Origin of the sequence: Acinetobacter sp. 2JN-4, from assembly GCF_003687745.1 — a bacterium.
Lineage (GTDB): Bacteria > Pseudomonadota > Gammaproteobacteria > Pseudomonadales > Moraxellaceae > Acinetobacter > Acinetobacter halotolerans.
In genome coordinates this window covers 1-57,135 of record NZ_RDNY01000012.1, presented here as the reverse complement: position 1 = coordinate 57,135, position 57,135 = coordinate 1, and the positions used below count along the sequence as shown (strand labels likewise).

The following is a 57,135-nucleotide window of genomic DNA, read 5'->3' as shown; positions in this document are numbered from 1 at the left end:
CTTGCATGGCAAAAGTACCTATCAGTAGTGTTGTTGCTACACTGAATTTAATATTTTTCAGCCCCATTTAATGTTTCTCCTTGTTGATAGTGCATTGCGTTGATGAATATCTTCAATCAAGCAATCTTGTTGATTTTCATTTTTGAAAATTAGTGTTGTTATTTGTTCGCAAATTATCATAATAAAAATTTGTTGCTAAATCATGTAATTTTTAAACCGTTCGTCTGATTCAGGAAAAAGCAATCTATGTAGATGATTTTGAAATAGTCATTCGCTAATGTTTTTTTATTGCTGCGATAAATTTGATGGGAGGTATAGGTTCGAATATGAAAATTTATTATCTATTGACAGATTTTTTATACAAATAAAAAATCTGTCAGGGTGTTTGTCCCCTGACAGATTGAGTAAAGTAAATGAGAGGGTTAAGCTTGATCTGCTGCGCTGATGGCTGCACTGGCTTGTTTGAGGCTATATAGCAATTGCCCTAGAAGAACATCTTTATTGCTTAAAGTCACCATGACCATTGGGTGATGGGGAGAGGGAATCGCCGTCAGAATCGCTTTGCCATTTTCTGCATCTAAGGTAATACTTTGACATCCTGTGAGTTGGATCTCATTGAGAAAAGCACTGACCATCGCCAGTATTGAGCTGCTTACCGCTGCCAGTTTACTACTGTTATATGGGTTTTTTTTATAAATCGAAGCAAGCTCAAAACCATCAGTAGAGCAAAGCATAATGTAGTCAATGCCTCGAATATTGATCAAAATATCGTTGGCTTGCGCTTTCGCAAACTGAATAAGTTCTTTTGGCGCGGTACGTTGTTGGCTGGGAATACTGAGCATAATTCTTCTCTTTTATAAAGTGATTAATTGGTCGCTTTTAAATTGACTTCTAGTGTGGCAATCAGTGATTCAATCATGAGCAGGATATGTTCTTGTTTGCGGGCGTCTATAAAAAATAGTGGGTATTGATAGTTGTTTTGGATTAACCAATCTCGATAGATTGACGTGGATTGCCCTTTGTTTTCATCTACATGTGTAACACCAATGGAGATGTTTTGCGTATAGTCTTTAAATCTATCTAAATAACCTTCAAGTTCTTCCAGTGGAACTTTACTATTGTGATCGACCAGTAGAACTACACCCAGTGCACCTTGGCAAATGACAGGCCAAATAAAGTCAAAACGTGTTTGCCCTGGCGTGCCATAAAGACCGATTTTTACACCATCATCCAGTGTGATCTCGCCGTAATCAATCCCCACGGTCGTTTCTACTTTATTATGCGCTTGTGTATCCGTATTGAATGCTTCCGTGGCAAGTACTGGAATTTCCGAGAGAGATTTGATCGCTTCAGTTTTCCCTGAACCCATACTTCCTGCGAAAACAATTTTATATTGTTGAAGTATCATGTCATTCCTTAAAGACCAAAACGGCGTCTAATTTTGCCGAAAAATTTATTTAAAAAACCGTGTTGTTCTGTCGTTTGTTCAGCAGTCTCTGTTTGTAAATAATGACTTTCTGAAGCCGAGACGATGCCGCCGTTGCTCGAAACGATGCAAGCAGAAATAAATTGTTGAACTGTTTGAATCGGTAGTTTTAATTGTGTGGCAACTTGACCAAGTTGAGCGCCTTGGATAAAACATGCTGAAAGTTGTAGGATGGTTTTACGATCATTGTGCTGAGCAGGTTGTGGCCAAAAATCGAGTTTGTAATACTCATTCTCGCTAGGGGCGAGGCGCTGAAATTCGACAGAATGCCAAAAAAGATTCCATAACCAGTCTTGTAAGTTGTATTCAACTTTACGCGACACTTTGGTGAAATCGGACGTTGTGGCAAATTCATAATTAAAACTATGGTTGGTTTGTGTATGGGTACGTGTCGGTTCTAGCCAAGCAATTTGGCTGCGAGTATCAATAATCGCTAAAGTGCCATGATCATCAAAAAGATGCAGTCGAGCATTTTCTGGATTTAACATCTCTGTTAAAAACTTTTGATTGATGGCATTGTGTGTCGAGACCAGTTCCACCTTTGGTTGTTGCATTCGTTGATCAGATAAATAACTTAAAAGGCGAAGATGAATCCAGTTCTTGAGTGCATCAGTGTGTTGGAAGGGTAGAAAAAGTGTGTTGTGCTCTTCTATGTGGCAAGAACCTTGTCCCTTTGAAATCTTTAAACAAGGGAGTTGTTTTTGTTCTAAGATGCGTTGGATACCTTCGGTATCGAAAAAGTTTTCATTTATTAATAATAAGTCTATATTTGGATCGGCAATATTAATCCAATTAATGCCAAATTCATGAGGTATTGTTTTTCTAAGTTCTAATTTTAACTCATCTGAAACTTTTAAACTTATACCTGAAATTGCGATATTAATGCAATGCCCATTCATAGTATCACTTTAATATTGGTAAAATATTGGACTGAGCAAAATTAGTCTTTTAAGAGAGACTAATATTAGACCTCTTATATTATTTTTAATTTTAACTAAAATAAAAATAGATATAGGAAGTCTAATATATTAAATGTTTTGCTATTGCTAATTAAGCAAAGTCTAACTCTTTCTCAAACGTTTTGAGTTCATGACGAGCCATTGCAAGGTTGGATTTACTGCGGTCTAGTACAACATAAAGGAATAGATTTCCATTGCTTTCCAATGGGCGGATGAGGTGGTAAGCCTTGCCTAGTGTAATTAAAATGTCTTCAATATCATCGTTTAGTTTCAATGAGTTAGCGACACGGCGCTTTGCTCGTACAACTTCGGTATTACCTGCAGCTGCAAGCTCTAAATCAATTGTGCCCCCACCTTGAGTTGCGAGCGCTAAGCCACTTTCTGTGTCTACTAATGCTGCTGCAACGAAACCATCAATGTTTGATAAGCTTTCTAATGAAATTTTAGCCATGATATTATCTCTACTGATACATTCTTGTTTATAAGTTTATATAAGTTACTTTTGTTTTAATTGGTTTTCAAAAGTACTTAATTTCATTATAGGAGAGTATTTTATTAAATCAATCATGCTTTAGCATAATTTAAATAATGGAAATGTTAGGAATTGACAATTTTTGTCAAGTAAACGGATTATAATATTAATTAAGGATTATATTTTGTGGTAAATGTGATTTTATTCACAATAATGATGTGGTTTTTTGGGGGTTTTGTATTGTAAATAAATGTAAAAGTGTTTTAATTAGAATTCTTAAATTAATAATTAAATAAACTAAAGTGTGTGCAAGTTTGGGACGGGATAGAGAAAGTTATTCCGCTTTCTCTATCTGAGATCGGGTGTTTAAACATAAACTAATTGGCTGTAAGCACAATATAAAATCATCAGAATAATCAACGCCACCAACGGAGCAGCGATATAGGACCACGTCGGTGTGAGCGGAGGGGTAGCTTCCAAAACGGTATCATCATGCGCATTTGGTTGTGCTTGATGAACCAATTGATTAAATTCTTGCATGGTTGCTTCAAGAGAGATTTCTTCTTGTTCAACGGGCTTAGAGCCTAATAGCTCAGTTAACTGATTGGTTGACCACACCCAGTCTTCGGCTTGTCCAGATAAGTGCTCAATTTGACCCAACAGTAACTCCGTTAAACCTGCTAAACCAAAACTTCCTGTTTGGTCTAATTGTTTTAATTCGGCGAATTGTAACGATAACACCTCAGTCAGACTGGTTTCTAATTCTGAGGCACTGAGCGTTGATTGGTTGTGTGCTGAGGTGGTCAGGTGTCGTGTGATTTCTTGGATATAAAGTGGATCAGAGTTTTGAACCTCCTGATACAGCTTTTGATGATTTTGTTTCCAAAGGCTAATCAATCGACCAAGCGCAAGCGCATTGATCTCGTCAATATGAAGTTGCTTTTCTTTTTGAGAATATTGATTAAAAAGTTGTGGTTTTTGAATTTTAATTTGTTCAGAAAAATATTGAACTAAGTCAAATGCCATCAGGGATATCCTCGTTTAATCTAGAATTCTAAGAGAAGGTTTCTTTTTACTTGGTTCAGTTTTTTGCTTTGGTTCATCTATTTGAGCTGTTGTGGTGACTTCAATATCAGTATATTCAGAAGGGTCGAAAAATAAACCTTGTCCATTTTCTTTTGCATAGATACCCAATACGGCTTGAATGGGCACATAGATTTCTTTTGCTACGCCGCCAAATCGAGCAGAAAAACAAATCATTTCATTGCTGATGTTTAGCTGGTGCACCGCATGTGGTGCAAGATTCAAAACAATTTGACCATCTTTGACAAATTGCAGAGGAATATCGGTATGTGGTTGTGTTGCATCGACCAGTAAATAAGGCGTCAGTTGATTATCGCAAATCCATTCATAAATGGCACGAGCAAGATATGGGCGTGTCGGTGTAAAAGTTATTTGCTCAGACATAATTGAAAAACTTATTAAATCGTAGAAATCAATTCATTGTAGCTGTTTTTTTCTTGGGCTGTCATTGATTTAGTGAACGATGGACGGCTAAAGATACGATGACAATACAAGAAAATAGGTCGGCAGTGCTGTGCAGGCAGTTCAATTCCCATACTTTTTAATCTCAGAAAAATCGGCGCTAGCATACAATCTAAGATGGAAAAGGTTTCAGACATAAAAAAGGGGTAATGTTGGAACAGCGGTGTTAGGGAAATAAGGGTATCTCTGAGTTCTTTTTGTGCTTTTTGCTTTTGCTTTGGATCGAGTGTATCGCTATGTCTCAGCATCTGATCAGCGAGCTTGAACCAGTCTTGTTCAAAACGCCAGATATATTGGCGCTGCTCGGCTCTTGTCATGGGAGCATCAGCATATAATTTGTTTTGACGATAACGATCATCTAAATATTCAGCAATGACATTTGGTGAAAATAACTTTAGATTCTGTTCGATCAGCATCGGGAGTTGATTGTATGGATTTAGATCAGCTAAATCTTCATCTTCATGGTCGGTTATGATGAGATGATATTTGATTTGCTTTTCTGCTAATAACAAGCGAATCCAGTGTGAACGGAAATCATCTGCATGACTATAAAGGGTAATGCCCTGAACTGGGGTATTCTCAACCGACGACATATTACAAAGCTAGAGATATAAACGGTTCAGCATACTAAAAAACCGCAGAAAAAGCATCCATGAAATACCATCATGACTATAAATAAAAAAAACCTCGGAGAAATCCGAGGTTTTTTGTCCAATTCGAAAAACGATTAACGTTTAGAGAACTGAGGACGCTTACGTGCTTTACGTAAACCAAGTTTCTTACGTTCAACTTCACGAGCATCACGAGTAACGAAACCAGCTTGACGAAGAGCAGGTTTTAGATCTTCATCAGCAGCAATCAATGCACGAGTAATACCGTGACGGATCGCGCCAGCTTGACCACCCATACCACCGCCTTTAACGGTAATATAAAGGTCAAATTTTTCAGTTACTTCTAAAAGCTCTAAAGGCTGACGCACAACCATACGAGCAGTTTCACGACCGAAATATTGCTCTAGAGTACGATTGTTAATTACGAGTTTGCCTGTACCAGCTGACAAGAAAACACGTGCAGTTGCGGTCTTACGGCGACCTGTACCATAATTAGTAGCCATGTGCTGTATCCCTTAGATGTCCAAAACTTGTGGCTGTTGAGCAGTATGAGGATGCTCAGTACCAGCGTACACTTTCATTTTTTTGATCATTGCATAACCAAGAGGACCTTTTGGTAACATACCTTTAACAGCTTTTTCTAAAACTGCTTCAGGTTTGTGAGCAATTAACTTCTCGAAGTTAGTCTCACGGATACCACCAGGGAAACCAGTATGGCGATAATATTTTTTATCAAGTGCTTTTTTACCAGTCACTTGAATTTGCTCAGCATTGATAATAACGATGTAATCACCAGTGTCAACGTGAGGAGTATAAGACGTTTTATGCTTACCGCGTAAACGACGAGCGATTTCAGTCGCAAGGCGACCTAAAGTTTTGCCAGAAGCATCAACAACATACCAGTCATGTTGAACTTCAGCAGGCTTAGCGCTGAGAGTTTTCATTAAACCACTACCTATTATAGTTGGTTTGGACGGTGGAATCTGTCCAAACAAAAGGAGACGGAATTTTACATGAATTTATAAACACGCACAACAATAATTCACTCAAGAGACTAGAATTTGCTGCAATGTGACTGATTTGGTCAATAACAGGACTTTAATTTTAAGCTCTATTATTTGCCTTGTGACAAACGTGGCTTTGCCCTATGATTTTATATTAATTAATTGAAATAAATAGAAGTATTAACCTCTTCTTTTGGGGAATTTGATGAAGTTGTCGTCTTCTACAAAAATGATTGTAGTTACAATATTAATCTGCGTTTGTTCAGCACAGACAAATGCGCGACGGCTTTATAAATGGGTAGATCAAGGCAGTGTCACCAATTATTCAGAATTTCAGCCTAGAGAGGGAACCAGCCGTAAGCTAGAGGTGTTGGAAAGTCGCGGCAATGGCTACGTTGACCCTGCGATGGCAGTTACTGCTGAAATGAAAGCAATCGAGATCCCAGTAGATCAGACACACCTTCAATCACCCTCTACAGGTGTGGTCGCATCATCAACTCAGCCTCAACCAACAACCCAGACCATAGTGAAGCAAGGTATGCCGACGACAGCTTATTCTCCTTCAACGTCTGTTATAGGTGTTCCGCCGCCAGTAGAGAAAAAAGAAGCTCCACCTGTCCAACAAGTACAGACGGTTGAAAAGAAAGAAATTACCACCAATCCGCTGATTGAGAAGCCAAGTAGTGCGGTGATTCAGGCTGAGAAAAGGTCAGATTTAACTGTAGTTGTGCAAATAGAGAAAAAAATACCTTCAAAAATCAACCCTTGGACACGAAGCCCTCATTTTTCACCTTCGAATTTAGTGCCGCAAAATTTGCCTAAAAACGCGCCAAGCCAATAACGTGACCGAACTATAAAAGGAAATGCTATAGCTGATTTTAGATTTTGGTTACACTAAGTAGAAATCAAGAATGATTGGCGGTAAGTATGCTCCCTTTATATGTCACTTCGGGTGAACCTGCAGGCATTGGACCTGATATTTGTTTAGCTTTGGCTGAGCGAGTAGATGAGCGTCCAATTGTGGTCCTTGCGGATATAGAAATGTTGCAGCAGCGCGCTGATCAGTTAAAAATCTCTGTTGAATTAATCTCATATCAAGGACAACGCCAATCGAGTGAAAAAGGGCAGCTCTTTGTTGAGCATGTGCCTTTGACTGAGCTAGTTGAATTGGGGCAATTAAATACAGTACATGCAGCCTATGTTTTAGAGCAATTACGCCGTTCCGGAGATTACGCAATGGCAGGCGCGAGTGTGGGTGTTGCGACAGCACCCGTGCAGAAGTCTATTATTAATGATGCTGGTATTGCTTTTAGTGGTCATACTGAATATTACCAAGAGTTTGCAGGTGTTGATCGCGTCGTTATGATGCTTGCGACCAAAACATTACGCGTTGCCTTAGCCACCACGCATTTACCTTTACGAGATGTTCCAGATGCAATTACCAAAGAACGCTTGCATCAAGTGATTGATATTCTGATTCATGATTTAAAAACAAAATTTAAAATTGCAGCACCGCGAATTTTAGTATGTGGATTAAATCCTCATGCCGGTGAGGATGGTTATTTGGGACGAGAGGAGATTGAAGTCATCGATCCTGTGCTGGAAAGCTATCGTGTACAAGGCATTGATATGAGTTTGAGTTTGCCCGCTGATACTTTATTCACCCCTGAAAATCTTAAAGATGCAGATGCTGTTTTGGCAATGTATCACGATCAAGGTTTACCTGTGTTAAAATCACAGGGCTTTGGTGAAGCGGTAAATATTACTTTAGGCTTACCATTTATTCGAACCTCAGTCGATCATGGTACAGCTCTTTCTCTTGCAGGCACTGGGCAAGCAAAATCATCGAGTTTGCATGTAGCAGTCGATTTAGCTCTTGATTTAGCTCGAAGCTCCCTTGCGAAGTTTTAGTCACTTCTTACCCTCTTTATCAACGAGGGGAGAATCAAGTTTGAAATATTGAGTATAAATATATGTATCAAATTAATGCCCTAAACCCTAAAGATGAAGGGCATCAGGCTCGAAAGCGGTTTGGTCAGAACTTTTTGCATGATCAACGTGTAATTGCCAAAATTGTACGTTCTGTAAATCCGCGTACAGGCGAAAATATTGTCGAAATTGGTCCTGGTTTGGCTGCATTGACCTCGCCACTCATCGGTGAGTGTGATGCTCTGACTGTCGTGGAGCTAGATCGCGACTTGGCGGCAGGTCTACCTGGGCGTGTGCCACACCCTGAGCGTTTGACGATTATTGAAGCGGATGCATTGAAATACGATTTCACTCAATTGTTTCAAGAAGGTCGTCCACTTCGTGTCGTGGGAAATTTGCCATATAACATTTCAACGCCTTTATTGTTCCATCTCTTGGAGTTTGGTAGCAAAGTCAAAGATATGCATTTTATGTTGCAAAAAGAGGTTGTGGATCGTATTACCGCTGTGCCAAATACCAAAGAGTATGGTCGTTTGTCGGTGATGATTCAGTATTTTTGCAAACCGACATTCTTGTTTGAAGTTCCGCCGGGATCATTTAATCCACCGCCAAAAGTAACTTCTGCCGTATTCCGTTTAGAGCCGTATGAAACCAAACCGATTGTGGCAAATAATGAAAAAGCTTTAGCACGTCTGGTGGGGCATGTTTTTACGCAACGTCGTAAAACTTTGCGAAACAGTTTGAAAGGGATGTTAGCTGAGGATGGTTTTGAAAAAGCTGGTGTTGATCCGATGGCACGTCCAGAAACGTTAAGCTTGGCTCAGTTCGTCGCCCTATCAGATCAAATGGTGTCTTAATGTCTAAGCGTTATAACTATGTCATTGGTGATGTGCAAGGTTGTTTCGAGGCACTTAAAGCATTGTTGAAAGAAATTCGCTTTGATCCTGATCAAGACTTTTTGTGGTTTGCTGGTGATTTAGTGGCGCGTGGTGAAAACTCAGTTGGCGCATTACGCTTTGTTAAAAAGCTCGCTGATCGGGGTGCTGCTGCAACTGTTTTAGGTAATCATGATTTGACCTTAATTGCTTGCGCACGCGGTTTTAAAAAAATCAAAGACAAAGATGGTACGCAAGATATCATTGATGCGATTGATGGTGATGAACTGATTGACTGGCTGCGTAAACAACCTTTGTGTTTATTGCCAAATCAGCACACGATTTTGACGCATGCAGGTGTTCCTTTGTTGTGGGATGCTCAGCAAACTGAACGCTATGGGCGTGAAGTACAAGACGTTGTTGGTCATGATGATTTAAGTGTGCTTGATCATTTTTTGGCAGAAATGTTTGGTACACAACCCGATGTTTGGTCTGAGGACTTAACCGGTATGGCGCGTTTACGCTGTATTACCAATTATTTAACCCGTATGCGTTTGACAGATGTAGATGGTCGTCTTGAGTTTAGTTTTAAAGATGGTTTAGACGCGCCGATGCCAGAAGGGTTTCAGCCTTGGTTTGATTTTGAAAGTCAGACTGCACAAACACACCACATTCTTTTTGGACACTGGGCGGCTTTACACGGTAAAACCATAAGCTCAAGTATTCAGAGTGTTGATGGCGGTTGTGTTTGGGGACAGCAATTGATTGCTTACCGTTTGGAAGATCAGCAGTTATTTAAGGTCGATAATCCGTTGGGTTAATGTCGACACTCTTTCATATTTTTATGCTCTGTCTCAGTTTGGGATAGGGCTTTTTTATTTTTATACTGTCAAAAAACTGTCATCTATTGATCATTAAAGTGTCAAAATGATTTTATAAGCTTAAAGCATGAAAATAACGACACAAATGGATGGCGATATGCAAAGTACATACGCGACATCTCTATTAAAGCAAGATCAGTTTCCTGAAAGTATAAAATTTTACTTTAAAAGGAAACAACTTAAAGATCAACAAAATGAATTATCTGAACTTCAAGATTTAGTTCGTCCTCGTTTAAGAATTGCAATCGTGACTGAAACATGGCCGCCAGAGATTAATGGCGTGGCTTTGTCGATGATGCAGTTGTGCCAAGGTTTGCAACGTCTAGGTCATAAGATTTTATTGGTCCGCCCGACACAGAAAGGCGTGTGTACAGAGTTTCATCCTGATCAGGAATGCTTTGTTCTTGCACAACCCATCCCAAAGTACCCAAGCGTTCAATTTGGTTGGCCACAATATTTAAAGGTTTCAAAAGCCTTTGAAAAATTTGCACCAGATGTGGTGCATATCGTGACTGAAGGACCTTTAGGATTGACCGCTTTACAAGCTGCTAAATCTAAACAAATCGCGGTATCAAGTGGTTTTCATTCTGCATTTCATGACTTTAGTCGCTTCTTTGACTTGGCTTTTTTAGTAAAGCCGATTCAACGCTATTTAACGTGGTTCCATAACAGTACCGATGTGACTTGTGTGCCAAGTCAATATACCGAGCAAGCCTTACGTGGCTTCGGTGTGACCTGTCCCTTGGTGGTGGTTGGGCGCGGTGTGGATACTACAAAATTCTCACCAAAACATCGTTCAGCACAATTACGCCAACAATGGGGTGCCGATGCTGATACGCGGGTGATGTTGTATGTGGGACGCTTATCGCCAGAAAAAGAAGTGGATGTGTTGATTAAAAGTTTCCATGCGCTACAGGCACAGCAAGGCACAAATTTTAAGTTTGTGATCGTCGGTGATGGACCTGATCGCGTGCGCTTAAGCAAATTAACCACCTCACAAGATGTTATTTTTATGGGCAGCCTCAGTGGTCGTGAATTATCGGCTGCATATGCAAGTGCGGATGTTTTTGCCTTTGCAAGCCAAGCCGATACCTTTGGCAATGTCGTTCTCGAAGCGATTGCTAGTGGCTTAGCTGTCGTGGCTTATGATTACGTTTGCGCACATCAGCATGTCAAACAGGATATTACGGGATGGTTGAGTCCATTAGGGAACACAGCCGATTTAATTCAATCCATTTGCCATTTACCTGCGCTTCCGCAGTTGCGACAAATGGGCTTACTCGCCAGTGAAAGCGTACAACAATCGAGTTGGCAATTTCCTGTACAACAATTAGAACAAGCACTTTATCAGGTAGCGAAGGAGTCACATATGCGCTCTACCTAACGTATTCTCAAATAGGAGAAGATTATGAACTTTCAAAATGCAAAAATAAAAATGTTAGATCTTGATTTAAAAGGGTGTTTATACCTTAACCATCTCTCTCAGTCACAACGCATTGCCTTATTTTTTAAAACGATTAGTCGTTTGGGTGATGGTCCATTTTGGTATGTCATGTTGTTGTCTGTCTGGGCGATGCAAGGCTTGGCTTACGGTCTGCAAATTCTGTATTTGATTGCAGCGGGTTTGCTTGGTACCTCAATTTATAAATTTTTAAAACATAAAACGACGCGTCCGAGACCTTATCAAGTCCATCAGGTCATTGTCTTGGGTGAGCGACCATTGGATCATTTTAGCTTTCCATCGGGGCATACCTTACATGCGGTCATGTTGACGATTACATTGGGATATATTCAGCCGATTTTACTGATACTGATGCTGCCATTTACGCTGCTTGTTGCATTGTCTCGGATGGTTCTAGGGCTGCATTATCCAAGTGATGTGATTGTGGGGGCGATGATTGGTGCGTCGGTTGCCAGTGCTATCATTTTACTCGCGCCAAGCTTTAATATCCTTTTATAAGCGCTTGCGAACGAATTTAGCAACAGAATACTACCGCTTAAATCCGATGATTTGTTAAAGTAGCGCTAATTATATTTATTTACTTAGGTTTTTATATGGGCTTACGTTGGACAGATACCATGGATATCGCGATTGAATTGGTTGAAGCACATCCAGAAGTGGATCCGCAATGGATCCGTTTTACCGATCTTCATGCGTGGGTATGTGCTTTACCTGACTTTAGTGATGACCCAACGAAATCAACAGAAGGTTTGCTTGAGGCGATTCAGATGGCATGGCTGGATGAGGTTCGTTAGAAATTCATCCGAAATCGTTGAACTTTTACAGATTCAAGCTGATTATTCATGATGACATCGGTATAATGCGGCAAATTTTTTAATGTTTAGACCATAATAGGAGCCAATCATGGCGATTGAACGTACGTTATCTATCGTAAAACCAGATGCAGTTGCTAAAAACCACATCGGCGACATCTTTGCTCGTTTCGAAAAATCAGGTTTGAAAATTGTTGCAACTAAAATGAAACAGCTTTCTCAAACTGATGCTGAAGGTTTCTATGCTGAGCACAAAGAACGTGGTTTCTTTGGTGACTTAGTTGCTTTCATGACTTCTGGTCCAGTGGTTGTTTCTGTTCTTGAAGGTGAAAATGCTGTTCTTGCTCACCGTGAAATTTTAGGTGCAACAAATCCTAAAGAAGCAGCGCCTGGTACAATCCGCGCTGATTTCGCTGTAAGCATCGATGAAAATGCTGCACACGGTTCTGACTCAGTTGCTTCTGCTGAGCGTGAAATCGCTTACTTCTTTGCTGATAACGAGATCTGCCCACGCACTCGTTAATCCAAAGTATTCAAGCCAGATAAGTGGTATACTACTTATCTGGTTTTTTATTTTTTATAGATTGTGTTGTGCAAATAATGCACAGTGTTTTCTAGCGCTGATATTGTTTAGGTAAATTCACATGAGTTCTGCAGTCGTCGTTTCATCAGAAAATTCAGATGAAAAACAACAGTCATTTACTACGCCTGTCGTTCAAGCTGCCGACAATAAAGTAAATTTACTTGGCATGTCGCGAGTTGAACTCGAAAAATTCTTCGAAGACATGGGCGAAAAAAAGTTTCGTGCCGGTCAAATCATGAAGTGGATTCATCAATATTTTGTCACTGATTTTGCTGAGATGACCAATATCTCAGGTAAATTGCGTGAAAAACTCGAAAAAATTTGTGAAATTAAAGCCCCAGAAGTGGTTCATCGTAACTATTCAAAAGATGGGACACGTAAGTGGGTGTTTCGTGTGGGCGAAGGTGACGGTTCTTTAGTTGAAACGGTATTGATTCCTGCGGAAGATAAAACAGGTTCTCGTAAGACCTTATGTATTTCTTCACAAGTGGGCTGTGCATTAGATTGCTCATTTTGTTCGACTGGTAAACAAGGTTTTCAACGTGATTTAACCCCTGCGGAAATCATTGGTCAGCTTTGGATGGCCAATTATTCCTATATGGAAGAAGTGCCTGTAGCAGAGCGCGAGCGCACGGTAACCAATGTCGTGATGATGGGCATGGGTGAGCCATTATTAAATTATGATGCAGTCCTCAGCTCAATGCGCTTGATGTTGGATGATTTTGCTTATGGCATGTCTAAACGTCGTGTGACTTTATCAACTTCAGGTGTTGTTCCTAAAATTGATCAGTTAATACAAGATATTGATGTGGCATTGGCGATCTCATTACATGCGCCGAATGATGAGTTACGTAATGAATTGGTTCCAATTAATAAAAAATATCCATTAGAACAATTGATTGCTGCATGTCAGCGATATTTGGCCAAAGATGGCAATGAAAGTGCGCGTAAACACGTGACCATCGAGTATGTCATGCTCGAAGGGGTTAATGATCATCCAGAGCATGCACAACAACTGGTGAAGTTGCTAAAGAATTTACCGAGTAAAATTAACTTAATTCCATTTAATCCATTTCCGCATGCGCCTTATGGACGTTCTAGTCGTAATCGCATCATTGCTTTCCAAAAAACTTTGTCTGATGCAGGATTTGTGTGTACGATTCGTCAGACACGTGGTGATGATATTGATGCAGCCTGTGGACAATTGGTGGGACAAGTTGCTGACCGTACTCGTCGCGCCGAACAGTGGAAAAAGAAAGTGGCGCAACGACAAGAAATTTTGCGCACACAAGGATAATACTTGGGGATAAAGCGTTGAATACAACTCGACTAAAAACGATTATAGCGACAACAGTTGTACTTTCTGTATGCGGTTTAACAGCTTGCCAAACCACATCATCGACCAAAAATCCTGAAAAGGCCGTGCAGGTTCGCAGCCAGTTAGCAGCAGAATATATTCGTAACGGTGATCTCGATGCTGCTAAACGTTCACTTGACCAAGCCTTAAAAATCAATTCCCGTGATGCAAATGCCAATATGATGATGGGCATTTTACTGCAACAAGAGGGCAGTAAACTGAATATGGAAAAAGCGGACGCATATTTTAAGCGCGCAATTTCTGCTGAACCGAACAATGCACAAGCTCGTAATAATTACGGTACATATTTGTATCAAATGCAGCGTTATAATGAAGCGATTGAGCAGTTCGCTCGTGCTGGTGCAACCTTAGGTTATGATCAACGCTTTCAGGCGCTAGAAAACTTAGGGCGGATCTATGTAATCATGGGTGATGTTGCGAATGCTGAAAAATCATTCAAACAAGCACTACAAGCAAATCGAAATGCAACCATTTCAATGTTAGAGTTGTCGGAAATTTTCTATTTGCAACAAAACAATAGAGACGCGTCACAACTATATGAACAATATGTTCGTAATGTGGGACAAAAAAACCAAGGTGCACGTGCGCTTTGGCTGGGTATACGCATAGCTCGAGCGAATGCGGATCAATTGGGAATGCAAGTGTTAGTCAATCAATTGCGTGCTTTGTTTCCAGAAAGTCTAGAATATCAACGTTATTTGCAATTACAGTACAGTACTGAGGCCGTATGGAAATAAATCCAAATTCACATCAGCCAACTGGCTCAAACTCTCCTTCGTCAACTTTGGGAAATATTCAACGACCTGGTGAGTATTTGCGTCAAATTCGTATTGCACAAAAGAAAGAACTGCAAGAGATTGCGCGTGAAATGAATATGCCTGTCAAAACCTTGACGGCATTAGAAAAAGACGATTATACCTCGTTGCCTGAAGCAACTTTTATCAAAGGTTATTATCGCGCTTATGCAAAGTACTTAAATGCAGATGCGAGCGCTATAATTCACCGTTTTGACGAAATCTATGTCAATGATACTGGGTTAAAAGCAAGCCATGCTTTAAATAACTCACCCATCAAAATCATGGGGAAACTTTCAGGTTCGAACAGTATCCGTAATCGTCAATGGTTAAAGCGTATTGTGATTCTGGCGATTGTCGCTTTATTGGGTTGGTTAGCAATTACGGCTGTGCAAAATTGGTCATCAAGCAGCAAAGATGATATTGATGTGCCAAAGATCACCAATTCAAATATTGAAATTCTTCCAATGGCAAATACAGTTGCAACATCAGGTGATCAGCTTGTATTGAATTTTAGCCGACCAACATCCGTGCATATTGTGGATTCAACCGCTAAAGTTTTGGCAACTGGTCGCCAAGCATCGACGCTTACGTTGACTGGCGAATCACCATTCCAAATCCGTTTGGATGATGCGACTGCCGTATCACTCAGCTTAAATCAAGAACAGATTTCCTTGCGTCCTTATACTGTAAATGGTAAAGCTGAATTCCGTTTGTCTCGCTAATGTTAAAAAGGTAGAGCTATACGATGATCGTGAACCCAATTAAGCGCCGCCCAACACGTAAAATTCGTGTGGGATCAGTGTATGTCGGTGGTGATGCCCCGATTAGTGTTCAGAGTATGACCAATACTGAAACCTGTGATGTGGATGCGACTGTCGCGCAAATCGAGCGTTGTGCAGAAGCAGGTGCAGACATTATGCGTGTTTCTGTGCCCTCTATGGAAGCAGCAGAGGCATTTGGTGCGATTCGTAAACGTGTTTCTGTGCCCTTAGTGGCAGATATTCACTTTGATCATCGTATTGCATTGGCTGTGGCGGATTATGGTGCAGATTGCTTAAGGATTAATCCTGGTAATATTGGCTCTGATCAAAAAGTGCGTGAAGTCGTCGCTGCTGCCAAACATCATGATATTTCAATTCGTATTGGGGTCAATGCTGGTTCACTAGAAAAAGATCTACAAGTGAAGTATGGCGAACCCACAGGTCAAGCTTTGCTTGAATCTGCGATGCGTCATATTGATATCCTTGATCGTTTAAACTTTCATGAGTTTAAAATTAGTGTCAAAGCATCCAATGTGTTTTTAACCATGGATGCTTATCGTTTGTTGTCACAACAGATTGATAATCCATTGCATTTAGGTGTTACTGAAGCAGGGATTTATCGTACAGGTACAGTGAAATCAGCGATCGCACTTGGTGGATTACTGATGGAAGGTATTGGCGATACTATGCGAATTTCTCTGGCTGCTGAACCCGAAGATGAAATCAAAATTGGCTTTGATATTTTAAAATCTTTGGGTCTACGCTCAAATGGGATTAACTTTATCGCTTGCCCAAGTTGCTCACGTCAAGAGTTCAACGTGATTCAAGTGATGCAAGCATTAGAAGAGCGTTTAGAAGATATCCGTACACCGATGGATTTATCTGTGATCGGATGTAAAGTGAATGGTCCTGGTGAAGCCAAAGAAGCTGATATTGGCATCGTTGGTGCTTCGCCGCGTTCACTGGTGTATCGAAATGGTGAAAAAAGTCATTTAATTGACACTGATCAGTTGGTTGATGAAATAGAGACCATGGTTCGTCAGCGTGTTCAAGAGATTGAAGAAGCCAAATCTAAAGAAATTATTCGTACAAGTTTTTGAGTAGGTCATGAGTTCAATCGTCGCGATCAAAGGTTTTAATGACACCCTTCCAGCGCAAACTGCAGCTTGGAGAAGTCTAGAACAACAACTTGCATCTTTAATGGATGCTTACGGCTATCAACAAATTCGTCTGCCTATCGTAGAGCAAACGGGTTTATTTAAGCGTGCCATTGGTGATGCAACTGATATTGTTGAAAAAGAAATGTATACCTTTTTTGACAAAGGAACACCGCCAGAATCGCTGACTTTGCGTCCTGAAGGCACAGCGGGATGTGTACGTGCCATGTTGGAACATAACTTATTGCGTGGTGCAACACCACGTGTTTGGTATGTTGGGCCAATGTTCCGTTATGAAAAACCGCAAAAAGGCCGTTATCGTCAGTTCCACCAGTTTGGTGTAGAAACTTTTGGTGTCGCAACCCCTGATATCGATGCGGAAATTATTTTAATGACTGCACGTCTGTGGAAGCGTATGGGTGTTGCGGACAAAGTCCGTTTGGAGCTCAATACTTTGGGTGAAACAGATGAACGTGCTGAGTATCGCGCAGCTTTGGTTGAGTTTTTAAATCAGCACAAAGAAGCATTAGACGAAGATTCTCAACGCCGTCTCAGCACCAATCCATTGCGTATTTTGGACTCTAAGAGTGAATCAACTCAAAAGATTTTAGAAAATGCTCCCAAGTTGCATGATTTCTTAAAAGAAGACTCCATCAATCACTTTGAACAATTAAAGCAATACTTAACCGATGCCGGCATTGAATTTGTGATTAACCAAAAATTGGTGCGTGGCTTAGATTACTACAACAAGACGGTTTTCGAGTGGACCACCACCATGTTGGGATCACAAGGGACAGTCTGTGCGGGTGGACGTTACGATGGTTTGGTTGGGCAGTTAAAAGGTAAAGCGGATCAATCTGTACCTGCTGTCGGTTTTGCGATGGGAATGGAGCGTTTGTTACTGTTGCTTGAGCAAGTAGAACAAGTGAAGGTTGTACGCGACTGTGAAGTGTTCTTATTGGCTGAACCTGCATATCAAGCCAAAGCATTGTTATTGGCTGAGCAAATTCGTGACCAACTTGAAGCTGTAAATAGCCCAATTCGCCTTAAAACAGGCTCACTAGGCAGTATGAAAAGCCAAATGAAAAAGGCGGATCAGTCTGGTGCGATCTATGCGGTGATTTTGGGTGAGCGCGAGTGGGAATCACAGCAGCTTTTGGTGAAAGAGCTTGCAACTGCAGAGCAGTCACAAGTTGCCATAGCAGAGCTGACCTCATTTTTTATCGAAAAATTTAAACAATAAAATATTTAGGAAAAGGACAATCACATGAGTTTAAGTGATGATGAACAATTCGACCAATTTAAGTCGTTTGCCAAAAAATATGGTTCTGCAATCATTAGCGGAATTCTCATTGCCTTGATTGCCTTTTTCGGATGGGAATATTGGCAAAAGAAAACGCTTGCTGAAGCGCAGAGCCAAACGGCGAAAGTGCAAAAGTTGATGGATGAAGCCAAGGTCTTGGCAGGTCAGCCTAATGCTTTTGCGACGATATCTGAATCAGCAGATAAAATTGTGAAAGAAGATGCAAATTCGGTTCATGCAATCCAGACACAATTTCTGTTAGCTAAGTTGGCTTATGATAAAGATGACTATGCTGCTGCGGAAAAAGCATTGAAGAAAGTCGAAAACTCAGCAGTCAAAGATGCTGGTTTAGTGCAAATTGTTAAACTACGTTTAGCCGATGCACAACTCGCTCAGAAAAAGTATGACGAAGCCTTAAAAACACTGGCCAATGTGGCTGAGCCTACGTTTAAAGCGACAGTAGATGAACTTCGCGGTGATATTTTTGTTGCGAAGAAAGATACTGAATCAGCACGTAAGGCCTATCAAAGTGCATGGGATAGTTTGATCGAACGCAAAAAAGAGCGTCAGCTTTTACAAATTAAACTCGAAAGTGTTGGCGTTTTAGTAGATGATCCTGAAATTGAGCGCCCGATCTTAGATACCAATGTGGATGAGTCTTAATGCAGAATAAACTAAAACTACCATTGGCAATCGCCATTGCCTCAGCTTTATTCGTTGGATGTTCGAGTAATAAAGTTAAGCCAGTGAAACCAAACCCATTGCCAAAAATTACGCAAGAACAGAGTTTAAACCTTGTTTTTTCTCAAAGTGTTTCCTCTACCAATGCTGCTGAGTCGTTACGTTTGCAGTTGGATACGAACAATGGTGTGATTTTTACGCCTGATCCTGATGGGCAAGTTTCAGCTTATAAGGGCAAAGAGCGTCTTTGGAAAAGTAAGATAACCAAACAAGAGCTAACTGCTGGTGTTGAAGCCGGTGAAGGGATTGTTGTTGTTGGAAATCGTAAAGGACAATTGTTCGCTTTAGACCAAGCTACAGGTGAGCAGAAGTGGGTAACACAGTTGTCTGGTGCGATTTTATCTCCATCCTCGATACAGTTGGGGCGGGTGATTACACTGGCAAATGATGGGACTGTATTTGCACATGATGCGGTTTCAGGACAACAGGTTTGGGCATATAAGCTGCCAAATATTCAGTTTAGCTTACGAGGCCAAGCTGCTCCTGTACCTCTGGATGAACGTACGATACTGATTGCTTCAGCAAATGCGTATATCTACGCAATCGATGTGATTAGCGGTATACCGCAGTTTCAGCGTCGCGTTGCCATCAGCGAAGGTCGTTCCGATATTCAACGTTTGATTGATATCAATGGCGATCCAGTGGTTGCGGGTCAATATTTAGTGACCACGAGCTTTCAAGGGCAAGTGACTGTTACTGATTTAGCGACACAACGTGTGGTGTGGAGTGAAGACGCGAGCAGTACCAATCGTCCAGAAGTATCTGAAGATAAAGTCTTCGTTTCAACTGTTGATGGTAAGTTGAATGCCTATGATCTAGGTACGGGTGAGTTGGTGTGGCAGAATGAAAGCTTATTGAATCGTAAGTTGAGTAATCCTGTGATGTTGGGACAGAATCTTGTAGTTGGTGACTTGGATGGTGTTTTGCATCTGATTGAGCCTGCAACTGGTCGCTTGGTTGGACGCGCTAAAACACGTGGAGATGTCCGCACATTACGTGTCATCGACAACCAACTTTATGTCGCTACTCAAAAAGGTGCATTAAGCATTTGGCAGAATCGTTAATTTTGCCTAATGTGTGGTAAAATTCGAGTTAGCGAATTGCACTTTAAAAAATACTTCGGGGTGTTTGTTTAAACAAAACCCCGAATTTTTATTATGATCATTTGATCACTGAAAATCTTCCATACTGTTTCTGATACGATGTCATCAACGATGGCTCGTCTGAATTAAGGTTAATTTATGAAACCCGTTATTGCGCTCATTGGTCGTCCAAACGTCGGAAAATCAACGCTATTTAACCAAATCACAAAAAGTCGTGATGCTTTGGTTGCTGACTTCGCTGGTTTAACTCGTGACCGCAAATATGGTGATGCGGTTTTTCAAAATAAATCATTTATTGTCGTCGATACGGGTGGTATCGGTGAAAATGAAGGCGGTATTGATAGTTACATGGCAGAGCAGTCAAAAACTGCAATTAATGAAGCTGACATTATCGTTTTTGTGGTCGATGCCCGTGCTGGTCTATTGGCTTCGGACGAACAAATCGCACGTGAACTACGTACATTAGGCAAAAAAATCTACCTCGTTGCCAACAAAGTGGATGGTGTTCACGCTGAAGCGGCTTTGGTTGAGTTTTATAAGCTTGGTATGGGTGAACCCTTACAAGTGGCTGCCAGTCACGGACGTGGCGTGCAGCAAATGCTTGAGGATGTCTTGGTTGATGTTCCTGAAGATGAAAGCGATGAAGCACATGATAAAGCTACAGGTTTACGCTTAGCCATTATTGGTCGTCCAAATGTAGGTAAATCGACTTTGGTAAACCGTTTGCTCGGCGAAGATCGTGTGGTTGCATTTGATGAACCCGGTACAACACGTGATTCTATCTATATTCCGTTTGAGCGTGATGGGCGTAAATACACCTTGATTGACACTGCGGGTGTACGTCGTAAAGGTAAAGTCGATGAAATGATTGAGAAATTCTCAATTGTTAAAACGCTACAAGCGATTAAAGATGCACATGTCATTGTTGTGGTTCTGGATGCGCGTGAAGGTGTGGTCGAACAAGATTTACATCTGATTGGTTATGCACTTGAAGCTGGGCGTGCCATGTTGATTGCCATTAATAAATGGGACAACATGACCGAATATGACCGTAAACAATGTAAGTTGGATGTTGATCGCCGCTTTGATTTTATTCCTTGGGCAAAAGTACATTTAATCTCTGCATTGCATGGTACTGGGGTGGGGGAAATGTATCCAACCATCCATCGTGCTTATGAATCGTCACATTTAAAAGTTTCACCTGCAAAACTCACCCAGATTTTGAATGATGCTACAGAAGCGCATCAACCGCCAATGATTGGTGGTAAGCGAATTAAAATGCGTTACGCGCATATGGGTGGACAAAATCCACCAACGATCGTTGTTCACGGTAATAAGGTTGATAAAACCCCTGCAGATTATCGTCGTTATCTCGAAAATGTGTTCCGTAAAGTGTATAAGTTGGAAGGAACGCCAGTTCGTGTTGATTTCAAAACTTCAGACAATCCATTTGAAGGTCGTAAATCGATGGTTGATGAGCGTGTTGCTGCACGTAAACGCCGTTATGTGCAGAAGTTCAAAAAAGCTGAGAAAAAAATGAAGCGTTAATTAACGATAAAATGATAAGCCCAAACTTTGTTTTGGGCTTTTTTAATGGGAAATTTTAGAGCATTTAAGTTAATAGTTTATTTTATTGTTTAGTAAAACTTTACATTCTATTTATTTCAAACGGACACTAAAAATATATTAATGTAAGATATTGAAATATATGTAAAATATTTTTTTGTTAAATTTGGTGACAGTGATATAATGCGCCCACAAAATATTATTGATGAATGTGTTTATACATAAACACATGGACGATGTATCGCATGTTAAAACTACATCTAACGCAGCCTCAGCTTAGCAATGCTCAGCAAAATTTTGCTGCACTGGATGAGATTCCAGCGATGCAGCGTCGTCGTTTATCCTTATTAGCCAAAATGGCATTGCAAAGTGCTTTAACTGCATTAGATGGTCAATCTGTTGACTATATCGTGTGGGTTTCGAAGTATGGCGATGAAGAAAAAACACTGCGTATTTTACAAGATGTACTCAGTGGACAAACGCCATCTCCCACGCAATTTTCAACTTCTGTGCATAATGCAATCGCGGGTTTATATTCGATTTTATGCCATGATGATACGCCGTCGACTAGTTTAAGTTGTGAGTGGACAGAGGCTTTGATTGAAGCTTATGCCATTCTAAAAGCACAGCCCCATGTACAAAAAGTACTTGTTGTAGCGTACGATCAAGCATTACCGACCGTTTATAGTGATGCGTGGGACTTTCCTGCATTTGCACTTTCAACCGTAGTGAGTTTGGCGCAGCCTAATTTAGAGGTGCTTGATTTAACTAGTTCGGCATCATCAGGTTCGACGTCAATGGAAAGTTTGGCTTTTTATCAATTCTGGCAAACAGCAGATATCAATCCATCTGCATCGAGATGGAAAAAATGTTAAAACTCAAAGAAATCAAACAAAAAAGTAATTATCTTTGGCGTGTGGCTGCGACGGGATTGAGTTTTGCGAGCTTTGGTGTCGGTGGTATTGGGATTGCAACGGTTGTTGCACCCTTGGTTCGATTGAGTAGTTCAAATCCAGAAGTACGTCAGCAACGGGCGCAACAAGTGATCCGCTATAGTTTTAAAGGCTTTACGGAAATGATGGTGAAGCTTGGGATTATGAGCTATTCCGTTGAGGGTTTGGACAAGCTACAAAATAGTCGACAAGAACTGGTGATCGCTAATCATCCGACTTTAATTGATGTGGTGGTCATGATTGGATTGATGCAGCAAGCCAACTGTGTGGTCAAACAATCGCTATGGTCTAATCCGTTTACGCGCGGTCCCGTCCGAAGTGCAGGTTATATTCTCAATGCAGGTTCGCAACAGTTTATTGAAGATTCTGTAGCGCGTTTACAGGAGCAGGGTGCAGCTTCTTTAGTGATCTTTCCAGAAGGAACCAGAACAGAAAAAGGCGAACGTTTAAATGAGTTTCAGCGTGGTGCTGCAAATATTGCCATTCGAGCCAATGTACCGATCCGTCCAGTTTTGATAAGCTGCACGCCATCAACTTTGACCAAAAATGAAAAGTGGTATCATGTGCCAGCACAGCCTTTTCATATTGAAATTAAGGTGCTCGATGCAATTGAAATTAAGGACATGTTAGTGGATTCAGATATAACACCAAAACAAGTCCGTCAGTTGAATCAACGTTTTTATCAAATTTTTAATGATGAGTTATCGAAAAAATGAGCAATCTTGCTGATGAATTAAAGCAAATGATTATTGATGTTCTCGCACTCGAGGATATTAGCATCAGTGATATTGAGACCGAAGCACCGCTGTTTGGTGATGGCTTAGGTTTAGATTCGATTGATGCTTTGGAGTTAGGTTTGGCATTGAAGAAGCGTTACAACATTCATCTGAATGCAGAGTCCGATGAAACCAAACAGCATTTTAAATCAATTCAAAGTTTAGTGGCTTTGGTTGAAGCGCAGCAAGCCGTTTAAGGAGTAGATCGATGTTAACCCAAGAACATGTGCTGGCAAAACTCAGAGAGTGGATGCAGGATCTATTTGAAATTGAACCTGAAGATATTCGTCTCGATTCAAATTTATATGAAGATCTTGATGTCGATAGCATTGATGCGATTGATCTTGTGGTCAAAATCAAGGAATTGACAGGTAAACAAGTACAACCTGAAGATTTTAAAGCAGTCAGAACGGTCTTGGACGTTGTTACGGTCATTCAAAATATGACGGCTGAATGAGACATCTGCTCAGAGGCATACTGATCACATTTTTTGTGTTGTATCCCTTTATTGTGGGTTGGAGTTTGTCACACGGACAATTTGTCTGGGTTAGTGTGTTACTGGTGGTTTTGGGTAGTGTCCGTCTGATCAGTGCTAGAAAAAATGATTTGATGTTGCCTTTGACTGGATTGGCGATTATTTGTGGTGGACTGAGCTTGATTTTAAAAGATCACGCATGGTTAAAACTCTATCCTGTGGGGATGAGTGTCGGAGCATTGTTGATTTTTGCGCTGACCTTATATAAACCACCCTCAATGATCGAACGTTTTGCTCGTTTAGTTGAGCCTGATTTGCCTGAATCAGGTGTGCAGTGGACGCGTAAAGTCACCATGGTTTGGTGTGGTTTTTTTAGCATGAATGCCATGATTGCTTTGGGAACCGTATTTGCGCCAATGAAATTTTGGGTCATTTATAATGGCTTTATTTCTTATGTATTGATGGGCGTATTGTTTTTAGGGGAATTCATCTTACGTAAACGTCATCAGCGTTTAAATCAGGTCAATACTTAAATGGTTCTGTGAAATGATTGCACCCCTTCATTTTTATAATGAGTCCGATTCAGCCCAAATATTTTGTATTGGTGCTGAGTTTCAAAATATTGTTTATGCCGCTTTTTGGCAGGACGTGCTTGAACAATCGACTGCGATTGAATATTTGGCACAATCGACTTGGGCATTGTGGGAACAAGACAGTTATGATTTTATGGTGCTGTTTTTTGCTGGCTTATTGGCAAATAAAAAAATTATTTTACCGCCCAATCGTGTGCGTAATTTAGAACAACAACTGGCACAGCAGGACATCTATTTTTTAACGCGGCAACAACATCTTTCCCAATCTCTATCTCCTAAGGCGGAGCGTGCAGTTGATTTGATTGTAGAACGTTTGGCGAAAATAAAAAGTGATGAATTTTTAAATGCTGCGCAGATTAGCTTTTTTACTTCAGGTTCAACTGGGGAACCGAAACAGATTGAACGTACCTTAAAGCAATTGTTAAACGAAGTGCGTGGGCTCGCAGCAAGTTTTTCATTTGCTGAACAGTGTCTCGTCATCGCAACGGTCAGCCATCAACATATTTATGGATTATTGTTTAAGTTGCTCTTGCCGCTAGCTACGGGGCGTAGTTTCTACAATCCTCAATTGGCATTTCCAGAAGATGTCATTCAAGTGCAGCAAAGGTTACTGCAATCGGGATACCTAAATTATGTGGTATCGAGTCCTGCTTTACTCAAGCGTTGGACCAGTGAATTGCGATTACAACACTGTGAAATGGTGTTTAGTTCAGGTGGGAAACTGGATGTAGGTATTCGTCCCAATTTGAATGTGCCGATTATTGAGGTTTTAGGCAGTTCTGAAACAGGCGGTATTGCACATCGTAAACAAGATGATGCGGCTTGGACAGCATTTGAAAATGTCGAGATTCAGATTTCTGATCGTCAGCAACTGATGGTCAAAAGTGATCATGCGGGTGAGCAAGGTTGGATCATGACGGGAGATGCTGCTGAATGGATGGTGATTGCTCAGAAACAGTTTAGCCTGTTAGGACGTTTAGATCGGATTGTTAAACTCGAAGAAAAACGTTTAAGTTTGGATGCGATTGAACAGACGCTGAATGGTCTTGATGATGTTCAACAAAGCCATGCCTTAGTGATTGAGCATCAGCATCGACAGATTTTGGCTGCTATCGTGGTTTTGACACCAACTGCACAGCAACAATTGATCCAATTGGGTAAAGCCGCTTTTGTTAAAACACTCAAACAACAACTCCAGTTTCAACTGGAAACGCTAGCGATTCCAAGACAATGGCGTTTTCTGAGTCAAATTCCACAAAATGCCCAATCGAAACGAGATAAAAATTATTTAAAGGCATTATTTTCTATGATGTTACAGCCTGTAATGTTGTCGCAATGGCAAGCACAAGACAGTCAATTTTTTAGTCTGGAATTTCCGCCTGAATTGGCATGTTTTAAAGGGCATTTTCCGAATCAACCGATTTATCCTGGCGTGGGGCAAATCAGTTTTATCCAACAATTTGCTAAACAGGTATGGGCAGATCTGGATTGGTGTCAGGGTTTCGAGCAGCTTAAATTTCAAAATCTGATTCGTCCTTATACCGTGGTGCAGCTCAAACTCAGTCGTAAAGAGCACAAGGTGAGTTTTGAAATGAGCACAGATCAGCATACACTGGCTTCAGGTCGTTTATTATTTTCTGTAGCGCGTGCTTAGGAGTTCAATCATGTTGGATGGTCTGTTGAAATACGGCATCGTGATTCCTGTCTATAATCATCCGCACTATCTCGCTGATCTGGTGCAGCATTTGCAACAATTTCAGTATCCGATCATTTTGATCAATGATGGTAGCCATGCCGCATGTAGTGAAATTTTGCGACAATTGGCGCAACAAAATCAACATGTACATTTGGTTGAACATGCGACCAATCAAGGTAAAGGTCAGGCTGTGATTACAGGGTTGCGTTATGCTACCGAAATGGGGATGACACACGTCTTGCAGCTCGATGCAGATGGACAACATCACTGGGAGGATGTTGCTAAATTTTTCCGATTGTCGCAACAACACCCCGAAGCAATGGTGATTGGACAGCCGATTTTTGATGCTTCTGTCCCGAAAAAACGCCTATATGGTCGTTATGTGACCCACTTTTGGGTGTGGCTCAATAGTCTATCTTTAGAGATTAAAGACAGCATGTGTGGCTTTCGGATTTATCCTTTGAATAAAACCATTCCTATCTTAGATAAAGCCAAATTTCAGCCACGCATGGGTTTCGATAGTGAAATTCTTGTACGCTTAAAATGGGAAAATACCCCGTTTATTAATGTACCTACGCCTGTGATTTATCCTGAACATGGTATCTCCCATTTTAATGTATGGCGTGACAATATTGGCTTGAGTCAAGCCCATGCTCGATTATTTGCTGGTATGTTGATTCGCTTGCCTCAATTGCTTTGGCAAAAACGTGGTTCTGGTAAGTCTCGGGCAGATTAATGACAAACCCTCAGCACACGCCGAATGATACTTGGCATGACATTAAAGAGCGCGGCGGTATGTTACCGCTCATGCTCATGCTTGGCTTTTATCGTTGTGGGGGGCGTTGGCTATGTCGGGTGATTCTGTATTTTGTTATTATGTGGTATTGGTTATTTGCGGTAGCTGCACGGCAGGCTTCTTTGCAATATTTGCAGCGTGTACATCAGTTTGCAGGTCCTCAGTCGCCTTTTACAACGATGCCAACGTGGGCAAATAGTTATGCTCATTTTATGCAGTTTGGTGAATGTATTCTGGATAAAATAGAGGGTTGGTTGGGACATATTCCAGAGCAAAAACTGGAATTAATAGGCCATCAGCATTTTCAACAACATTATCAAAAGGGTACGATTATTATCGTGTCGCATTTTGGCAATATTGAGTTATTACGCGCGCTGAAATCCGAACATCCACAAAAAATTAATGTACTGGTTTATCAAAAGCACGCGACACAATTTAATCAGTTTCTCAAAAAGTTGAATACTAAAGCTGATGTAAATTTGATTGCTGTTGATGAACTTGGCATTGAAACCGCCATGCTGTTACAAGAAAAAATGCAGCAGGGTGAATGGGTGATTGTGGCCGCAGATCGTATTCCTGTGCAGTCCGATCGGGTGCAAAGTGTTCCATTTTTAGGTGAATCTGCCCAATTCCCACAAGGGGTTTGGATTTTGGCAAATTTACTTAAAGTGCCTGTTCTCGCCGTATTTTGTTATCGTGCACAGCATAAGTTTCAGGTGCATATTCATCATCTTGCAGATCAAGTCGATTTACCTCGAAAAACGCGACTCAGTAGTATGCAACAAGTGACTCAGGCATACGTTGCCGTGTTAGAACAACATTGCTTGGCTGCACCGTATCAATGGTTTAATTTTTATCAGTTTTGGACAAAATAACGTGAATGCAAGTCAAATGGGATCAATGATCAAGCCAGTGGTGATTGTTGGAGAGCAACCGCTCAGTATTGAAGATGTAGTAGCAGTTGCTCGAAATGAATGTCGTATCGCACTCCCAGAAACAAATGCTTGGCGTGAATTAATTCAACGCGGTGCAGACTTTTTGGATCAATTACTTGCCGATGAAGGTGTGATCTATGGCGTGACCACAGGTTATGGTGATTCGTGTCTGGTAGAGATCCCGATGCACCAAGTCCATGAATTGCCTTTACATTTATCGCGTTTTCATGGCTGTGGCTTGGGCGAAAACTTGGATCTGATCACGGCGCGTGCCGTGGTAGTGACACGGTTATGTTCATTGGCGCGTGGTTATTCAGGGGTGTCTTTGGCATTGCTGGAACGTTTGGTGTGGATGCTGAATGAAAATGTGATTCCTGTGATTCCATCCGAGGGTTCAGTCGGCGCAAGTGGAGATTTAACCCCACTGTCCTATATCGCAGGAGCATTGGTCGGCGAGCGTGATGTTTATGATCAAGATCAAAGTCGAGTTGTTCCAATTGCACAGGTCTATGTTGAAAAAGGTTTACAGCCCTTAACTTTACGTCCAAAAGAAGGTTTGGCGTTAATGAATGGCACAGCCGTAATGACCGCGATTGCTTGCTTAAATTATAAGAAAGCCGAACAAATCAGTTTAGCCAGTACTTTGATTACTGCACTGAATGTTTGGGCATTGGAGGGCAATCCAAGTCATTTTGATGAAGTGTTATTTGCACAAAAACCACATCAAGGACAGCAACAGATTGCTCAACAACTACGTGTATGGCTGAATAGCGAAGTACAAACTGCGCATCAAAGTCCACGCCTGCAGGATCGTTATTCCTTACGTTGTGCGCCACATATTATTGGTGTGTTTGAAGATTCAAAAACGTGGCTGCGTCAGTTTATAGAAAATGAATTGAACTCCAGTAATGACAATCCCTTGATTGACCCGATTCACTTACGGGTTTTACATGGTGGACATTTCTACGGTGGGCATATTGCTCAAGCGATGGATAGCTTAAAAATCATGATTGCCAATATTGCAGACTTGATGGATCGACAAATGGCGCAATTGGTTGATCATAAAATGAATCATGGTTTGCCGCGTAATTTGACAGGTTCAAGTGTAGATCGTTTACCTTTGAATCATGGTTTTAAAGCCGTACAAATCGGTGTGTCGGCTTGGACGGCAGAAGCCTTAAAAAATACTTTAGCGGCATCTATTTTTTCTCGTTCAACTGAATGTCATAACCAAGATAAAGTCAGTATGGGCACCATTGCCGCTCGAGATGCCACCCGAGTGATTACCTTAACGCAACAAGTGCTCGCTGCTTTGTGCTGTGCCAGTGTACAAGCCGTGCATCTGAAAGGCGTGGAGTCAAAGTTGAGTCCAACTTTACAGGCTTTTGTCGCATGGACGTTGCAAAGCTTTGCATTGCTTGAAGAAGATCGTCCTTTGCAAACTGAATTACAACAGATCATTGATCGTTTCGACAATTTTGAATTGTTTAATCAGTTTGTGGATCAAGCTTAGGAGTGTCACATGCAGGCAGATGTCATTATTGAAATTCCTTTTCATGATGTGGATACCATGAATGTGGTGTGGCATGGACATTATTTAAAGTATTTTGAAATCGCACGATGTAAGTTGTTGGATCAGTTTGCTTATAACTACAATCAAATGCGAGCATCAGGCTACGCTTGGCCTGTGATTGAAAGCCATGTGCGCTATGTGCAGGGCATTGAGTTTGAACAAAAGATTTGTGTGCGTGCCATCCTGAAAGAATGGGAAAACCGTTTAAAAATTGAATATCTCATTCTCGATGCAGAAACAGGCAGACGGTTAACCAAGGGGTATACTACGCAAGTTGCAGTGAATATGGAAACACGGGAAATGTGCTTTCAGTCACCCCCCATTTTATTGGACTGCTTAAAGGCATGGGATGAATTTAAGGAGGAGATAAAATGAATTTGGATTCAGTCAAAGTCTTCTGTTTTAAGGCGAACACAGTTCGCCCCTACACGGCAAGATCATATAAATGTAGGATGCTTAAAGGACATTTTTTTAAAGGTCTATGCAGGGCGATTTCGCTCTTTATCGTGCTTTCTCTATTTAGTGTATTCAGCTATGCCGATAGCGCGGCGGTGAGTACAATTTTTCAGCAGCTTGCAAAAAGTGATGTGGTGCGTGCTGATTTTGAACAACAAAAAAAGTTAGCTAGTTTAAATAAAACCTTTGTTTCCAATGGCACGCTGACCTTTGCTAAATCTAATGGTGTGCTTTGGCAAATCAAACGACCTGTTCAAGCCGATTTGATCGTGACGCAAAAGAAGCTGGTACAAAAAACCCAACGAACCTACAGCCAGATTCAGATTGATCAATCGCCGTATAGTTCTGTTGCAACACTGTTTTTGCAGTTGATGTCGGGTGATGAAAAAGCTTTGGCGAAGAACTTTAATGTGGTTTCTGCCGATTATCGCCCTACAGGTTGGAATGTTGCATTAACGCCGAAGTCAGGTTTATTTAAAAAATTGTTTGTACGTATTGAGGCACAGGGGCAGCAGTATGTCGATAAAATTGTGATTCAGGAACAAGCCAATAATAGCACCACGATTTTATTCCGTAATCAAAATACTCCATTGAAACTAACGGCTGCTGAAGATGCGCTTTTCCAATTGGCAAAATAAATTTACTGCCATCTGGTTAATCCTGTTAACCGTTGTTGGACTGGCACTTGCGTTTGCATGGCTAAAAAAAGATATTCATATCCAGACCAATATTTTTTCTTTGTTGCCTGAAACGCAACAAAATCCTGAGTTGGCGAAAACCCAGCAATATATGAGTGATCAACTCAATCAAAAAGTGTTTGTGGTATTAGAAAGCCAAGATCAGCAAGCGATAGAACACGCTACCCAATTCTTTGAAACACAACTCAAGCAAAGTGCGTTGTGGCAGCCGCTCAAACCACAACTTGATTTAGAACAATTTTCAAAGCAGTTATATCTGCATCGTGCAGGCTTGTTGAGTCCACAAGATCGTCAGCTTTTGCAACAGGCGGTACAACAGCAAGATTTTGAGGCTTTGACTGAACAAAGTTTGATGCAGCTCATGAGTGTCGGGATGCCGATTACGGCAGAATCTTTGCAACAAGACCCTTTGCTGTTATTTCCGCGTTATATGCTGAATGTTGCTACGCAAGCCTCAAGCGATGTCGAACTGGAGCATGGTTTTGCGACCATTCACGATGAGCAGAACGTTTCACGCTTATTGGTCTTGGAACTGACACAGAGTCCCTACAATATTGATTATCAGCAACAGGTGACAGCTTGGATTGCCCAAATGCAACCACAGCTCAATGACTTAAATGTGCAGTCGCATTGGACAGGCACGATTTTATTTTCCAATTTTGGTACGCAGTCGGCGCAAAAAGAAATTTCAACGATTGGTTTAGGTTCAACCCTTGGTTTGATTGTGTTGGTCTGGTTTGGTTTTCGTTCATTCCGCCCATTGCTGACTGAGTTTATTGCCGTTTCAACAGGAAGCTTATTGGCTTTTGCCATAACCCATCTGATTTTTGGTGAGATTCACCTGATGACTTTGGTTTTTGGCGCAAGTTTGATCGGGGTCTGTGTCGATTTTTCTTTCTATTTTATGGCGATGCAATCACAGCATCGTAAATTGGATGGTTTTAGCGTTCTCAGGCCTTTGTTGCCGAGCTTGTTTATGGGCTTAATGACGACGGTTGTGGCATATATTTTCCTGAGCTTTACTCCCTTTCCCGCATTTAGGCAAATCGCGGTATTTTCGATCGTGGGTTTGGTGGCAGCATGGATCACAAGTGTCTTGTTATTGCCACGATTGCCATCACTGAATGCTCAGCCTACGATTCAACGCTTGGCTTGGATTGGGCAAGCACGACAATGGTTTCAGCAACAACATAAAATGCGTTATGGCTTCATTGTTGGCATCATTGCCATGGGCAGCGTGAGCATTTTATTTTTACAACCCAATGATGACATTCGTAATTTACAAAGTATGGATGCCAAGCTCAAAAAGCAAGATCAATATATTCGTTCTTTGTTTGGGCAGCAGCAAAGCAGTGATTATTTTGTGGTGCAGGCGAGTTCAAGTACTGAACTGGAACAACAAGAATCACAACTATTACTCAAGCTTCAGCAATTACAGCAGCAAGGGGCAATCGAAAGTTTTCAAGCTTTGGGTCAATGGATTCCACCGTTGGCACAGCAAAAGCAAAATGTACAGTTATTACAACAAATTCCTGAAACTGCACTGAAAAAGTATGCAGCGACGATGGGCTTGAAATTTGCGGATGTGCAACATTGGCAACAGCAATTGCAGCAGCAGCCTTTACTCACTGAACAGGTTTTTCAGCAGCATCCTTTGGCTTTTTTACAGCCGAGTTCAACCGAACGTTTGGTCATCGTAAATGGTGTGCAGCAGACAGAATTGTTACAGCAACTAGTATCCGCCAATATTCATTTTCAACAACCTGTCGATACACTCTCAACTGCCTTTGCTCAGCATCGCCAGCAAGCACAGCATTTATTGATCTATGCTTTGTTGGCTTTGGCGATTGGTTTAGGGGCTGTTTATGGTCTTGGCTCAGTTTTGCCTTTGGTGTTGCCTGTCTCTTTGGCTTTGCTCAGCACCTTTGCAGTACAAGCATGGCTCGGTGTGGAAATTAACCTATTTAGTATTATGGGAACGTTCTTGATTATTGGGATTGGGGTGGATTATGCCATTTTTTATCGGCATGGACATGATCATCCACAGGTGGTCGGCATGGCGTTGTTTTTGTGTATGATGTCGACCCTGTTGGGCTTTGGATTATTGTCGTTGAGTGATACTTACGCCATTCATTGTTTTGGTTTAACTGTTTTACTTGGCGTGATCTTTTCATTTATTTACGCAACTTTATTCACTCCTGCTGATCAAAAGCATATTGTCGACTTACCACATCGGAGCATAACATGAACACAATACAACAAACGGATGTGGTGATTATTGGGGCTGGGCCTTCGGGTAGTTCGGCTGCGGCATTGCTCCGTCAAAAAGGCTATGCGGTGACGGTGATTGAAAAACAATATTTTCCGCGCTTTTCCATTGGTGAATCGCTGCTGCCACAATGTATGGTGTTTTTGGAAGAAGCAGGGTTGTTGGACACCATTCGTGAACATGTTGCAGAACGTGGTTTTCAGTTTAAAAATGGCGCGGCATTCCTGTGTGGTGAAAAGCGCAGTCATTATGATTTTACCGAGAAATTTAGTGCAGGGCCAGGGACGACTTGGCAAGTGCGCCGTGCTGACTTTGACCATTTACTAGCGCAACAAGCGCAGAAATACGGTGCAGATATTCGCTTTGGTCATGAAGTCACCGCAGTTGATGTCGATGCTGATCAGCCGATGTTAACGGTCTTGGATGAGTCGCAGCAGCAATATCAAATTAAAGCTAAGTTTTTGCTGGACGCCAGTGGTTTTGGGCGCATTCTGCCGAAATTCCTAGATTTGGAAAGTCCTTCAAATTTCCCAGTACGTCGTGCCATTTTTACGCATATTGAGGATGGTATCGGAGATCGTGCTGATTTTGATCGCAATAAGATCTTGATTACCGTCCATGAAAACGATCATCGTGCTTGGTATTGGTTGATTCCGTTTGCGGATGGGCGTGCATCGTTTGGTGTGGTGGCAGAACAAGATTTCTTTGACCACTACTCAGTTCCTGATGATGCCGATGGTCATGTTGCAGATGCAGCCCCAAATGAGCCTGAAGCATTATTAAAACGGATTTTGGCGGATGATCCAAGTTTGTCTCAAGTCTTGCAACATGCCAAATTTGATACACCCGTGAGAACATTGGTGGGGTATTCTGCCAATGTAAAGCAACTTGCAAGTCGTAACTATGCGTTATTGGGCAATGCAGGTGAGTTTTTAGATCCTGTTTTTTCATCGGGTGTAACGATTGCGCTGAAATCATCAAGTTTGGCTGTACCATTGGTTGAGCGAGTATTGAATGGCGAACAAGTCGATTGGATGCAGGAATATGAACTGCCACTTCGTAAAGGGATTCAAGTGTTTCGTGCCTATGTCGAGTCATGGTATGAGGGGGGATTTCAGGATGTGGTGTTTTCAACTCATCAGAATGAAAGCATTCGTCGTATGATTTCTTCGTTATTGGCAGGTTATGCGTGGGATGATCAAAATCCAATTCATAAAAATGCAAAAAGTCGTTTAAGCACTTTGGCTGAATATTGCCGAGAGGGTTTAGCACAAGAAAAAGCCTTAGAGGTCTAATATGCAGCGAATCGGTATGCAGCGAATGGGACAACGGATTTGGCTCATTCTATTGTGCTGTAGCGCATTGTTATTGGTGGGATGTCAGCTCAAACCACAGGCTCAAGGTCTGCAAAGCAGTCACTGGACAGCACAACACTATCAACGCCAAGATCAAGTTGAAGTGCAGTGGAAAGATAAAAGTTTTAGTTTCTTACTCTACCAACAGCAACAAGGGCAGCAGTTAAGTTTGGTTGGCTTAGGTCTGACAGGGCAGCCTTTATTTGCATTACAATTTGATGGGCAACAGGTCAAAGTGCAGCAACGTATTCAACAAATGCGGTTATTGCCTTTTGAGTTTGTGGTGCGAGATATTTTATTTGCCACTTATCCCAATTTTTCCCAATTGGGTCAACAGGCGGTCAGTATTGAACATTCAACGAATCATCAGCGTGTGTTCATTGGTGGAAAATCCATATTACAGATTCAGCAACAGGAAAAGCTGATTGAACTGGATAATCTACAAGTGCCTTATCGTATGACTTTAAGCCCAATTGAAAATACCTTAAATGCAGATCAGCCTGAGCAAGCGGTGCAGCCATGAGTGAGTCACGATTACAAATGCCATGTGAGCAGCCTAAATTTCAAGCTGTTGGCATTCCATTCAGTGTTGGGCTTTCTGCTTTAGGGCAAGATATCGAACACATTCGTAAAAATTTGGTTGCATCAAATCATACGTTGAGCTTGGAAGATGGATTCTTGGGCGATCGCGCTGTATGGGTTGGACGTTATTCTTATCCACTGATTGAATGTGTACCTGAGTCATTGCAAGCATTTGATTCTAGAAATTTACGTTTTACGCTGACGGCTTTGGCAAAAATCGAGACTGAGATTCAGGACTATGTGGCACAGATTGATCCAAAGCGATTAAGTATCGTGGTTGGAACATCAACTTCTGGCATATCTGACAGCGAAGTACGATTGAAACAGTATTTCGCAGGCGACCAGTCGGTTGACATACCACATCAGCCACAGGAAATGGGCTGTATTGCCAAAGCCTTAAAACAGTATTTAGGTTGGCAAGGCGCGGCTTACACCATTTCAACCGCATGTTCATCCAGTGCCAAAGCCTTTGCCGCAGGGCAACGTTTGATTCAATCGGGTTTGGCGGATGCGGTTCTGGTGGGTGGTGTGGATACCTTATGTCAACTGACTTTAAATGGTTTTAATAGCCTTGAAAGTTTATCGGATGGTCTTTGCCAACCTTGTGGTTCGAAACGTGATGGCATCAATATTGGTGAAGCCGCCGCGTTATTTTTACTGACCAAAGCGGCTGCGCCGATCATGTTGTATGGTGCCGGAGAGTCGATGGATGCTTGGCATATTTCTGCACCGCATCCTGAGGGTATTGGTGCCGCGACCGCGATGCAACGTGCTTTAGACGTTGCTGCAATCACAGCGCAGCAGGTGGGCTATGTCAATTTGCATGGTACAGCCACGCCGCAAAATGACGCGATGGAAATCAAAGCCATCCGCCATGTATTTCAAAACCATTCAGTTGCATTAAGCAGTAGCAAGCACAAAACGGGACATTGTTTGGGGGCAGCAGGTGCGATTGAAGCTTTTATTTGTGTTCAGCTATTAAAAGATCAACGTTGGTTGCCTGTTCATCAACAGACTGAAATTGATGCTGATTTAGCAGATCAAAACTATGTACGAGAGGCTCAACTGACGCAAAGCATTGAATATGTCATGAGCAATTCATTTGCCTTTGGTGGCAGTAATATCAGTTTGTTATTTGGTGTGGCACAAGATGAGGAATGCGTTAAATGAAACTTGATGCGATTCACTATATTCCGCATGAACAACCGATGGTATTTATTGATCATCTGATTGAGGCAAATGAAGGTTATGCCATTGCTGAACTAACCATTACACCTGAACTGATGTTCTGCGAAGCTGAGGGCTTACCGACTTGGGTAAGCATTGAAATTATGGCACAAACAGTGAGTGCTTATTCAGGCTGGATGGGGCAACAATTACAACAGTCTCCCAAAGTTGGTTTTTTGTTGGGGACTCGGAAATTACAGTTACCGGTTCCGTATTTTGAACTGGGTCAAACTCTTAAAATTCGGGTGGAACAGCAATATCTACATGAGGGGTTGGGGCAGTTTTCCTGCGAAATTCATTATGCTGAACATGTGATTAGTGCCATGTTAAGTGTGTATGAACCAACGGATTCAACGATGATGCTAAAAGTGTAATAGAGGTTTGTATGGTACTTTTTGGCGGAGTCGTACCGAGGACTCATCCTATTATGGAATTAACCTTCGGTTCGACCTACTTTTGTTTCGACAAAAGTAGGCAAAACCATTGTCATTCACAAAACCTATTCACTTCTTGCATCTATTAAGTAATCTCGCAGAAACATAACCTTATTGATACCACGCAGGTTGTGAATGACGTTTCCGAGTATCCATCTTTTGGGGTGTTCAGATAACAGATTTATCGAGATTTTTATTTTATATTTAGGAAATAATATGCAAAGAAGAATATTAGTCACAGGCTCAAGTCGAGGAATTGGTAAAGCGATTGCGTTGCAATTGGCGCAAGCAGGCTTTGATGTGACGATTCACGCACGTTCACGCGAGACAGAAGCGGCTCAAGTGGTTGAACAAATTCAGAACTTAGGGCAAAAAAGCCATTATTTACTTTTTGATGTCAATGCACGCGAAACCGTCAAAAAATTACTTGAACAAGATGTTGAACAACATGGCGCATTTTATGGGGTGGTGCTGAATGCTGGACTCACTCATGACGGTGCATTTCCTGCCTTAACTGATCAGGATTGGGATGAAGTCATTTCAACGTCATTGGATGGTTTTTACAATGTACTCAAACCTTTGATTATGCCGATGATTCATTTACGTCAAGGCGGACGTATCGTCACATTGTCTTCAGTTTCGGGCATGATGGGAAATCGTGGACAAGTTAACTATAGTGCTGCTAAAGCTGGTTTAATTGGGGCAAGCAAAGCACTGGCATTAGAGTTGGCTAAGCGTAAAATTACCGTCAACAGTGTCGCCCCAGGTCTCATTGAAACAGAAATGGTCACAGATGAAGTCAAAGATCATGCTTTAAAAATGATTCCGATGCAACGCATGGGACAAGTGGATGAAGTCGCCAGTGTGGTGAAATTCTTATGTTCGGATGAAGCATCATATATCACTCGTCAGGTGATTTCAGTCAATGGAGGCTTAATCTAATGAAGCGTGTGGTTGTAACGGGAATGGCTGGCATTACCTCATTGGGCGAAACAGCAGATGAAATTTTTGCCCAGTTTCATGCGGGCAAAAGTGGTATTTGTTATATGCCTGAGTGGGAACAATATCCAGATCTAAGAACCAAACTGGCAGGACCTGTAAAGACATTTCAAATGGCTAAGCACTTTAATCGTAAAGTGACGCGGGGTATGGGGCGCGTGGCATTAATGTCGGTGATTAGTGCGGAAAATGCATTGCAAGATGCGGGGCTGATCGATCACGAGATCCTGAAAAGTGGTGATGCAGGCGTGGCCTTCGGTTCTTCAGCAGGTAGTGTCGATGCGGTTCGTGAGTTTGGCAATATGCTGATCGATCAGGATATGAGTAAGATCAATGCGACGACTTATATTCGTATGATGTCACATACCAGTGCGGTCAATATGACGGTATATTTTGGATTGAAAGGCTTAACCTTACCCACTTCAAGTGCATGTACTTCGGGTTCAATGGCAATTGGACAGGCGTATGAAGCGATCAAATATGGCAAACAAACCGTCATGATTGCCGGCGGTGCAGAAGAACTGAGTGCAGCAGGCGCAGCGGTTTTTGATGTATTACTGGCAACCAGTGGCATGAATGATCAACCCGAAAAATCACCACGTCCTTTTGATGCTAAGCGCGATGGTTTAGTGATTGGTGAGGGGGCTGGCTGTTTAATTCTGGAAGAATATGAACATGCGAAACAGCGTGGCGCAACCATTTATGCTGAAATTGTTGGCTATGCCAGTAATACCGATGGACAGCATGTAACCAAGCCTGATAGTGAAAGGATGGGGCAATGTATGCAGATGGCGCTCAAAGATGCCCAGCTTGATGCCAGTCAAATCGACTATGTCAATGCGCATGGTACGTCTACCGATCAAGGTGATATTGCCGAAAGTCAGGCCTCAGCACGCGTTTTGGGTCGCAAGCCGATTAGTTCGTTAAAAAGTTATTTTGGGCATACTTTAGGTGCTTGTGGTGCGATTGAAGCATGGCTAGGCATCGAAATGATGAAGCGTGGAGAGCTTATTCCAACTTTAAATTTGGATATGGTTGACCCACTTTGTGGTGATTTAGATTATATTACTCAACAAGTGAGAGCGACTGATATCAGTATCATGATGAGTAATAACTTTGCCTTTGGTGGCATTAATACCTCACTGATTTTTAAACGTATAACATAACAAGGGGCATCAAAATAATGTCAATCAAACAATTATTCTTAGCAACTGTTTTAACAACCGCTTTTACTGCATCCGTTCAGGCTGCAGATACCGTGCATCAATTTGATTTTAAAGCGGCAGTTGATCGTGCAGTGGCTGATGGTACTTTAGATGGTTCGGTAAAGTTCTATCTTAAAGGCAACAAATCAGGGGGTAATGTATTAGAGCAAGATATCGTGACCAATCAAAAGACCAATGGTTTTGGCAAGTCTGCTGAGAAATCATGTGATTGGGTGCTTCGTTCTGCACTATTACAATTGGATAAAGCAGCAAAAGCACGTGGTGCAAATGCTGTGACCAACATCGTCAGTTATTTTAAAAAGAATGAAGCTCAAAGTTCGACGACTTACGAATGTCATAAGGGTATGGCAGTTGCAGGTGTTGCTTTGAAAGGTGATATTGTTAAGTTCTAAAAATCCTGCCAACCTCTCTTTTCACTGAGGGGTTTTATGAGTAAAGCCAATGACGACTACACGTAAAATCGAAATACATGTTCAGGCATTGGCTCAGCTTCTAAAACAGGATAAAGCTGACTTTGCTGATTTGCGTTCATTTAACCATTATAAGAAAGGTCAGATTCAAGCTTATCGCAACCATCTACTCGCAAAAAAGTTAGCCTGTGACATTTCAGATTTAAGCTTTTCCAAACATGAACAGGGCAAACCTTTTTTAAACTCACATCCGCTGCATTTTAACCATTCGCATAGTCAACAATACTATGCTTTGGCCATGAGCGAGCGAGTAAAAGATATTGGGGTCGATGTCGAAGAGTTGGATCGAAAAGTACGTTTTGATGCTTTGGCGCAACATGCATTTCATCCTGAAGAATATCAAACTTGGCAACAGCAAGACCAAGATCAGGAATATTGGTTTAAAGTTTGGACCACCAAAGAAGCGATTTTAAAAGCTTCTGGCCTCGGTATTCGATTAGATTTAAATAGCTTAAATACGCAAGTTCATCCATCAAATCATGGCGGAATGTGTACGCATCCACTGATTGGCACTTTCGCCTATCAGAATTTCATCTTAAATCGTGTCGTGGTGACAGTTGCATGGCGAGCAGAGCAGTCTTGTCGAGGTTTTCAGTTTCCACAGATCCAAATGATTCAGCATTAATTTTTTGCAACTTTTAGTTGGCTTTTTCATAGATATTCAAATCGCATACCCAAAAAAATGCCAGTGATTACACTGGCATTTTCTTTGAATCAAGAAGAGTGGTGAGATTTAAGGAATCTCGTCTTCTTCAAATTCAGGCTTCACTTGTACGATAAAATCTTGACGATCTAGACCACGCCATAATGCGTATGCAGTACCGATATAAATAGATGAATAAGTACCGACAAACACTCCGACAATCATCGCCGCCGAGAACCAATGTAAACCATCACCACCCAAGAAGAACATTGCAACCACAACCAGCAATAACGTTGCAGAAGTGTGGAGAGTACGACGTAAGGTTTCGGTTAAGGCAATATCAATGATCTCTTGCGAACTGGTGTCGCGGATCTTACGGAAGTTTTCACGAATACGATCCGATACCACGATGTTGTCGTTGAGTGAGAAACCGATAATCGCTAACAATGCTGCCAAAACGGTTAAGTCAAATGGCCATTGGAACAATGCAAATGCACCTAGAATGATGACAATATCGTGGAATAACGACATGACAGCACCCATCGCAAGTTTAAACTCGAAACGAATGGTGACGTAGATCAACATCAGGATCAGTGCAAGTGCAACCGCACCAGCAGAACGAACATAGAGTTCATTACCAACAGCACCACCAACCGCATCTACTTTATGAACGTTAACGGTATTATTCGGTAGCTGAACTGCTTTGGTAATGCTATTGCTAAGGTCTTCAACTTCTAGATCATCCTGTACAGGCATACGAACGATGAGGTCTGTGTTACTACCTAGGGTCTGAACAACTGCATCTTTAAATCCAGCTTGACTTAGTGCTTGGGTGATCTGCGACGGTTGAACCGCTTGTTCATAGTTCAATTCAGCAGATACACCACCCGTAAAGTCCAAACCGAGATTTAGACCTTTGGTTGCAATAAAGAAAAGACTGGCAACCGTCAGTAAGATTGAGATGATTGCCGCAGGTTTGGCAATCTTCATAAATGGGATGATTTTTAAATCATCTGGACGACCGTATTGCTTTGAGTCACGTTGAGTCAGATCTGACATATCAATCTCCTTAAATACTCAACTTGGTCAAATTACGGCGTTTGCCATAAATGAGTTGCACAATTGCACGTGTGACTGTAATCGCAGTAAACATCGAACAAATAATACCGATCATCAACGTGACAGCGAAGCCTTTGATCGGACCCGTACCAATAGCGAATAAGATAAATGCAACAAGGAAAGTGGTTAAGTTGGAGTCAAGAATTGTGTTATAGGCACGATCATAGCCCGCCACAATGGCTTGTTTTGGTGAAGCGCCCCAACGAATTTCCTCTCGTATACGCTCACAAATCAGAACGTTAGCATCTACCGCCATACCAATGGTAATGACGATACCTGCAATCCCTGGAAGGGTAAGGGATGCACCTAACCATGACATTACGGTCAAAATCATCGCCAAGTTAAACACAAGTGCAAAGTTTGCGATGAAACCAAATAGACGGAAGAAAACCACCATCCAAATTGCGACTAAGATAAAGCCGATAATGGTCGACTGAACCCCTTTCTCAATATTCTCTTTACCAAGACTAGGTCCAACCACACGCTCTTCAACGAAATACATTGGTGCAGCCAAAGCACCTGCACGAAGCATGAGTGCAAGTTCAGCCGCTTCTTGTGGTGAATCTAAGCCCGTAATACGGAATTGTGAACCTAGAACAGCTTGAACCGTTGCCGCATTGATGACCACAGATTCGGTATATGGCGTGCGTACCTCAGTTTGTGCACCCGTCTCAGGATCGGTGACATAACTGATTCGTTGTTTATTTTCGATAAACAAAACCGCCATACGTTTACCAACAGCATTACGTGTGCCGTCAGCCATGAGTTTGCCGCCAGCGCTATCCAAGGTAATATTTACCTCTGCGCCGCCAGAATCTTGGCTAAAGCCCGAACTTGCATTTTGAACGCGTTCGCCAGTCAAAATACGGCTACGATTGAGCAATAATTGACGACCACTATCCATTGATTCAAAAGCAAACACTTCTGTTCCAGGAGGAACAGGTTGCCCATTATATTGACGCGTATAAGGATCAATATATTGATCATTGCTATCGGCAACTAAGCGGAATTCTAAGTTCGCAGTACGACCTAAAACACGCTTTGCTTCAGCAGTATCTTGTATCCCTGGTAACTCCACTACGATACGATTGCTGCCTTGGGTTTGTACCAATGCCTCAGCAACACCCAATTCATTAATACGGTTACGTAAGGTGGTTAAGTTTTGGTTCACTGCATAAGATTGAATTTCTTGACGACGTGCATCAGTGTAGCTCAGTCTTAAGGTTGCACCTGTTGCGGTAGCAACTGGCTGCTGCGTAAACTCGTTACCGTTACGACGTAAGAAATCAGCCGCAGCTTCTCGGTCTGCATTCTCTGCAAACTGGACGGTAATAGTGTTGTTACTTAAAGCGAGATTATTGAATTTAATTTTATTGTCACGAAATTGACGACGCAAATCAGTCGCAGATGTTTCCATACGCTGACTAATCGCTTTATCCATGTCGACTTCGAGCAAGAAATGTACACCACCACGTAAGTCTAAGCCGAGTTTCATCGGTTTAGCCCCAATCTTTTGCAACCATTCTGGTGTTGTTGGCGCAAGATTGAGTGCAATCACGTAGTCTTCGCCTAAATCACGGCTCAGAATCGCTTTCGCCTTCAGCTGTTCTTCTGATGAGTCTAAACGTAATAAAGCTGCATTATTAGAGAAACTATTATCGTGACTGCTAATATTGGCAGTTTTTAAAATCTGCTCAGCTTTTTGCACGACACTCTGATCAATCTGAGTACCTGCTTTTGCGCCCGAAATTTGGACAGCAGGTTCATCAGGATACAGACTAGGAAGTGCATATAACGTACTGATCACAAATACTACGATGATCAGTAAATATTTCCATGCAGGGTAACGCATTCGCTTTCTTCTTAAATGAAAAAGTCGTGCTGAGGCACGACTATTTTATGATTAAAGGTTATTGAGTGTGCCTTCAGGTAACACTGAAATAACACTTGCACGTTGAATTTTAACTTCTACACCACGGCTCAGTTCAACAGTTGCAAAGTCACCATCTAAGCGAATGATTTTGCCCATTAATCCGCCAGCAAATACGATTTCACTACCCACACCAAGACTATCAACCAAACTACGATGCTCTTTGGCACGTTTTGCTTGAGGACGCCAGATTAAGAAATAAAAGATCGCAACAAATACAGCGATCATCAATATGTTAGCCATTAAGCTTGGTCCTTGTTGAGCAGCCTCAGCAGCGTGGGCAGTAGAAATGAAAAAGCTCATTTTGATTTCCTAAAGTTTAAAAAGGTCAAAAAATTGACAATAAGTTCCAATTCGTTTTGCAATGTACCTTGTCTTGGCTTTGCGTGCAAATCCAGATGAATTAATTTGGACAAGGTGGAACTTCTAATCCACGACGTGCATAAAAGTCCTGTACATAGGCATCAAATGTATCGTTTTCCAGCGCATCACGCATTCCTTGCGTCAGGCGTTGGTAGTAACGGAGGTTATGAATTGTGCCGAGCATCGATGCCAACATTTCTCCACACTTCTCTAAATGATATAAATAGGCACGACTAAAGTTTTTACAAGTGTAACAATCACAATGTGGGTCTAAAGGACCTTGATCATGACGATATCGACTATTACGAATTCTGACCAAACCATCGGTGACAAAATAATGCCCATTACGTGCATTACGTGTCGGCATCACACAGTCAAACATATCAACACCGCGACGAACCGCTTCCACGATGTCTTCAGGCTTACCGACACCCATGAGGTAACGTGGTTTGTCCTCTGGCATTTTATTAGGTAAATAATCAAGCACCTTGATCATTTCATCTTTTGGCTCGCCGACAGATAAACCACCAATCGCATAGCCATCAAAACCAATGTCTAACAAGCCAGTGAGTGATTCATCACGTAGATCTTCGTACATCCCACCTTGAATAATGCCGAATAGGGCATTTTTATTCTTGAGTGCATCATGATGGTGGGTTTTACAACGCTTGGCCCAACGTAAAGAAAGCTGCAAAGATTTTTGTGCTTCTTCATGGGTTGCAGGGTACGGCGTGCACTCATCAAAGATCATGACGATATCTGAATTGAGGACTTGTTGAATTTCCATCGAAATTTCAGGGGATAAGAAAACTTTTGATCCGTCAATTGGAGAACGGAAAGTCACACCTTCTTCTTTAATTTTACGCATTGCACCCAAGCTAAATACTTGGAAGCCGCCTGAGTCAGTCAAAATAGGTTTATCCCATTTGATAAACTCATGTAGACCGCCATGCTCTTTAATCACTTCTAAGCCAGGACGCAAATATAAATGGAAAGTATTGCCTAGGATAATTTGTGCTTGAATTTCTTCAAGATCACGAGGCAACATGCCTTTAACCGTACCATAAGTACCGACAGGCATAAACACTGGGGTTTCTACCACACCATGTTCTAGAGTGAGTCGACCACGACGGGCGCGTCCCGACTGGCCTAATTTTTCAAATTTCATGTCATAACCCGAGCAAGATCGAAGTACCCTTTAAGGGAGTACTAGGAGGCGAAAAAACAGTTCGCTGATCAAAAACGGCTATTTTCCTTGATTATGGCGCGCAGTTCTACTACTAAATGTAGCTGGCGTTAAAAATTCGGTTTATAGTCAAAATTACGATCAATCACGGGATCACGGAAAGGACGAATCGCTTTCTTTGATAAAGTGATGGTATTGACCAAATTGTTTGGAAAAACTTGAATGTGATTATTAAACAATTCGACATTGCGGTTAAATATGGTAATCGCTGCACCGACATTTTCATTCAGTTCTTGAATATCATCCATCATCTTACTGTATAGCGTATCTGCTTTCAGCTCTGGATAATTTTCAACCACAACATTTAAACTACGCATCAAATCGCTATTTAATTTTTCGATGTGCTGTAACTTGGCAATATCGGTATCATTGATATTGAGATTCATAATCTGCTGACGTAAAGCAGTCACTTGCTCTAAGGTCGATTTCTCAAAGACCGTATACTTACTTAGCGTATCTTCGAGCGCTTCCAGTGTTTTGACTTTTTGGCGCTCAAAATTGGCAACTTCTGCCCAAGCACGTTTGGTGGCATTGAAATACCGCACGATCGTGTTGCGGATATGAATCCCCCAAACGATGAGTACAACAAAAATCCCCAAGAAAATGAGTAAACCTGTCATTGCCATTCCCCTTTATTATTTACCGAGTATAACTTTTATCATTCCTCATCCCTTATGCCGTTTTAGTGGTGGATCAGGGCTAGGATGAGTTATTTAATTAAATTGAGCATCAATTCTTGAAATCTTTGATATTGAGGCATGGTCATGGTACGAAGATGCCCACGTAGTGCTGGAATATCATTGATTTGATCGCGCTTACTCATTGTTTGTAATAGGTTTTGTTCACCAACATAACAAAGAATTTGCTCTTGATGATGATAGATTAAATCGCCTTTAAAATGTTGGAAAAAATCATGTAATTTTAAGGTCATGCTTGGGCTAATGCTTTTAGCGAGTTCATGTTGGCTTCGCCCAAAAATTTTAAGATTACGATTGACTGAAATATCACTACTTTCCCACGCATGAGCATAAGGTTCAAAAAAACGAGAGCGTTGGTTACTGACTGCAATCCCTAAAGCAGGCATTTGAAAAATAAATGCGCCCCATAAGTCTTTATGTATTTCTTTACTGATCTGTTGATTCTTATCACCATTTCTGAGAATCGGCAGTTCGCTGACATAATGATATTGGAAGATCAGCACCTGATGTTCAGTGACACCATCATGCCATGTTGTGGAGGCGTATTGCGTAATGTCATTAGATTCAGTACCCCGATGAAACAATGGAAAAAATTGTTTCAGTCGACTGATCACCAGTGTTGGCTGCGCCTGAATTGGGAGATAAGCAGGGAGTTGTTGGAAGTTTAAATGATAACGTAGGGTCATCAAGCGTTGTTCTAGATATTCTGTTACTTGTATCAAGGGCTGTTTCGGTTCATAAAGCAAATAGGCTAAAAATCCAGAAAGAAATGCGCCTAAAAAGCTCCAAATAAATTGAATGTGTGGATGAATAAAATAGCCGAAGACCAAACAACATGCACTGATAATCGCAAGGAGTAGGGGCAGTATGTTAAAGAAATGCAAGCTATGCGTTTCACCCCAAGGATGTAATTTATCTAAGAGTTCTTGATCGGTTGTTGATTTATTTCCAATATCCCAAAGCCGAGCAATATTGCGAAAAACTTGAGCATTTTTTTTACGTCTTATGTGAAGCGCTTGTTGTACAGTGTCGATCGGCATGGCGATGATCAATTCATTATATTAGATTGATGAGGTATAGATTATGCTTTAAATTTCAGAAACTAAGAAGTATCTGACACCGATATAATAATCTTTTTATTCTAAATAATTTTTATCCAGCGATCGTTGTAAAAAATAGGCTAAACCATGATTTAGCCTATGAGTGATATTTATGCGAGTTGATCAATCAACATCGCATCGCCATAGCTAAAGAAGCGATAGCGTTGTTCAACGGCATGCTGATATGCCGCCAAAATATTATTCCGATTTGATAGGGCGGAAACAAGCATCAATAGCGTGGACTCAGGTAAATGGAAATTAGTAATCAAACGATCCACCATGCAGAACTGATAACCTGGGTAGATAAAGATTTGAGTGTCACCTGTCCACGCTGCAATTTTACCACCATTTGCTTGCGCTGCACTTTCTAAGGCACGTGTCGCAGTTGTGCCAACGGCAATCACTTTATTGCCTCGTGCTTTGGTTGCTAAAATTAAATCAATCGTCGCTTGCGGTACATCGCACCATTCACTGTGCATAATATGGTTACTAATGTCAGTGGTGCGAACTGGCATGAAGGTTCCCGCACCAACATGCAAAGTGACAAAAGTTTTTTGAATGCCTTTTGCTGCCAATTTTGCTAACAAATCTTGGTCGAAATGTAAGCTTGCAGTCGGAGCAGCTACACTGGCGATTTTTTCAGGATCATGAAAAACCGTTTGATAACGTTCAGTATCAATCTCTTCAGCTTCACGATTGAAATAAGGCGGAATCGGTAACTGACCGTATTGATCCAACACCGACAAAATTGGCTGTGAAAATTTCACCACAAATAGATTTTCGTGGCGACCTTGTACCGTCACAGGAACTGCATCTTCACCAATATACAGTTCTGCGCCTGCTTTAGGTGAGTTGCTCGATTTGATATGGCAATGTGCTGTATGCGTATCCAACATACGTTCAACCAAAACTTCGATAGCACCGCCAGTGGCACGTTTTCCTTTTAATCGTGCTTTCATGACTTTAGTGTCATTCAGAACCAGTAAATCACCGTCTTCCAATAAATCTAAAATATCGGTAAAAGCATGGTCGTGATATTGACCTTGTGCATCGATATGCAATAAGCGTGATGCGCTACGGCTTTCTAATGGGTAGCGAGCGATAAGTTCATCTGGAAGATCAAAAGAAAAGTCGGAGAGTTGCATACATCTAAAACATTGCAAAAAATTGGGCGTAGTATAGTCTTTTTTGTGTTTTTTCGCTGAGCTTGATGTTTATAGCTAAAAAAATATCTGAATGATTTAAAAGTGAGCAATAAGTGATGGATGGGGTTTGACAATAAAATCAAACAGGTTATGATACGCAACACAAAGCATCGCACTCTTCCCGAGGTGGTGAAATTGGTAGACGCGGCGGACTCAAAATCCGCTGTCAGAGATGACGTGTCGGTTCGAGTCCGACCCTCGGGACCACTATAATAAAAACATACACCAACATATCGGTGATTCTCCTTTAAATCCAAGCATTTAATCAAAAACCAATACCTCTATATGCCATCATATACCACTATACAACGTGGAATAATAAGGATACATTTAAGGATATATTCACTGCGGTCAACTTCCGTATCCTTATTTTGAGTGAAACCCTTATGGCAAAACAGATTAAGCCACTTTCCTCTACCCAATGTGATGGGGCAAAACCAAAAGAAAAAGACTACAACCTATATGATGGACAGGGCTTGATTTTATTTGTTCGAAAAAATGGTTCAAAGGTTTGGAGATTTAAATACAAACGTCCTAATGGTAAAGATGGATTAATGACATTAGGCAACTACCCAGCCCTTACTTTAAAAGAAGCTCGGGAACGTAGAGCCATTTATTTAAATCAGTTAGCCAATAATATTGACCCTATTAATCAAATTAAAATTGAAGAAGCTAAAAACAGTGATGAGTTTAGTTTTGAGCGTATTGCACGAGATTGGCATGAGGCTTATGTCGCTACTGGTAAGTGGAATCAAGCCACGGCAAGAAAAGCCTTAAGCAACTTTGAAATGTATGTTTTCCCTGTCATTGGTAGCAAACCAATAGACACGATCAAGACCCGAGATTTATATAGTGTCCTAAGTAAAATTGAAGAAAAGGGCTACTTAGAAATTGTCAGTAAAACTCGTCAAAGATTTTCAGGTATTTTCGCCTATGCCATTACTCAGGGCTATATTGACCTTAGCCCAGCCGTGGCATTGAGTGATGCAATCACCATTACTAGAAAGACAAAGCACTATCCTAAATTGCCCTTGGTACGATTACCTGAGTTTTTCAGTCGTTTAAGGAATGACGGAGGCAATCCCATTACAAAGCTTTGCTTAGAATTTGCCTTACATACCTTTGCCCGATCCAGTGAGCTACGCTTTGCACGTTGGAATGAAATTGATTTAGATAAAAAGTTATGGACCATACCGCCAACAAGAGAGTTGATTGCTGGATATAAGGATTCTCACAGGGGCGCAAAGATGAAAGAAAAGCATCTTATCCCTTTATCCCCACAAGCATTGAAACTTATTAAAGAAACACAGGTTTATAGTGGTATTTCATTAAATGTATTTCCTAACAGTGTCGATATGGGTGGTTTTCTGAGTGAAAACACAGTCAATGACATGATTCGGCGTATGGGATACAGCACACAGGATGATGTATGTATTCATGGCTTTAGGGGGATGGCTTGTGGTGCATTGATTGAAAGTACTTTATTCACTGAGGATGCAGTAGAGAAGCAAATGAGCCACCAAGAACGTAATGGCGTAAGATTGGCTTATATGCACCATGCGGAATTTATGGAAGAACGTAGAATGATGCTTTGTTGGTGGAGTGATTACCTAGAAGCCAACCAAGAGAAATTTATTAGCCCGATGGAATTTAGCCTTTCATTAATGGAGCAGGCAAAGCAGGGTGTAATTAATATTAAATATGCGAAGTTGATTAAGCTTAAATTGGCTGAAATGACAAATTCATTCATTGCTTAATTAGGCGAAAATAGCATACGCAAAAACAGCATTTAAATTGTGGAATTTGTCCAAACTCTAATTTTTATGTTTTATGGATATAGTGTTTTTTGAGTGTTACAGGTGTTACAAGGTTACATTATTGTTTTATAAAGAATTAATTTAAAAAAGCTGTAACACTTTTTATTTTGTAGGTTACAGATTTGTTTTTATTGAATTATTTTAAATTCTAAAACCTTTATTTTGTTGCTGTAACCTACTTTTGAATAGAGTTTTACGGCATAAAATGAATGCATTAGACTTAATAAGATGCTGTTTTATAAACATTAAGTTTAAATTTTGGCTGTAACCACTTTTGTAACCTGTTTTTTTCTGAATTTTGAATCGGGCAAATGAGTTACAAAGTATGAACTTGCCAACCATATGAATACTGGGAAGTCTGAAAACTTGGATAAATATCTAATAAATTGACAAGAATGACAGTTTTTATAGCAGGCACTTGTACCTTGGGTTGGCAAAATAGATGATTTAAGTTTTTGTCGATGATATATGCCAATATAAGGCATTATATGGTTTTAGGATGCGCTGCAATTGGGGGGGGTATGATAGAAATTAATCCTTATGAGTTAGACCCTGAAGAAGCACGTCATCAATTTTATGATTACCAAGAGCGAATTTTTAGAAAAATTCATAGTGAAATGGATGATGTACAAGATGATATAACTTATATTCTTTATCATCATTATCACCCTAAAAATTTTAATAACATTGATCCAGATGTTCTAAAATTTCTTGAAAAGCATGGGCTTAAAAGAAGTTTAAAGGGGCGCGAAACTGATAAGGCAAATCCTGATTATTATTTAGCAGCCTATTTTGGTATGGAGACCGCTGAAAATTTTTTTAATAACTCCGTCAATATGGATTTTGATACTCAATTGAGTAATTTATCTTATGCTAAAAATCAGCTTGCAATTTTAAAGGTTTTATCTCCTACAGGAGAACCGAAGCATAAATCCAGAAATAAAACGGGTCAGTCAAAAGGTGCGAAAATAGCGAATAAAAATAGATATGCGCTTACTAGACAAAGGGCAGAAGTGGAGTGGAATAAATTCAAGCGTACAGTGCTAGATTGGGTGAAATTTAAAAATAACCTCGAACAATATGAAAAAGAAATAAATACAACGTTAAAAGAGTTTGAACAATCTTTTTTTAATACATTGACAGGTATGCGTTTAAAGGGATCGAGTGCTGAAACAAAGAATTTGTTAGATGAGAAATATACCGATAGTGTACAAAATCCGCCTTTAGTGATTGGGTGGATTAGGGAGCTTGAGGAATTACCTAATAAACAAAAAGAGCAAGCGGATAAAAAACGAAAGCAAAGACGAATAGATAAGATGATGGAAAATAGTCCATATGCTCCATTAGGGATTCAATTAAGGCGTGAAAAAAATAAAATATTGAAAGAAATTAATTGATTAAATTATAATAAAATCAAATATATAAAATATGACCACTTATTTTTTTAGCGGTATAGTATTTGTTCATGTTATCAAAAATCAAAATAGCCTCATAACCGATATGAGGGCTTATACATGCAAATTCATGCTTTACCTACTCACGCACAACCGCTACGAGTATCTCAAAAAACCACTTGTCAGATGCTAGACCTGACCGCAGAGGGTTTGCGCAAACTTATAGCAAAAGACCCAACATTTCCAAAACCTTACAAAGCTGGGCAGACACGCCAAGCCCCTGTTTATTTCGACTATGCAGAATTGGTGCAATGGCATAAAAGCCAAAAGCAAGCCAATGATGTGCAGTCTGTTTAGGTGGGGAAATAGTCATGCTAGAACAACAACACATAAGTGAAGAGCTATCAGGTACAGAGCGCTTTTATCGTATGAGTGACCTTGCCAATATTCCTGAACGTCCAGCACGTATCCATCAATATAAATCGGGCATAAACAAGGGCAGAGCCCGAGTGATTGGTGAACGTAGGGCAAGCAAAGGCTTGATAGGCGTATCTGAAAAAACTCTATGGGAATGGGTGCGAAAGGGTGAATTTCCACAGCCAATAAAACTTAGCTCAACTATTACTGTATGGCGTGCAACAGATATAGCTGGGTGGATGAAATCTAAAGAAATGGAGGCTAAATCATGAAAAATGAAGCTCCAAAAGAAATCAAATTCAGTCAAATCAATATTGGGAATAAGTTTAAGGCACAAGCCTATAATTATTTGGCGAAAGCTATTTCATATACTGCCAATAAAGGAAATAAATCACCATTTTGTCTATTGGTAACGTATGAGGTTTTACCCAATGAATCTCATTCAGCCTTTGCACACCAAGAATATGCCTTATTCAATCCTGAATTAAATTATATTCAAGATGGTTTTTTGTTTGTTGATGGGAAAATGATAGCAATTCAGATAGCTGAGTGTATTCCTATTTATGATGCAGAAATATTAATAGATTGGCGAAATAATGATGGGCGTTATACGTGGAAAAAAGCAATCGTTTTACCTTTGGATGTTATAGAAACCCTTTCTAATTATGCTGAGTTTGCACAGGACTATAACGATTATATTCATTTGGGCTATACGACCCTTAAAACGCCACGTTATGACAGTCCTTGTATAGGTATTGATGGGTATTTATTGAATTTGATTACCCATACGCTACGGGCTGATGCGAGAAAATACCATATTCAGGGGCAAGATAGCGTTGCCTTTCATTTGAGGACAGTTAAACGCCTAAATGATGCAGTAAAAACCAATACGAGTGCAGGAGGTTTACCAGTATGAACTTCCTAAAAACGTATAGATCAGACGTATTAGTATGCTCAATCCTTGCAAAACCTAAAAAATACCGATATTTTAAATATGCCCAACAGAAAGCAGTTGGGTTAGCTTTGGACGGCTATAAATTCTCACTAGACGCACAGTCCGTAAGGGCTTTTTTTGTGCGTACTATCTCTATGCATTCGCATATCTTTATGGCGAAGCTGGAGAGGGACACGTTTACGTGTGTAGGTAACCTAGTGAGCCTATCGTCCAACCCTTTTCAGCTTTGCCACCCTCATTTGGACGTGAACGGCAAGGCTTCTATTAATACACTAGGAGCGCATAATCATGCCTAATCAAACCGTTACTACTCAAAACAAAGTATTTCAAGTCCTTACAGAATTGGATAAACCAGTTAAAGATTATTTCTTTTGTTTAAAGGAAATTCAGGCACTGCATAACGCCGTGATTCACTTCATCGGCAACGAAAGCAACCCACGATTTAAAAAAGATATTCAAACTGTGCATTCAGCTTTGTATGGTTCACTTCGAATTATAAGCTTATGGAATGTCCAACTGGATGAGCTAGCAGATGCAATTAGTGATATTGAAGAAACAGACGATCCAACAGCTTTAATTCAAGCTATTTACAACGATTTTCAAAAACTTGATGCTGATGTACAGCATTTAATAAATCTTGCCAAGATCGCTTGTGATAAGGCATTACAGATCAATCCAGTTGCTTTTAAAATTACTGGGATCAGTTTAAGCACTATTCAGCTTATGATCAGTGCAATCCAGCGCATGACGATTCAACTACAATCCGATATTTTTGCCGAATGCGATGTCTTAGGAGAGCTATACCCTACGATTTTTAAAGTAGAGGTGTAGTCTTATGAAGAAAGCGCACCCTACGCTAGGGAAATATCGAAATAATAATTCTGACAAGCCAAAGAAATTTGGCTTAAATCGGGCACTACTTCCTGATCCTATTGAATATCTAACTGCTAGTGGCTACGCCGTAAAAGGTCGTGGCGAATGGCGAGAAATGATTTGTCCTTTCCATGATGACAGTACCCCAAGCTTACGCATAAACAGCCGTAAAGGTTGTTTTAAATGTATGGCTTGCGAAGCCAAAGGCGGTGATTTGATAGCATTTCACCAATTGCTTACAGGCAAGTCTTTTATCGAAGCGTGTAAAGATTTGGGTGCATGGGAGAATCATGAATGACTGAATTTTTAGATTATCAGGAAGTTCAAGAACAAGCTTTTATCCATGCCCAAAAGCTAGCTGAGCGTGAAGTCAAAAATGGTTATCAGTTTGAGTACCTATTCAGCTATACCAATGGTCACGGCATGCCAGTGTATTGGAAAGTGAGAGCCAAAAATCACCATACTGGTGATAAATGGATACGTGTATTCTCCAGTGGCGAACGTGGTTTTAAATTTGGTGATCCTAATTTCAATGAGTTGTACCCAATAGGACAAGGTAAAAAGCCGTTATATGCCCTTGAACAGGTATTAAATATTACTGAAAAACAGTCGATTTATATTGTTGAGGGTGAACAAAAAGCAGACTTTATCAACTCATTGGGCTTAACCGCAACCACATGCGGTGGCAGTGGCAACACAGATAAAACCGACCTAAAACCACTTGCGAAGCATTCAATTGTGATTTGGGCAGACAATGACAAGGCTGGCACCAAGTTTTTTAATGAAATTGCCCAGCAACTTGATTTATTGGGTTGTGTGATTCGATATGTCGTTTTGGATGAGCTGAAATTGCCCGAGAAAGGCGATGTAATGGATTGGGCAGAGTTACGCAAGCAACAAGGGCTACATACCACGGCAAGCGATATAACAACCCTTAACACCGCAACTTATCAGCCACCATCACCAAGCAGTAATTTACCTGATGGTATGCTTGCTGAACCTATGGAATGGGATAACGGTAGTTTTGAGGTACATGATAAAGGCGTATTTTTCATTGAAAAGCTAAAAAATGGTGAATATCGGGAACGGTTTATTTCCAGTCCAATTTTAGTGACAGCCAAAACTAGAGATAACACCAGTAACAACTGGGGGCGTTTATTACAGTGGCAAGACGATGCTTTCATTCACCATACTTGGGCTGTTCCAAATGAGCTATTTCAAGGTGATGGTACAGAATCACGCAAAGCGTTATCCAATCAAGGCGTGATTATTACGCCTGACCGCAGAGGCAGAGAGCTTTTTCAAATCTATTTAATGAGCTATCCAGTCGATAAATTTGCCTTATGTGTGGATAGTGTTGGCTGGCATGGTCATCGCTATGTATTGCCAACTGAAACTTATAGTAATCCAGTCACTAAGCATGATGAAGTGATTGTTTATCAGCGTACAGATGGGTTAGATAACCGCTTTCAATTCAAAGGTGAATTAGAAACTTGGAAAAATGGCGTGAGCTTGTTGCTGGAAAGCCATTCTAAACTTGTATTTAGTGTAGCGTGTGCATTTGCTGGGCAATTACTTGAGCCATTAAATCAGCAAGGTGGTGGCTTTCATATCAATGGCACATCATCCAAAGGTAAAAGTACCGCTATTTACCTTGCTTGTAGTGTATGGGGACACCCTAAAGAGTATTACCGTACTTGGCGATCTACAGGCAACGCCTTAGAACAAACCGCCTTTATGCACAATGATGGATTTTTAGTGCTGGATGAAATTGGCGAAGCATCGGCTAAAGATATTGGACAAACCGTGTATATGCTTGCCAATGGTCAAGGTAAGGCACGTATGGCGAGAACAGCGATAACCAAAGCACCACAACAATGGCGTGTTTTGTTTTTATCCAGTGGCGAAAAGACTTTTAAAGAGATTTTAAACGAGATCGGGCAAACGGCTAAACTAGGGCAAGAAATCCGATTGCCTGAAATTAGTTTAGATGCTTGTGAGCATGGTGTATTTGATCTTGTGGACTTTGCACCTGATGCTTCACAGCAAGCCAATATGCTGTATGAAAATTCAATTAATGCTTATGGTGTGGCTGGTAAAGCATGGCTTGAATATTTGACCAATGATAAAGGTCGGATGACTGAAACCGCTTTAAGAATGTATCAGCAATACCAAACAAAGCTTACTCCAGACAATGCACAAGGTCATATTGCTCGTGTTGCTTCACGTTTTGCGGTTGTCGCCGTGGCTGGTGAGCTGGCAACGCAAGCCAATATCACAGGCTGGAAAAAGGGCAGGGCTTTAGAGGCAGTCACCAGCGTATTTAAGACCTGGTTAAATAGCTTTGAAATGGTCGGGGATTTTGAGGATCGGCAGATACTTCAACAAGTTCGGGCGTTTTTTGAGGCGAATGGAAATAGCCGTTTTGATACCTTGATTGAGGGTAATAAGCGTGCGAGCTATGGCAATTCAGATCAAGTAGATGATTCAGGTGCTGATACGAAAAGCTTTAGGGAGAAAACCATATATCGAGTGGGCTATAAGGTGGTTAATGCCCAACAACGTGAAACCTTGCGTTACTTGTTCTTTAAAGAGCAATTTAAACAGGAGCTTTGCACTGGTTTTGACCCTAAAAAAGTAGCTAAAGTGCTTAAAAAACATGGCTGGTTAGATTGTGCTAATGGCAAAACAACCAAGCAGGAACGCACCCCTGAAAGTAAAAATCCAGTTTGGTTATATGTGTTCAACACATCAATGTTTAGCTATGACATTGAGAACGCCACTAATCCCTATATGGATGACGTAAACACAGGCACAACCATAGATATTTAACTCAATTTTAGGCTGTATGAGCTTGAAACGCCGTTCAGCCTTTTTATTGGCGATCTTAAATCATGAATATTGCACAGTTAATCAGCCAAGTTTTACAGCACTATGGTGCAAGCCTTGAGCTAATCAATAATCAAACTTTGCGCTTACATCATTCTGATGGTATGCCCCAGCAATGCGCTGACTTTATACGCAAATATAAACCGCAGTTAATACGTCGTTTACTGCTTCAATCATGCTATGAACTACTGGAGCATATTCAACAAGAGGGTGCAGAAATAGAGCTGATAGACAATCAAACTATTCGCTTACATCATGCAGAACGTATCACAGACATGGATATACAGCGAGTAAAGCAGTCCAAAACGGAAATTATCGAAATACTGAGTAATTCGACTGCATCCAATTCCTCAATAATGGATACGGAGATACAGCAAGAAGTGATACAGACCTATTTTGACCGACTGGAGCGACACCGTAGCAACTTGCGTAAAATCAGTAATCCTGTAGAAAATGCCCTTGTGAAGCCTGAACATGTACGGCAAGACCTAATACAAAAATTTATGCTGAACCAAGATCAAGCCCAGCAATTTATAAATGCTTTAATTGAACAGAACATATTTAATTACGATAGTCGTTTTAGGTTTTACCTATTCCCGAACTTCACCCATTCAGCCATGACCGCTTTTCAGCATCACAATACTTTTGCCTAAGTAAACTAAAACAATCTAATTGTGAATTTGCGCCGTAGGGTGGCAAGGGCGAGGTTACTTATTCCGAAATTTTGGCACTGTTTTGTAATGTAGTCTTTAACTGGAGTAGATCGGACTTAAAAAGGCTTGAATTTTTATCCATATTTACTAGCTCACTCCATATTTTTATTTACTTTTATCTAAATCGATCTTTTTTTTACAAATGAGAAAGGAGGGCGGTGTCCGCCTAAGGCGAGTTGAGAGATTTTTCATGCCCCCCATACCCTAAATCGTAACCCATGTAACAAGATTCAAAGCCTCAATGTGTTACAGATAAATTTATATAAAACAATCTTGTAACCTATGTAACACTTGTAACCACTTAAAAATGGTAGATATGTGTGTCAGGGTAAATATAACTATGATAGATTGGACTTGTCTACTCTAAGATATTGATATATATAATATTATTTAAATAAAAGTTGGTTTATATATTATTGATATTCATAGATATTTATATATGGATAAGAAAAAATATATATAAAACAGTCTTGTAACCTATGTAACACCTGTAACATTAATAAAATTAGTCATTTTATATATTGGCAAAATCTACCATTTTTTAGAGTTACTAAGTTTTTTGCACCAATATTAATCATAAAAATGATACCCCTCCCATCGACTTTTGACCAAGAGAAAATTTCATGGGGGGACGGTCTTTAAATGGGTGTACCTTTTGGACTTTTGACCCCATTTCCCCTTGTAAGGTGAATAACTAGGACCATGCTTGTGGTCAGGTGGTCAGGTGGTCAGGTGGTCAGGTGGTCAGGTGGTCAGGTGGTCAGGTGGTCAGGTGGTCAGGTGGTCAGGTGGTCAGGTGGTCAGGTGGTCAGGTGGTCAGGTGGTCAGGTGGTCA

At 40.9% G+C, this 57,135-nt stretch carries 63 protein-coding genes and 1 tRNA gene (1 of these 64 only partly in view); 47 read left to right on the top strand and 17 right to left on the bottom strand.

Translation table 11 applies throughout. The annotated features are described in order from the left end of the window. The 10 genes from EAH57_RS14665 to rplM form a co-directional block, all read right to left on the bottom strand. Positions 1-67 carry the 5' end (the start) of a sphingomyelin phosphodiesterase gene (locus tag EAH57_RS14665; RefSeq protein WP_121930691.1) on the bottom strand. 1,280 nt of this gene lie to the left of the window's left edge, so 67 of the gene's 1,347 nt are visible here — the first part of the coding sequence; the start codon lies at positions 65-67; its stop codon lies beyond the left edge, outside the window. A 355-nt stretch (positions 68-422) separates the two neighbouring features. Beyond that, positions 423-842 (bottom strand): roadblock/LC7 domain-containing protein, encoded by a 420-nt coding sequence (locus EAH57_RS14660; protein WP_004669641.1) that lies wholly within the window; start codon positions 840-842, stop codon positions 423-425. Between the two features lie 23 nt (positions 843-865). Beyond that, positions 866-1,408 carry a GTP-binding protein gene (locus tag EAH57_RS14655; protein ID WP_004669639.1) on the bottom strand — a complete coding sequence of 181 codons (543 nt, stop codon included), beginning with the start codon at positions 1,406-1,408 and terminating at the stop codon, positions 866-868. A gap of 8 nt (positions 1,409-1,416) precedes the next feature. After that, entirely contained in the window at positions 1,417-2,385 is a 969-nt protein-coding gene (locus EAH57_RS14650; protein WP_121930690.1) for a hypothetical protein, read from the bottom strand. 151 nt (positions 2,386-2,536) lie between these two features. Further along, positions 2,537-2,896, bottom strand: coding sequence for a roadblock/LC7 domain-containing protein (locus EAH57_RS14645; RefSeq protein WP_121930689.1), 360 nt, complete (start codon positions 2,894-2,896; stop codon positions 2,537-2,539). 387 nt (positions 2,897-3,283) lie between these two features. Continuing rightward, complete coding sequence (locus tag EAH57_RS14640) at positions 3,284-3,943, bottom strand: hypothetical protein (RefSeq protein WP_121930688.1); 660 nt, start codon at positions 3,941-3,943, stop codon at positions 3,284-3,286. 15 nt (positions 3,944-3,958) lie between these two features. Continuing rightward, on the bottom strand, positions 3,959-4,384 hold the full coding sequence (locus tag EAH57_RS14635; RefSeq protein ID WP_121930687.1) for a ClpXP protease specificity-enhancing factor: 426 nt from the start codon (positions 4,382-4,384) through the stop codon (positions 3,959-3,961). A gap of 14 nt (positions 4,385-4,398) precedes the next feature. Then, positions 4,399-5,055 carry a glutathione S-transferase N-terminal domain-containing protein gene (locus tag EAH57_RS14630; protein WP_004669630.1) on the bottom strand — a complete coding sequence of 219 codons (657 nt, stop codon included), beginning with the start codon at positions 5,053-5,055 and terminating at the stop codon, positions 4,399-4,401. Between the two features lie 134 nt (positions 5,056-5,189). Continuing rightward, positions 5,190-5,576, bottom strand: coding sequence for a 30S ribosomal protein S9 (rpsI, locus tag EAH57_RS14625; protein WP_004669628.1), 387 nt, complete (start codon positions 5,574-5,576; stop codon positions 5,190-5,192). A gap of 12 nt (positions 5,577-5,588) precedes the next feature. Further along, positions 5,589-6,017 carry a 50S ribosomal protein L13 gene (gene rplM, locus EAH57_RS14620; protein WP_004669626.1) on the bottom strand — a complete coding sequence of 143 codons (429 nt, stop codon included), beginning with the start codon at positions 6,015-6,017 and terminating at the stop codon, positions 5,589-5,591. Between the two features lie 265 nt (positions 6,018-6,282). On the opposite strand from rplM, the gene EAH57_RS14615 reads away from it, so the two are divergent. From EAH57_RS14615 to EAH57_RS14440, 36 genes are all read left to right on the top strand, one after another. Continuing rightward, positions 6,283-6,918, top strand: coding sequence for a hypothetical protein (locus tag EAH57_RS14615; RefSeq protein WP_121930686.1), 636 nt, complete (start codon positions 6,283-6,285; stop codon positions 6,916-6,918). An 86-nt stretch (positions 6,919-7,004) separates the two neighbouring features. Next, the gene (pdxA, locus tag EAH57_RS14610; protein ID WP_121930685.1) at positions 7,005-7,988 is read left to right on the top strand and encodes a 4-hydroxythreonine-4-phosphate dehydrogenase PdxA; all 984 of its coding nucleotides are present in this window, start codon (positions 7,005-7,007) and stop codon (positions 7,986-7,988) included. Between the two features lie 62 nt (positions 7,989-8,050). Then, the gene (rsmA, locus tag EAH57_RS14605) at positions 8,051-8,863 is read left to right on the top strand and encodes a 16S rRNA (adenine(1518)-N(6)/adenine(1519)-N(6))-dimethyltransferase RsmA (protein WP_121930684.1); all 813 of its coding nucleotides are present in this window, start codon (positions 8,051-8,053) and stop codon (positions 8,861-8,863) included. Further along, the gene (locus tag EAH57_RS14600) at positions 8,863-9,702 is read left to right on the top strand and encodes a symmetrical bis(5'-nucleosyl)-tetraphosphatase (RefSeq protein ID WP_121930683.1); all 840 of its coding nucleotides are present in this window, start codon (positions 8,863-8,865) and stop codon (positions 9,700-9,702) included. Before rsmA ends, EAH57_RS14600 begins: the two co-directional genes overlap by 1 nt. Positions 9,703-9,859: 157 nt before the next feature. Continuing rightward, positions 9,860-11,146: a glycosyltransferase family 4 protein gene (locus EAH57_RS14595; protein ID WP_121930682.1), complete on the top strand. Its 1,287-nt coding sequence runs from the start codon at positions 9,860-9,862 to the stop codon at positions 11,144-11,146. 24 nt (positions 11,147-11,170) lie between these two features. After that, positions 11,171-11,722, top strand: coding sequence for a phosphatase PAP2 family protein (locus EAH57_RS14590; RefSeq protein WP_121930681.1), 552 nt, complete (start codon positions 11,171-11,173; stop codon positions 11,720-11,722). Positions 11,723-11,817: 95 nt separating this feature from the next. Continuing rightward, complete coding sequence (gene iscX, locus EAH57_RS14585; RefSeq protein WP_004669612.1) at positions 11,818-12,018, top strand: Fe-S cluster assembly protein IscX; 201 nt, start codon at positions 11,818-11,820, stop codon at positions 12,016-12,018. A 109-nt stretch (positions 12,019-12,127) separates the two neighbouring features. Continuing rightward, complete coding sequence (gene ndk, locus EAH57_RS14580) at positions 12,128-12,559, top strand: nucleoside-diphosphate kinase (RefSeq protein WP_121930680.1); 432 nt, start codon at positions 12,128-12,130, stop codon at positions 12,557-12,559. A 121-nt stretch (positions 12,560-12,680) separates the two neighbouring features. Beyond that, on the top strand, positions 12,681-13,916 hold the full coding sequence (rlmN, locus tag EAH57_RS14575; protein WP_121930679.1) for a 23S rRNA (adenine(2503)-C(2))-methyltransferase RlmN: 1,236 nt from the start codon (positions 12,681-12,683) through the stop codon (positions 13,914-13,916). Positions 13,917-13,933: 17 nt separating this feature from the next. Continuing rightward, positions 13,934-14,734, top strand: a complete 801-nt coding sequence (gene pilW, locus EAH57_RS14570; protein WP_121930678.1) for a type IV pilus biogenesis/stability protein PilW — start codon at positions 13,934-13,936, stop codon at positions 14,732-14,734. Beyond that, positions 14,725-15,516 (top strand): helix-turn-helix domain-containing protein, encoded by a 792-nt coding sequence (locus EAH57_RS14565; protein ID WP_121930677.1) that lies wholly within the window; start codon positions 14,725-14,727, stop codon positions 15,514-15,516. The genes pilW and EAH57_RS14565 overlap by 10 nt, the downstream gene beginning before the upstream one ends. Positions 15,517-15,539: 23 nt before the next feature. Then, positions 15,540-16,655 carry a flavodoxin-dependent (E)-4-hydroxy-3-methylbut-2-enyl-diphosphate synthase gene (ispG, locus tag EAH57_RS14560; protein ID WP_005195232.1) on the top strand — a complete coding sequence of 372 codons (1,116 nt, stop codon included), beginning with the start codon at positions 15,540-15,542 and terminating at the stop codon, positions 16,653-16,655. Between the two features lie 7 nt (positions 16,656-16,662). Continuing rightward, positions 16,663-17,955, top strand: coding sequence for a histidine--tRNA ligase (hisS, locus tag EAH57_RS14555; RefSeq protein WP_121930676.1), 1,293 nt, complete (start codon positions 16,663-16,665; stop codon positions 17,953-17,955). A gap of 24 nt (positions 17,956-17,979) precedes the next feature. Next, positions 17,980-18,678, top strand: a complete 699-nt coding sequence (locus tag EAH57_RS14550) for a YfgM family protein (protein WP_121930675.1) — start codon at positions 17,980-17,982, stop codon at positions 18,676-18,678. Further along, positions 18,678-19,820 carry an outer membrane protein assembly factor BamB gene (gene bamB / locus EAH57_RS14545; protein ID WP_121930674.1) on the top strand — a complete coding sequence of 381 codons (1,143 nt, stop codon included), beginning with the start codon at positions 18,678-18,680 and terminating at the stop codon, positions 19,818-19,820. Before EAH57_RS14550 ends, bamB begins: the two co-directional genes overlap by 1 nt. A gap of 177 nt (positions 19,821-19,997) precedes the next feature. Beyond that, positions 19,998-21,407: a ribosome biogenesis GTPase Der gene (gene der, locus EAH57_RS14540; RefSeq protein ID WP_004669600.1), complete on the top strand. Its 1,410-nt coding sequence runs from the start codon at positions 19,998-20,000 to the stop codon at positions 21,405-21,407. A gap of 263 nt (positions 21,408-21,670) precedes the next feature. Next, positions 21,671-22,300, top strand: a complete 630-nt coding sequence (locus tag EAH57_RS14535; RefSeq protein WP_121930673.1) for a beta-ketoacyl synthase chain length factor — start codon at positions 21,671-21,673, stop codon at positions 22,298-22,300. Beyond that, on the top strand, positions 22,285-23,094 hold the full coding sequence (locus EAH57_RS14530; RefSeq protein WP_121930672.1) for a lysophospholipid acyltransferase family protein: 810 nt from the start codon (positions 22,285-22,287) through the stop codon (positions 23,092-23,094). Before EAH57_RS14535 ends, EAH57_RS14530 begins: the two co-directional genes overlap by 16 nt. Further along, positions 23,091-23,351, top strand: a complete 261-nt coding sequence (locus EAH57_RS14525) for a phosphopantetheine-binding protein (protein WP_005195248.1) — start codon at positions 23,091-23,093, stop codon at positions 23,349-23,351. The genes EAH57_RS14530 and EAH57_RS14525 overlap by 4 nt, the downstream gene beginning before the upstream one ends. Before the next feature lie 11 nt (positions 23,352-23,362). Continuing rightward, the gene (locus tag EAH57_RS14520; protein WP_121930671.1) at positions 23,363-23,611 is read left to right on the top strand and encodes an acyl carrier protein; all 249 of its coding nucleotides are present in this window, start codon (positions 23,363-23,365) and stop codon (positions 23,609-23,611) included. Beyond that, complete coding sequence (locus EAH57_RS14515) at positions 23,608-24,162, top strand: septation protein IspZ (RefSeq protein ID WP_121930670.1); 555 nt, start codon at positions 23,608-23,610, stop codon at positions 24,160-24,162. Before EAH57_RS14520 ends, EAH57_RS14515 begins: the two co-directional genes overlap by 4 nt. Before the next feature lie 13 nt (positions 24,163-24,175). After that, a complete protein-coding gene (locus EAH57_RS14510) occupies positions 24,176-25,876 on the top strand; it encodes an AMP-binding protein (RefSeq protein WP_121930669.1) in 1,701 nt (566 codons plus the stop codon). 10 nt (positions 25,877-25,886) lie between these two features. Next, entirely contained in the window at positions 25,887-26,654 is a 768-nt protein-coding gene (locus tag EAH57_RS14505; RefSeq protein WP_171407481.1) for a glycosyltransferase family 2 protein, read from the top strand. Further along, on the top strand, positions 26,654-27,589 hold the full coding sequence (locus tag EAH57_RS14500; protein ID WP_121930668.1) for an acyltransferase: 936 nt from the start codon (positions 26,654-26,656) through the stop codon (positions 27,587-27,589). Before EAH57_RS14505 ends, EAH57_RS14500 begins: the two co-directional genes overlap by 1 nt. 25 nt (positions 27,590-27,614) lie before the next feature. Continuing rightward, positions 27,615-29,162 carry an HAL/PAL/TAL family ammonia-lyase gene (locus EAH57_RS14495; protein ID WP_121930706.1) on the top strand — a complete coding sequence of 516 codons (1,548 nt, stop codon included), beginning with the start codon at positions 27,615-27,617 and terminating at the stop codon, positions 29,160-29,162. 9 nt (positions 29,163-29,171) lie between these two features. Continuing rightward, positions 29,172-29,597 carry an acyl-CoA thioesterase gene (locus EAH57_RS14490; protein WP_121930667.1) on the top strand — a complete coding sequence of 142 codons (426 nt, stop codon included), beginning with the start codon at positions 29,172-29,174 and terminating at the stop codon, positions 29,595-29,597. A 77-nt stretch (positions 29,598-29,674) separates the two neighbouring features. Further along, positions 29,675-30,316 carry a LolA family protein gene (locus EAH57_RS14485; protein ID WP_121930666.1) on the top strand — a complete coding sequence of 214 codons (642 nt, stop codon included), beginning with the start codon at positions 29,675-29,677 and terminating at the stop codon, positions 30,314-30,316. Next, entirely contained in the window at positions 30,291-32,624 is a 2,334-nt protein-coding gene (locus tag EAH57_RS14480; RefSeq protein WP_121930665.1) for an MMPL family transporter, read from the top strand. The genes EAH57_RS14485 and EAH57_RS14480 overlap by 26 nt, the downstream gene beginning before the upstream one ends. Further along, entirely contained in the window at positions 32,621-33,940 is a 1,320-nt protein-coding gene (locus tag EAH57_RS14475; protein ID WP_121930664.1) for an NAD(P)/FAD-dependent oxidoreductase, read from the top strand. Before EAH57_RS14480 ends, EAH57_RS14475 begins: the two co-directional genes overlap by 4 nt. Position 33,941: 1 nt before the next feature. Then, positions 33,942-34,523 (top strand): DUF3261 domain-containing protein, encoded by a 582-nt coding sequence (locus tag EAH57_RS14470; RefSeq protein WP_171407480.1) that lies wholly within the window; start codon positions 33,942-33,944, stop codon positions 34,521-34,523. Next, positions 34,520-35,752, top strand: coding sequence for a beta-ketoacyl-[acyl-carrier-protein] synthase family protein (locus EAH57_RS14465; RefSeq protein ID WP_121930663.1), 1,233 nt, complete (start codon positions 34,520-34,522; stop codon positions 35,750-35,752). Before EAH57_RS14470 ends, EAH57_RS14465 begins: the two co-directional genes overlap by 4 nt. Further along, positions 35,749-36,183 carry a 3-hydroxylacyl-ACP dehydratase gene (locus EAH57_RS14460; protein WP_121930662.1) on the top strand — a complete coding sequence of 145 codons (435 nt, stop codon included), beginning with the start codon at positions 35,749-35,751 and terminating at the stop codon, positions 36,181-36,183. The genes EAH57_RS14465 and EAH57_RS14460 overlap by 4 nt, the downstream gene beginning before the upstream one ends. A gap of 276 nt (positions 36,184-36,459) precedes the next feature. Beyond that, complete coding sequence (locus EAH57_RS14455) at positions 36,460-37,185, top strand: 3-ketoacyl-ACP reductase FabG2 (RefSeq protein ID WP_121930661.1); 726 nt, start codon at positions 36,460-36,462, stop codon at positions 37,183-37,185. Next, complete coding sequence (locus EAH57_RS14450; RefSeq protein WP_121930660.1) at positions 37,185-38,408, top strand: beta-ketoacyl-ACP synthase; 1,224 nt, start codon at positions 37,185-37,187, stop codon at positions 38,406-38,408. The genes EAH57_RS14455 and EAH57_RS14450 overlap by 1 nt, the downstream gene beginning before the upstream one ends. Before the next feature lie 17 nt (positions 38,409-38,425). After that, the gene (locus EAH57_RS14445) at positions 38,426-38,860 is read left to right on the top strand and encodes an excinuclease (RefSeq protein ID WP_121930659.1); all 435 of its coding nucleotides are present in this window, start codon (positions 38,426-38,428) and stop codon (positions 38,858-38,860) included. Between the two features lie 49 nt (positions 38,861-38,909). Next, positions 38,910-39,563, top strand: coding sequence for a 4'-phosphopantetheinyl transferase family protein (locus EAH57_RS14440; protein ID WP_121930658.1), 654 nt, complete (start codon positions 38,910-38,912; stop codon positions 39,561-39,563). A gap of 108 nt (positions 39,564-39,671) precedes the next feature. On the opposite strand, the gene secF is transcribed toward EAH57_RS14440, so the two are convergent. The 7 genes from secF to queA all read right to left on the bottom strand — a co-directional run bounded on the left by secF (position 39,672) and on the right by queA (position 47,182). Continuing rightward, entirely contained in the window at positions 39,672-40,640 is a 969-nt protein-coding gene (gene secF, locus EAH57_RS14435; protein WP_121930657.1) for a protein translocase subunit SecF, read from the bottom strand. Positions 40,641-40,650: 10 nt separating this feature from the next. After that, positions 40,651-42,552, bottom strand: a complete 1,902-nt coding sequence (gene secD / locus EAH57_RS14430; RefSeq protein ID WP_005195280.1) for a protein translocase subunit SecD — start codon at positions 42,550-42,552, stop codon at positions 40,651-40,653. Between the two features lie 51 nt (positions 42,553-42,603). Continuing rightward, entirely contained in the window at positions 42,604-42,933 is a 330-nt protein-coding gene (gene yajC, locus EAH57_RS14425) for a preprotein translocase subunit YajC (protein ID WP_005195282.1), read from the bottom strand. 100 nt (positions 42,934-43,033) lie between these two features. Further along, positions 43,034-44,161: a tRNA guanosine(34) transglycosylase Tgt gene (tgt, locus tag EAH57_RS14420; RefSeq protein ID WP_121930656.1), complete on the bottom strand. Its 1,128-nt coding sequence runs from the start codon at positions 44,159-44,161 to the stop codon at positions 43,034-43,036. Positions 44,162-44,289: 128 nt separating this feature from the next. Then, the gene (locus EAH57_RS14415; RefSeq protein WP_121930655.1) at positions 44,290-44,859 is read right to left on the bottom strand and encodes a LemA family protein; all 570 of its coding nucleotides are present in this window, start codon (positions 44,857-44,859) and stop codon (positions 44,290-44,292) included. Positions 44,860-44,948: 89 nt separating this feature from the next. Beyond that, complete coding sequence (locus EAH57_RS14410; RefSeq protein ID WP_121930654.1) at positions 44,949-45,977, bottom strand: hypothetical protein; 1,029 nt, start codon at positions 45,975-45,977, stop codon at positions 44,949-44,951. A 170-nt stretch (positions 45,978-46,147) separates the two neighbouring features. Then, positions 46,148-47,182, bottom strand: a complete 1,035-nt coding sequence (queA, locus tag EAH57_RS14405) for a tRNA preQ1(34) S-adenosylmethionine ribosyltransferase-isomerase QueA (RefSeq protein WP_121930653.1) — start codon at positions 47,180-47,182, stop codon at positions 46,148-46,150. Positions 47,183-47,362: 180 nt separating this feature from the next. On the opposite strand from queA, the gene EAH57_RS14400 reads away from it, so the two are divergent. The 11 genes from EAH57_RS14400 (at position 47,363) to EAH57_RS14350 (ending at position 56,240) form a co-directional block, all read left to right on the top strand. Next, positions 47,363-47,449: transfer RNA gene (locus EAH57_RS14400), tRNA-Leu, on the top strand. Between the two features lie 179 nt (positions 47,450-47,628). Beyond that, positions 47,629-48,999 carry a tyrosine-type recombinase/integrase gene (locus EAH57_RS14395; RefSeq protein ID WP_121930652.1) on the top strand — a complete coding sequence of 457 codons (1,371 nt, stop codon included), beginning with the start codon at positions 47,629-47,631 and terminating at the stop codon, positions 48,997-48,999. 581 nt (positions 49,000-49,580) lie between these two features. After that, positions 49,581-50,456 (top strand): hypothetical protein, encoded by an 876-nt coding sequence (locus EAH57_RS14390; protein WP_147440127.1) that lies wholly within the window; start codon positions 49,581-49,583, stop codon positions 50,454-50,456. A gap of 117 nt (positions 50,457-50,573) precedes the next feature. Next, a complete protein-coding gene (locus EAH57_RS14385; protein ID WP_121930650.1) occupies positions 50,574-50,810 on the top strand; it encodes a transcriptional regulator in 237 nt (78 codons plus the stop codon). Positions 50,811-50,824: 14 nt separating this feature from the next. After that, on the top strand, positions 50,825-51,142 hold the full coding sequence (locus EAH57_RS14380; protein WP_121930649.1) for a helix-turn-helix transcriptional regulator: 318 nt from the start codon (positions 50,825-50,827) through the stop codon (positions 51,140-51,142). Continuing rightward, a complete protein-coding gene (locus tag EAH57_RS14375; RefSeq protein WP_121930648.1) occupies positions 51,139-51,786 on the top strand; it encodes a hypothetical protein in 648 nt (215 codons plus the stop codon). Before EAH57_RS14380 ends, EAH57_RS14375 begins: the two co-directional genes overlap by 4 nt. Continuing rightward, a complete protein-coding gene (locus EAH57_RS16175; RefSeq protein ID WP_228200051.1) occupies positions 51,783-52,121 on the top strand; it encodes a hypothetical protein in 339 nt (112 codons plus the stop codon). The genes EAH57_RS14375 and EAH57_RS16175 overlap by 4 nt, the downstream gene beginning before the upstream one ends. Continuing rightward, positions 52,114-52,656, top strand: a complete 543-nt coding sequence (locus tag EAH57_RS14365) for a hypothetical protein (protein WP_121930647.1) — start codon at positions 52,114-52,116, stop codon at positions 52,654-52,656. The genes EAH57_RS16175 and EAH57_RS14365 overlap by 8 nt, the downstream gene beginning before the upstream one ends. A gap of 4 nt (positions 52,657-52,660) precedes the next feature. After that, the gene (locus EAH57_RS14360; RefSeq protein WP_121930646.1) at positions 52,661-52,996 is read left to right on the top strand and encodes a CHC2 zinc finger domain-containing protein; all 336 of its coding nucleotides are present in this window, start codon (positions 52,661-52,663) and stop codon (positions 52,994-52,996) included. After that, positions 52,993-55,530 (top strand): DUF927 domain-containing protein, encoded by a 2,538-nt coding sequence (locus tag EAH57_RS14355; protein WP_121930645.1) that lies wholly within the window; start codon positions 52,993-52,995, stop codon positions 55,528-55,530. Before EAH57_RS14360 ends, EAH57_RS14355 begins: the two co-directional genes overlap by 4 nt. A gap of 62 nt (positions 55,531-55,592) precedes the next feature. Beyond that, entirely contained in the window at positions 55,593-56,240 is a 648-nt protein-coding gene (locus tag EAH57_RS14350) for a hypothetical protein (RefSeq protein ID WP_121930644.1), read from the top strand. The last annotated feature ends 895 nt before the right edge of the window (positions 56,241-57,135 follow it).

Excerpts from the sequence above, each read along its gene's own strand:
- EAH57_RS14500 (WP_121930668.1), top strand. The coding sequence starts at position 26,654 with ATGACAAACCCTCAGCACACGCCGAATGATACTTGGCATGACATTAAA.
- EAH57_RS14615 (WP_121930686.1), top strand. The coding sequence starts at position 6,283 with ATGAAGTTGTCGTCTTCTACAAAAATGATTGTAGTTACAATATTAATC.
- EAH57_RS14565 (WP_121930677.1), top strand. The coding sequence starts at position 14,725 with ATGGAAATAAATCCAAATTCACATCAGCCAACTGGCTCAAACTCTCCT.
- iscX (WP_004669612.1), top strand. The coding sequence starts at position 11,818 with ATGGGCTTACGTTGGACAGATACCATGGATATCGCGATTGAATTGGTT.
- EAH57_RS14395 (WP_121930652.1), top strand. The coding sequence starts at position 47,629 with ATGGCAAAACAGATTAAGCCACTTTCCTCTACCCAATGTGATGGGGCA.
- EAH57_RS14355 (WP_121930645.1), top strand. The coding sequence starts at position 52,993 with ATGACTGAATTTTTAGATTATCAGGAAGTTCAAGAACAAGCTTTTATC.
- EAH57_RS14390 (WP_147440127.1), top strand. The coding sequence starts at position 49,581 with ATGATAGAAATTAATCCTTATGAGTTAGACCCTGAAGAAGCACGTCAT.
- EAH57_RS14450 (WP_121930660.1), top strand. The coding sequence starts at position 37,185 with ATGAAGCGTGTGGTTGTAACGGGAATGGCTGGCATTACCTCATTGGGC.
- EAH57_RS14650 (WP_121930690.1), bottom strand. The coding sequence starts at position 2,385 with ATGAATGGGCATTGCATTAATATCGCAATTTCAGGTATAAGTTTAAAA.
- EAH57_RS14445 (WP_121930659.1), top strand. The coding sequence starts at position 38,426 with ATGTCAATCAAACAATTATTCTTAGCAACTGTTTTAACAACCGCTTTT.
- EAH57_RS14630 (WP_004669630.1), bottom strand. The coding sequence starts at position 5,055 with ATGTCGTCGGTTGAGAATACCCCAGTTCAGGGCATTACCCTTTATAGT.
- EAH57_RS14415 (WP_121930655.1), bottom strand. The coding sequence starts at position 44,859 with ATGACAGGTTTACTCATTTTCTTGGGGATTTTTGTTGTACTCATCGTT.
- EAH57_RS14595 (WP_121930682.1), top strand. The coding sequence starts at position 9,860 with ATGCAAAGTACATACGCGACATCTCTATTAAAGCAAGATCAGTTTCCT.
- rplM (WP_004669626.1), bottom strand. The coding sequence starts at position 6,017 with ATGAAAACTCTCAGCGCTAAGCCTGCTGAAGTTCAACATGACTGGTAT.
- rlmN (WP_121930679.1), top strand. The coding sequence starts at position 12,681 with ATGAGTTCTGCAGTCGTCGTTTCATCAGAAAATTCAGATGAAAAACAA.
- EAH57_RS14520 (WP_121930671.1), top strand. The coding sequence starts at position 23,363 with ATGTTAACCCAAGAACATGTGCTGGCAAAACTCAGAGAGTGGATGCAG.
- EAH57_RS14535 (WP_121930673.1), top strand. The coding sequence starts at position 21,671 with ATGTTAAAACTACATCTAACGCAGCCTCAGCTTAGCAATGCTCAGCAA.
- EAH57_RS14375 (WP_121930648.1), top strand. The coding sequence starts at position 51,139 with ATGAAAAATGAAGCTCCAAAAGAAATCAAATTCAGTCAAATCAATATT.
- EAH57_RS14515 (WP_121930670.1), top strand. The coding sequence starts at position 23,608 with ATGAGACATCTGCTCAGAGGCATACTGATCACATTTTTTGTGTTGTAT.
- EAH57_RS14495 (WP_121930706.1), top strand. The coding sequence starts at position 27,615 with ATGATCAAGCCAGTGGTGATTGTTGGAGAGCAACCGCTCAGTATTGAA.
- EAH57_RS14485 (WP_121930666.1), top strand. The coding sequence starts at position 29,675 with ATGCTTAAAGGACATTTTTTTAAAGGTCTATGCAGGGCGATTTCGCTC.
- EAH57_RS14410 (WP_121930654.1), bottom strand. The coding sequence starts at position 45,977 with ATGCCGATCGACACTGTACAACAAGCGCTTCACATAAGACGTAAAAAA.
- hisS (WP_121930676.1), top strand. The coding sequence starts at position 16,663 with ATGAGTTCAATCGTCGCGATCAAAGGTTTTAATGACACCCTTCCAGCG.
- bamB (WP_121930674.1), top strand. The coding sequence starts at position 18,678 with ATGCAGAATAAACTAAAACTACCATTGGCAATCGCCATTGCCTCAGCT.
- tgt (WP_121930656.1), bottom strand. The coding sequence starts at position 44,161 with ATGAAATTTGAAAAATTAGGCCAGTCGGGACGCGCCCGTCGTGGTCGA.
- EAH57_RS14490 (WP_121930667.1), top strand. The coding sequence starts at position 29,172 with ATGCAGGCAGATGTCATTATTGAAATTCCTTTTCATGATGTGGATACC.
- EAH57_RS14350 (WP_121930644.1), top strand. The coding sequence starts at position 55,593 with ATGAATATTGCACAGTTAATCAGCCAAGTTTTACAGCACTATGGTGCA.
- EAH57_RS14385 (WP_121930650.1), top strand. The coding sequence starts at position 50,574 with ATGCAAATTCATGCTTTACCTACTCACGCACAACCGCTACGAGTATCT.
- EAH57_RS14440 (WP_121930658.1), top strand. The coding sequence starts at position 38,910 with ATGACGACTACACGTAAAATCGAAATACATGTTCAGGCATTGGCTCAG.
- ispG (WP_005195232.1), top strand. The coding sequence starts at position 15,540 with ATGATCGTGAACCCAATTAAGCGCCGCCCAACACGTAAAATTCGTGTG.
- EAH57_RS14660 (WP_004669641.1), bottom strand. The coding sequence starts at position 842 with ATGCTCAGTATTCCCAGCCAACAACGTACCGCGCCAAAAGAACTTATT.
- secD (WP_005195280.1), bottom strand. The coding sequence starts at position 42,552 with ATGCGTTACCCTGCATGGAAATATTTACTGATCATCGTAGTATTTGTG.
- EAH57_RS14640 (WP_121930688.1), bottom strand. The coding sequence starts at position 3,943 with ATGGCATTTGACTTAGTTCAATATTTTTCTGAACAAATTAAAATTCAA.
- queA (WP_121930653.1), bottom strand. The coding sequence starts at position 47,182 with ATGCAACTCTCCGACTTTTCTTTTGATCTTCCAGATGAACTTATCGCT.
- EAH57_RS14455 (WP_121930661.1), top strand. The coding sequence starts at position 36,460 with ATGCAAAGAAGAATATTAGTCACAGGCTCAAGTCGAGGAATTGGTAAA.
- EAH57_RS14645 (WP_121930689.1), bottom strand. The coding sequence starts at position 2,896 with ATGGCTAAAATTTCATTAGAAAGCTTATCAAACATTGATGGTTTCGTT.
- EAH57_RS14600 (WP_121930683.1), top strand. The coding sequence starts at position 8,863 with ATGTCTAAGCGTTATAACTATGTCATTGGTGATGTGCAAGGTTGTTTC.
- secF (WP_121930657.1), bottom strand. The coding sequence starts at position 40,640 with ATGTCAGATCTGACTCAACGTGACTCAAAGCAATACGGTCGTCCAGAT.
- EAH57_RS14590 (WP_121930681.1), top strand. The coding sequence starts at position 11,171 with ATGAACTTTCAAAATGCAAAAATAAAAATGTTAGATCTTGATTTAAAA.
- EAH57_RS14470 (WP_171407480.1), top strand. The coding sequence starts at position 33,942 with ATGCAGCGAATCGGTATGCAGCGAATGGGACAACGGATTTGGCTCATT.
- EAH57_RS14510 (WP_121930669.1), top strand. The coding sequence starts at position 24,176 with ATGATTGCACCCCTTCATTTTTATAATGAGTCCGATTCAGCCCAAATA.
- EAH57_RS14550 (WP_121930675.1), top strand. The coding sequence starts at position 17,980 with ATGAGTTTAAGTGATGATGAACAATTCGACCAATTTAAGTCGTTTGCC.
- EAH57_RS14635 (WP_121930687.1), bottom strand. The coding sequence starts at position 4,384 with ATGTCTGAGCAAATAACTTTTACACCGACACGCCCATATCTTGCTCGT.
- EAH57_RS14525 (WP_005195248.1), top strand. The coding sequence starts at position 23,091 with ATGAGCAATCTTGCTGATGAATTAAAGCAAATGATTATTGATGTTCTC.
- pdxA (WP_121930685.1), top strand. The coding sequence starts at position 7,005 with ATGCTCCCTTTATATGTCACTTCGGGTGAACCTGCAGGCATTGGACCT.
- EAH57_RS14655 (WP_004669639.1), bottom strand. The coding sequence starts at position 1,408 with ATGATACTTCAACAATATAAAATTGTTTTCGCAGGAAGTATGGGTTCA.
- EAH57_RS16175 (WP_228200051.1), top strand. The coding sequence starts at position 51,783 with ATGAACTTCCTAAAAACGTATAGATCAGACGTATTAGTATGCTCAATC.
- EAH57_RS14365 (WP_121930647.1), top strand. The coding sequence starts at position 52,114 with ATGCCTAATCAAACCGTTACTACTCAAAACAAAGTATTTCAAGTCCTT.
- der (WP_004669600.1), top strand. The coding sequence starts at position 19,998 with ATGAAACCCGTTATTGCGCTCATTGGTCGTCCAAACGTCGGAAAATCA.
- EAH57_RS14360 (WP_121930646.1), top strand. The coding sequence starts at position 52,661 with ATGAAGAAAGCGCACCCTACGCTAGGGAAATATCGAAATAATAATTCT.
- EAH57_RS14475 (WP_121930664.1), top strand. The coding sequence starts at position 32,621 with ATGAACACAATACAACAAACGGATGTGGTGATTATTGGGGCTGGGCCT.
- EAH57_RS14530 (WP_121930672.1), top strand. The coding sequence starts at position 22,285 with ATGGAAAAAATGTTAAAACTCAAAGAAATCAAACAAAAAAGTAATTAT.
- ndk (WP_121930680.1), top strand. The coding sequence starts at position 12,128 with ATGGCGATTGAACGTACGTTATCTATCGTAAAACCAGATGCAGTTGCT.
- rpsI (WP_004669628.1), bottom strand. The coding sequence starts at position 5,576 with ATGGCTACTAATTATGGTACAGGTCGCCGTAAGACCGCAACTGCACGT.
- EAH57_RS14465 (WP_121930663.1), top strand. The coding sequence starts at position 34,520 with ATGAGTGAGTCACGATTACAAATGCCATGTGAGCAGCCTAAATTTCAA.
- rsmA (WP_121930684.1), top strand. The coding sequence starts at position 8,051 with ATGTATCAAATTAATGCCCTAAACCCTAAAGATGAAGGGCATCAGGCT.
- EAH57_RS14480 (WP_121930665.1), top strand. The coding sequence starts at position 30,291 with ATGCGCTTTTCCAATTGGCAAAATAAATTTACTGCCATCTGGTTAATC.
- EAH57_RS14380 (WP_121930649.1), top strand. The coding sequence starts at position 50,825 with ATGCTAGAACAACAACACATAAGTGAAGAGCTATCAGGTACAGAGCGC.
- yajC (WP_005195282.1), bottom strand. The coding sequence starts at position 42,933 with ATGAGCTTTTTCATTTCTACTGCCCACGCTGCTGAGGCTGCTCAACAA.
- EAH57_RS14460 (WP_121930662.1), top strand. The coding sequence starts at position 35,749 with ATGAAACTTGATGCGATTCACTATATTCCGCATGAACAACCGATGGTA.
- EAH57_RS14505 (WP_171407481.1), top strand. The coding sequence starts at position 25,887 with ATGTTGGATGGTCTGTTGAAATACGGCATCGTGATTCCTGTCTATAAT.